The sequence below is a fragment of the Clostridia bacterium genome (assembly GCA_028698525.1).
Classification (GTDB): Bacteria; Bacillota; Clostridia; order JAQVDB01; family JAQVDB01; genus JAQVDB01.
Genome location: JAQVDB010000009.1, coordinates 1 through 42,879, shown reverse-complemented (window position 1 = coordinate 42,879; position 42,879 = coordinate 1). Strand labels below are relative to the sequence as shown.

The window sequence follows — 42,879 nt, the reverse complement described above, 5'->3', positions numbered from 1 at the left end:
GTTTGTGATGATTCAATTATACCATAACCGCGGCGGTTTTCCTTTTCTAAATTAATTATAAGCGTGATTTTTTATATTCATTTTTCAAGGTTCATATTGCTTTTCTCAAGTGGGAAAGTTGAGTACTATTATAATTTCCACGCTTCTTTTCACTAATGTTTTTTATCTCAATTTGTGTTAAAATTATTGGTATATTCTTGTGTTGGGAGGATAACCAGTGGAAATAGTTGCTTTTGTAGGACCTAGTGGTACCGGGAAAAGCCATAGAGCTTTGAATATTGCTAAATCCCGGGGAATTAATTATATTATAGACGACGGTTTATTTATAAAGGACACAAAAATAATAGCAGGCTATTCTGCGAAAAAAGAGTCAACTAAGATCGGTGCAATAAAAAGGGCGATGTTTGTACATTCAGAACACTGTGAGATAGTAAAGGAAGCTATAAAAGCAGAGAACCCTTCCTCCATTATGGTTATTGGTACATCTGAAGGAATGGTGGAGAAAATAGCGAGCAATCTAGATCTGCCCTTGCCTAATACTAAAATATTTATACAGGAAATAGCTACAGACAGCCAGATACTAAAAGCAAGAAGGGTTAGAAAAGAACAAGGTAAACATGTAATACCTGTTCCTACCTTTGAAATAAAAAAGGATTTTTCAGGCTATTTTGTTGATCCTTTGAAGATATTTAGGAAAAAAGATAGCAGCAACATCGATATAAGTGAAAAAAGTGTTGTACGTCCTACATACAGCTACTTGGGAAGATTTTATATCAATGATACCGCTCTTGATTCTATTGTTAGGTATTCTTGCGGGTCTGTTGATGGGATTCTTAAAGTAATTAGCGTGGATATCCGATCCTATGAATCTGGCATTATAATTACTGTAGAATTATATTTGCAATACGGCGGGAATATAATCAATACCCTAAAACACGTACAGAAAAAATTAGTGAATGATGTAGAATATATGACTGGCCTTAATGTGCTTAAGGCAGACATAGTAGCTAAAAAACTAAAGAGATGAAAGGAGAGGGAAGATGTATAGAATAGAACATAAAGAGCTATTAGCTTCTGGGATAAAGCTCATGGAAATACAAGCTCCCTTAGTGGCACGTAAAGCTCAACCTGGGCAGTTTATAATTTTGAGGGTGAGAGAGGATGGAGAAAGGATTCCTTTGACTATAGCAGACTTTGATAGGGAAAAAGGAACCATAACTATAATATTTCAAGAAGTAGGTAAAACTACCAAACTATTAGGCCAGATGAATCAGGGTGAGAGCATAAAAGATTTTGTAGGACCTCTTGGCTGCGCATCAGAACTGGAAGATGGTGAAAATGTATTGTGCATAGGGGGCGGAGTGGGTGTCGCCCCACTATATCCACAAGTAAAGTATTTGCATGACAAAGGCAAAAAAGTAGATGTGATAATAGGAGCAAAAACAAAAGATTATGTTATATTTAAAGACCGAATGAAGGGTGTATGTGACAACTTATATATTGCAACTGATGATGGGAGCATGGGACATCATGGATTTGTTAGCGATGTAATGAAAAAATTGATAGAACAACAAGGGCGAAACTATGACAGAGTAATAGCTATAGGACCGCTTATCATGATGAAAGTGATATGTGATATGACCAGAAAATATGGGATAAAAACTACTGTCAGCATGAACCCTATAATGGTAGATGGTACCGGTATGTGCGGCGGTTGCAGAGTGACTGTGGGTGGAGAGACAAAATATGCATGTGTGGATGGGCCGGATTTTGACGGACACCTAATAGACTTTGATGAGGCCATGAGAAGGCAGAGTATGTACAAGGCAGAGGAAAGGCAGTGTGACGGTGGGGGACTGTGTGGAGGTGATCATGATGACGTTAAATAGACAGAAGACCAAAACACCTATGCCGGAACAACAACCTGAAATAAGGGCAAAGAACTTTCAAGAGGTAGCATTGGGTTATACAAAAGAGCAGGCTGTACAGGAGGCCAAAAGATGCCTTCAGTGTAAAAAGCCTCAGTGTGTGGCCGGCTGTCCTGTAAACGTACAAATACCTGATTTTATAAAAAAGATAGCGGAGGAAGATTTTGAAGGAGCAATAAGTATAATAAAGCAAACCAATAATTTACCTGCTATTTGCGGGAGAGTGTGCCCTCAAGAGGAACAATGTGAGAAAAAGTGCATTTTAGGCAAAAAAGGTGAAAGTGTGGCTATAGGTCGATTAGAAAGATTTGCAGCTGATTACGCATTAAAAAACAATATATCTCAGACCAATCAAGCACAGAATATTCAAGATAATGCTCACAAGGTTGCAGTGATAGGCGCAGGACCAGCAGGGCTTACTGCAGCAGCAGACCTTGCCCAAAAAGGATATAAAGTAACAGTATATGAGGCATTTCATGAACCGGGCGGAGTATTGATATACGGTATCCCTGAGTTCAGATTGCCCAAAGCGTTGGTAAAAACAGAGATAGAAAACTTGAAACAATTGGGAGTAGAAGTACAAACCAACGTTATAATAGGTAAAACTCTTACAATAGACGACTTGTTTCAAGAGGGATATGAGGCAGTATTTATAGGAACAGGTGCAGGGCTGCCTAAATTCATGAACATACCCGGTGAAAATCTCAATGGAGTATATTCTGCCAATGAATACTTGACTAGAATAAATTTAATGAAAGCATACAAATTTCCGGAAGCTGATACACCTATAAAGAAAGGCAAAAAAGTTGCGGTAGTAGGCGGAGGCAACGTAGCGATGGATTCAGCCAGAAGTGCATTGAGGATGGGTGCGGATAAGGTGTATATAATTTATAGACGTTCTGAAGCTGAAATGCCTGCAAGGCAGGAAGAAGTACATCATGCAAAAGAGGAAGGAATTGAGTTTAAATTGCTCACCAATCCGGTAGAGATACATGGAGAAGATGGTTGGGTAAAGGGCATTAGCTGTATAAAAATGGAGCTAGGGGAGCCTGATGCATCCGGAAGAAGAAGACCAGTTCCTGTAGAAGGATCTGAATTTACTATAGACATAGATACTGTGATAATGGCTATAGGAACAAGTCCTAATCCTTTAATAAAGAGCACTACACAAGGATTAGAAACCCATTTCTGGGGTGGACTCAAGGTGGATCAGGAAACAGGTCAGACTAGCAAAGAAGGGGTATATGCAGGCGGAGATGCTGTAACCGGAGCTGCTACTGTAATACTCGCCATGGGAGCAGGTAAAAAGGCTGCAGATGCAATAGATGAATACATCAAAGCCAAAAACAACTTATAAAGGACTTATATTTTTATTGAAAATCTCCACTTGATCATAGTGGAGATTTTTGTTATTCTAAACTGGTTTTTATGGTATTATTATAGATATTAAAAATAAATAGAATAATTGAAGGGTTAGAAAATATATTTTTAATGCTAATATTTACCGGAAAGGAACTTAATGTTAAAAATGGATTATACATGTATTGAGCAAGATAAACAAACTGTTATTGTCCATGGGATAAGAAATTTTGATTTGACACATATTTTTGAATGTGGGCAATGTTTTAGATGGAATCGGTTTAAAAACGGATATATAGGCATAGCCTTTGGCAAGGTGATTTATGTTTATTTGAAGGATGGAAAATTATTTATAGACAATTGTACCCTATATGAATTCAATGATATATGGAAGGAATATTTTGATCTTGAAAGAGGATATAGCCAGATAAAAGAAAGCCTCAGCCTTGATAAGGTTTTAAAAAAAGCTGTAAAATTTGGACATGGAATCAGAATTCTCAGGCAAGATGAATGGGAGTGCCTAGTTTCTTTTATCATATCCGCCAATAATGCAATACCTAGAATAAAAAAATCAATAGATTATATCTGTAGATATTTTGGAAGACCTATAAAATATAAAGATTTAATGTTTTATACTTTTCCAACCGTTGAAGATCTGGCATATTCTGATGTTTCAGATATCAAAGAATGTAAGTGCGGTTACAGGTCAGATTATATTAAGAGATCTGCTGAAATGGTGTTGAGCGGAGAAGTAGATCTGTACAAGTTAAAATATCTGGATTATCGGGATGCCAGAGAACAGCTCTTGAAGTTGCCAGGAGTAGGTCCTAAGGTAGCCGATTGTGTTTTGCTTTATTCAATGGGAAAATTTACTGCATTTCCTACAGACGTGTGGGTAGGTAGGGTGATGAAACAGTTTTATGTGGATGATGATATGAGCCTTAAAAAAATTCATGATTATGCGATTGACAAGTTTGGTGAACTGTCAGGGTTTGCCCAACAATATTTATTTTACTATGCAAGGGAACTAAAAATAGGAAAATGACAGGGGGAGTCTTATGCTTTGGGGAACTATAGTTAATGTCATAGCTATTATTTGTGGAAGTATTTTAGGGACATTTTTAAAAGGTGGTTTACCTGAAAAATATAAAAATATTGTAATTCAGGCAGTTTCTTTATCGGTAGTTATAATAGGTATTACAATGGCAATAAAAAGCCAAAATATTCTTATAGTAATAATTAGCCTGATTATTGGAGGTATTATAGGTGAATTGCTTAAGATTGAAGACAGACTTCAGGGTATTGGTGAAAAGATTCAGAGTAAGTTTTCCGGTAAAGGTGACGGAAGATTTGTACAGGGTTTTATAACTGCAACATTGATATATTGTGTAGGGGCCATGGCTATAATGGGTGCTCTTCAGAGTGGATTGGAAGCAAGGCACGATATATTGTATGCAAAATCGATGCTGGATGGTATTACAGCCATAATATTTTCATCTACCATGGGAATAGGAGTAGCTTTTTCAGCAGGACCGGTCCTTTTATATGAGGGTGCGATTGTGCTAGCCTCTTCAGGCTTGAAGGCTTATATGAGCGATGTTGTAATACTTGAAATGGCTGCAGTGGGGGGCATACTCATAGTGGGAATAGGTATTACGATGCTGGATATAAAGAAGATAAATGTGGGGAATATGCTTCCGGCAATCTTTATTCCTCTTATATATTCGATAGTAAAGTCGCTAATTTGAATGAAGGTAAATGATGTCCGGGACTTTTATATTGTATTTATTGAAAAAAGGATATACAAGGAGAAAAGTGGAGTTATATGGGCACAATTTATTGTGATGGCCGTAGATGCGTTGTAAACTGACATTTTAGTATTTGATTATCAGAAAAAAATTATATAATATATTACATGTAGTTAGCACTCGATATGAGTGAGTGCTAACAAATACATCTTGATAAGGAGGGTTTTTTTATGAACATCAAACCATTGGGAGACAGAGTTGTTATAAAATCTATCGAAGCTGAAGAGACCACAAAGAGCGGAATAGTATTACCGGGGAGTGCAAAAGAGAAACCTCAAATGGCAGAAGTTTTGGCCATTGGACCAGGCGGACTTGTTGATGGAAAAGAGGTTAAAATGGAAGTTGCAGTAGGAGATAAAGTTATATATTCCAAATATGCAGGAACAGAAGTAAAACTAGATGACCAAGAATACATAATAGTTCGCCAGAGTGATATATTAGCAATTGTTGAATGATATATGGAAGTATAAAATAAAAGGAGGTAATTTACATGGCAAAGATAATTGAGTTTGATGAGGAAGCAAGAAGAGCCCTTGAAAGAGGTGTAAATAAATTAGCTGATACCGTTAAAATTACATTGGGGCCAAAGGGTAGGAATGTTGTTCTTGATAAGAAGTTTGGTACTCCATTGATTACAAATGATGGTGTTACCATAGCTAAAGAAATAGAATTAGAAGATCCTTTTGAAAATATGGGTGCACAGCTTGTAAAAGAGGTGGCAACAAAGACAAACGATGTAGCTGGAGATGGAACTACAACTGCTACTCTGTTAGCTCAGGCTATTGTAAGAGAAGGATTGAAGAATGTAGCAGCAGGGGCAAATCCTATGATATTGAAAAAAGGAATACATAGGGCCACAGAAACTGCTGTAACTGAATTGAAAAATATCAGCAAATCCATAGAAAGTAAAGAGGCGATATCCCAGGTTGCATCCATCTCTGCCGATGATAAAGAGATTGGTGAATTGATTGCCGATGCTATGGAAAAAGTGGGTAATGACGGAGTAATAACCGTTGAAGAATCAAAGACAATGGGTACAAACCTTGATGTTGTAGAAGGTATGCAGTTTGATAGAGGATATCTATCACCATACATGGTTACAGATACTGAAAAGATGGAAGCAATATTGGAGGATGCATACATACTTATAACAGACAAGAAAATAAGCAATGTTCAGGAGATACTTCCAGTGCTTGAACAGATAGTTCAGCAGGGCAAAAAGCTCCTTATAATTGCAGAAGATGTTGAGGGTGAGGCCCTTGCAACATTAGTTGTAAACAAATTGAGAGGAACATTCAACTGTGTGGCAGTTAAAGCTCCAGGATTCGGAGACAGAAGAAAGGCTATGTTAGAGGATATTGCAGTATTGACAGGTGGCCAGGTTATATCGGAAGAATTAGGATATGAATTAAAAGATGCAACAATCGATCAACTTGGTCAGGCAAGACAAGTGAAGGTTGACAAGGAAAATACGACTATAGTTGAAGGTGGAGGAGATTCGAAAGAAATAGAAAACAGGATCGCTTCTATCAGATCTCAGATAGCTGAAACAACTTCTGATTTTGACAGAGAGAAACTAGAAGAAAGATTAGCAAAGCTTGCCGGCGGTGTTGCGGTAATAGAAGTAGGTGCTGCAACCGAGACAGAGATGAAGGAAAAGAAAACTAGAATAGAAGATGCGCTAGCTGCAACAAGAGCTGCTGTTGAAGAAGGAATAGTTCCTGGCGGAGGAACTGCATTGATAAGTGCTATTAAAGCTGTAGCAGAATTAGAAGCAACAGATGCCGATGAAATGACAGGTATTAACATAGTGAAAAGAGCATTAGAGGAACCGATGAGACAGATAGCTGTAAATGCTGGTCTTGAGGGTTCAATAATTATAGAAAAAGTAATGAACGGTGATGCAGGTGTTGGATTTGACGTACTAAATCAGGAATATGTAGATATGATTAAGTATGGTATAGTGGATCCTACAAAGGTTACCCGTTCTGCATTACAAAATGCTGCAAGTGTTGCATCCATGATATTGACAACCGAAAGCATTGTAGCTGACAAACCTGAAGAAGAAAAGGATATGCCGATGGGTGGAGGCGGAATGCCAGGTGGCGGAATGCCGGGCATGATGTAATAAGTATATAAAAACCCTGTACAGAAATAATATTTGTGCAGGGTTTTTATTTTTTTAATTGACACCTGTCTAATGCTTTGATAAACTTTAATGAACGATAAAAGCTTGTTTAAAAAGCAAGTCTAACAAGGGCGATTAAAAAGCATAGAACTATATAGAAAAGGGTGTGATTAAAATTCATGACAAATTTTTAAAAAAAGGGTTGACTTTTGATGATGTATTATTAATTCCAGCAAGGTCTGAAGTGCTTCCAAAAGATATCGATATATCCACTCACCTCACTCGAAAAATAAAATTGAATATTCCATTTATCAGTGCAGCTATGGATACTGTCACTGAGGCCAGACTTGCAATAGCTATCGCCAGAGAGGGCGGTATAGGAGTAATACATAAAAATATGTCTATAGATGAGCAGGCGGGAGAGGTGGACAAGGTTAAGAGATCTGAACACGGTGTGATAGTGGATCCTTTTTACCTTTCACCAGATCACATATTGCAGGATGCATTGGATCTTATGGAGAAATATCATATATCAGGGGTTCCTATAACAGAAAAAGGAAAACTTGTAGGAATAATAACAAATAGGGATTTAAGATTTGAAACGGATTTTGACAGGAAAATAAGCGAAGCGATGACTTCCGAAGGGTTGATTACCGCACCTGAAGGCACCAACTTGGTACAAGCACAGGAAATATTGAGGAAGTATAAAATTGAAAAACTGCCTATAGTTGATGAAAGGGGCTATTTAAAAGGGCTCATAACGATAAAAGATATAGAAAAAGCGATAAAATTCCCCAACTCGGCAAAGGACGATAACGGCAGGTTATTGGTAGGTGCTGCGGTAGGCACTGCAAGGGATACAATGGATAGGGTAGATGCCCTTGTCAAAGCTAAAGTGGACGTGATAGTAGTAGATACTGCACATGGACACTCTAAAAATGTAATTGATATTGTGTCTGAAATCAAGAGGAGATATCCTGAAACTCAATTAGTTGCAGGAAATGTTGCTACTGCTGAAGCTACGAGGGATCTCATCAAGGCAGGAGCTGATTGTGTAAAGGTAGGTATCGGCCCGGGATCTATCTGTACAACTAGAGTAGTAGCAGGAGTAGGCGTTCCGCAGGTAACTGCGATATATGAATGTGCGATGGAGGCTAAAAAACATGGTATTCCGATAATAGCAGATGGAGGCATCAAATACTCCGGAGATATTGTCAAGGCCATTTCTGCAGGTGCAGACTGTGTAATGGTAGGAAGTTTATTTGCAGGTACTGAGGAAAGTCCGGGGGAGAGTGAAATTTATAAAGGCAGAAGCTTTAAGGTATATAGAGGCATGGGCTCATTAGGGGCGATGGCAAAAGGGAGTAAGGACAGATATTTCCAAGAGGACGCTAGGAAATTTGTTCCGGAAGGGGTGGAAGGCAGGGTTCCTTACAAAGGTCCTTTGTCAGAAACTATATTTCAATTAGTCGGGGGTCTTCGTGCAGGCATGGGGTATTGTGGGGCTAAAGATATAGAACGATTCCAAAAGGAAAGCAAGTTTATTAAAATAACAAATGCAGGGCTTAAGGAAAGCCATCCCCATGATATATATATCACAAAAGAATCTCCGAATTATTCTCTACAATAAAAAACGGTATATTGCCGTTTTTTTATTATATAAATATGGTACCATGGGAATGCTATGGATTCAGTAATTTATGCAAATGTAAGGAGGATGAAAAGTGAAATCGTTTGTAAAAAAATCTATCCGAGAGATTAGAGATAAAGTGGGAGATAAAAATGTATTATGTGCCCTTTCAGGTGGTGTAGATTCTTCAGTTGCAGCAGTTCTTGTCAACGAAGCTATAGGTAAACAATTGACATGTATTTTTGTAGACCACGGACTTTTGAGAAAAGGTGAAGCAGAGTATGTGGAAAGGATATTTAGAGAAAAATTTGATATAAATCTTATAAAAGTGGATGCACAAAAGCGTTTTCTGGATAGACTAGAAGGTGTTGTTGAGCCTGAAACAAAGAGAAAGATAATCGGTGAGGAGTTTATAAGGGTATTTGAAGAAGAAGCCAAGAAACTCGAAAACATGGATTTTCTTGTTCAGGGTACTATATATCCTGATATTATAGAGAGCGGTCAAGGTGATGGGGCAGTGATCAAAAGTCATCATAATGTAGGAGGTTTGCCTGACAATATAGATTTTGAGGATATAATAGAGCCTCTCAAGACCTTATATAAAGACGATGTGAGGCGATTGGGAGAAGAATTAGGAATGCCGGAGGAAATAATTTGGAGACAACCCTTCCCAGGGCCAGGATTGGCAATAAGAGTGATCGGCCAGGTGAATGAATTAAAGCTCAGCATTTTGAGAGAGGCTGATGCGATATATAGGGATGAAATAAAAAAAGCAGGCTTATCCAGAAAGATATGGCAGTATTTTGCAGTACTTACCGATATGCGAAGTGTAGGTGTCACCAAAGATCAAAGAACTTATGACTACACGATTGCGCTGAGAGCTGTCAACAGCATTGACGGGATGACTGCTGATTGGGTAAAGATACCCTATGATGTGTTAGAGAAGGTATCCTCCAGGATTGTAAATGAGGTGGACCATGTGAATAGGGTGGTATATGATATAACCTCAAAACCGCCAGCAACGATAGAGTGGGAATAGGAGACAAAAGGACTACAAACCCAGTATTCATGTGGGTTTGTGGTCCTTTTTTTGTGCGGTGATAACGTCTTGATAACAGAATTATTTATTGAGGATTGTTTTCAGTGTTTCTCTTGTTAACCAAGGTCGCTCTCTATGTATCATGCTATGACAATTTGAACATACCATTACAATATCATTTATATCCGTTTTTTCATTATCTTTCATTTCAGAAACAGGTTTTATATGATGCGCCTCTATAAAATCTTCGCCTAATTTCCCATATACTTTATAAAAGTCGAATCCGCATACTTCACAAAATATATTGTTATTATGTGCATCCTTAAACCTTTGTTTAGCACTTTTTATTAATTGTTGATTTCGTTCACATATGATATGCTGTCGTAACTTTTTTCTACCTTCTATAAAACAATCATCTTCTTGTGTATATGATGGTTCATCATTTGGAATGTTGTTGTCTACTAACCCCCAAACACCTTTTCGTTCAGAGACACCATAAAAACAATAGAAAGTATTATCAATACCATATTTTGTACTTTGTGAAAATGTTTGTAAAACTCTGCTTAAAGTTTTTTTGGGGGTTTTTGAATTGGAAAAATCAATATTATTACGTTCAGCAATTTTATCGAAAATATCATCTAAATGGGCTACACCGCCTAAATCCTTTAAAGCTGCAATTGTTTCTGTTTTCCAGATAGGATTATCTTTATTCATAAAATATACACCTCTACTATACTTTCCAATTCACATTCTATTCATAATATTCCTCTTGAGTAAGTTCGCCTTGCCCAAGAACTTTTTATCTAAAAACAAAAGTGCGTGCACAATTGTTTATTTAAGCATATAACAATTATTCCCACTTTTCAACAGCTAAAATAAAAGAGTTTAACGTAGTGGGCACAAGTGTTTGTGTTGATTAAAAGATGAGTAAAATGGATAAAAGAATGTTTATGAAAGCAGGTGAGGTAGCGGAAATCCTCGGAGTGTCCAATGCACATGCCTATAAAGCCATCAAAAAGTTGAATGAATAACTAAAAAACAAGGATATATATGACCTTTTTTAAAATGATAAATAATTTTTTCTAGAAGTATAAGCAAAGTTATCTTTATCAGCAATAATATAAAAAGTGAAGCCTTTGCTTGATCCAATGCGAGAAATATTGACTGACAATTAACCTAAATTCTAAAATAATCATGTCCAGTAAATAAATCCTCTTTTAAATAAGGACTTTAGAGATTTACTTATGTAAAATGAAGTACTACATATGGATAAAAAGGTAGTCCATAATAATAACTTCGTGTAGAATATATTTACCACAATATATCACATGGAGATTAAATTATGAGCTATAATCATATAAACAAAGTTTTACTGTCAGAATTTCAAAGCTGTAGATTGTTTTGAAATTTTTAAAATTAATTGTAAGATAATTGGAATCTATGCGTCTTATATATGAGGAGGTGAAAAAGTGACCGAGCTTGAGAGTCTATATCGAATGTATTTTAAAGATGTATTTCTTTATATAAAAAGTCTATCGGGGGATGAATATATAGCTGAGGATATTACCTCAGAGACTTTTATTAAAGCTATTAAATCTATTGATACTTTTAAGGGAGATTGCGATATTCGAGTATGGCTGTGTCAAATTGCAAAAAATTATTATTTATCAGATCTGCGGAAGAATAAAAAAATCACTCTTACAGATACCCTATCAGAGCATGAAAGCGAAATTAACCTCGAACAATTAATAGCTTCTAAAGAAAATTCATTGAAAATCCACGAAATTCTACATAGCCTTAAGGAGCCATATAAAGAGGTGTTTTCACTACGTGTTTTTAGTGAGTTAAGTTTCAAACAAATAGCATCCCTCTTCGGAAAAAATGATAACTGGGCATGTGTCACTTATCACCGTGCTAGGAAGAGAATTCAGGAGGAAATGGAGGATTATTTATGAAAATTACATGTGATATAATTGAAGACCTTTTGCCTCTATATGTAGAAGGGCTTACAAGTGATGATACTCAAAAGCTTGTAGAAGAACATCTTAATACTTGCACAGAATGTAAAAAACGATTGAATGCTATTCAGAATCCTAAGCAGATTCCAATAGACACTAATGTAGAGCCATTTAAAAAGGTAGAAAGAAGGCTTTTTAAGAAGCGGATCCAAATAATTGCTTTAACTATTATTTTAGTTTTGGCAATTGTAATAATCAGTATGGCCTACCTTACATCTCCAGAATATTTGCCTTATTCTAATGATATAGTATCTTTGACTGCATATGAGGACGGTAAAATTATTATTACATTTGATGATAAGGTAACGGGATATGATATTGACCGATATGTGGCAGAGGATAATGCGGGCTATGTATATCATTTAACCACTTGGAGCACTATTTGGAGCCAATATATCCTTAAGAATAATACACAAAGCATAATATTAAATCCGGATGGGGAAGATGTAGCAGCAGTATATTATTATTTTACTGATGGAAGAGATGATATTTTAATTTACGGAAAGGATTTACACAAAGATGGCGGTGTAGTTACCTTGCCTAGATTAGTTCTTGCATACTATATTCTGATAGCTATGTTGCTGGCAATTTTGTGTGGGATTTTTCTTTTTATATATCGTAAGGAAGACAAAAGAAAATATGTATTGAAAAAGATTTTATTGCTGCCCATATCCTATATTATTGGACATTTTTGTATCAAAGGTTTTTCAGCTACCTCATACTCTGCACAACGTGATTTCTTTGCAATTTTGTTAGCAACCATTCCAATCTATTGTTTATTTTTGCTTTTTATCAATTTGTATAATAAATCAAAGAACAGAGATTAGGAAATCCCGTATAAGACTAATTATACAATTATTAGCTATTTAAATATAATGAGCAAAACACATTGTACCTAGAGATTCCTCGGGTTAAAATGAGAGATTAAAGAAGAGAGAAAATATACTAAATGGCAAAAGGATATATAAAATAACATTATGCGAGTTAAGGACAGTACGAGGACAAAAAGGCGAACATTAATCTGATTTATTTAAAAAAAGTTCAAAAACTTGTTGACAATACTATATTGTTTTTGATAATATTTAATCATAAGATGAATAGTTTTCCACTCATATATTTTCAGTAATATGGTCTGAAAGTCTCTACCAGGCGACCGTAAATTGCCTGACTATGAGTGAAATATTATCTATATGGCATCTTTTTTAGATGACCTGCAGATGGGTTTCACTCATGTGAAATACATCTGCTTTTTATTTTCACTGAAAGGAGGAAAGTCAAGCAATTACATTCTATATTACATAAATTATATTTGTGAGGGGGAAACTAAACTATGGATAAATTTTTTGGATTAACTGAGAACAAGACGAATGTAAAGACAGAGATACTAGCTGGCATAACTACTTTTGTAACAATGGCCTATATTATATTTGTTAACCCTAGTATACTTAGTGAAACTGGAATGGATGCCGGTGCAGTGTTTGTTGCTACTTGTTTGGCAGCTGTGATAGGAACATTGATAATGGGGCTTTATGCCAATATTCCATTTGCTCAAGCACCCGGCATGGGACTTAATGCGTTTTTTACCTACAGTGTTGTATCAGGAATGGGATATACATGGCAGCAGGCATTGGCAGCTGTGTTTATTTCCGGGCTATTATTTATATTGCTGACAGTAACTGGTTTAAGGAAAGGCATAGTTGATGCACTGCCTATGTCATTGAAATATGCTATAAGCGGTGGTATTGGATTATTCATTGCGTTGATCGGACTGATAAACGGTCATATAATCGTTTCTAATGAAGCTACTGTTGTGGGTTTTGGAGATTTTACAGATCCTAAAACTATACTTGCAATTATAGGTTTGATAATAACCAGTATATTGATGGCCAGGAAGGTAAAAGGCTCTATAATTCTCGGAATAATTATAACTACATTAATAGGTGTACCAATGGGTATTGTTGATCTTACTGGTTTCAGCCCTGTTTCGCTGCCACCTAGCCTTGCTCCTACTTTCATGAAGATGGATTTTGCCGGGTTGTTAAAAACCGGTGGGGAGTTAACAGTGATAGGTGCATTGGTCAATGTTATAACTGTTATAATATCATTCAGCCTTGTGGATATGTTTGATACTATTGGAACATTGGTGGGGACTGCATCTAACACAGGGCTAATGGATGAAAACGGGAATGTTAAGAATATGGAAAAAGCCTTATTGGCCGATGCTGTGGCTACATCAGCAGGTGCGGTACTGGGGACATCTACTACTACAACATTTGTAGAGAGTGCTGCAGGAGTGAGTGAAGGTGGAAGAACAGGACTCACATCTGTGACAGTAGCAGTTTTATTTCTGTTGGCTTTGTTTTTCTCGCCATTGGTAGGTATTATACCTGGGGAAGCAACAGCGCCGGCTTTGATGGTAGTAGGGGTCTTGATGGTTGGTTCCATTACAAAAATAAACTTCCAAGATTTTACCGAAGCATTGCCTGCATTCTTCACTATAGCAATAATGCCTTTTTCATATAGTATAGCAAATGGTATAGCAGCAGGTATGATTTTGTATCCTTTGACAAAGATTTCAGTTGGGGAAGGTAAAGAAGTGCATCCTGCAATCTATGTTCTTGCTATATTGTTTATACTGAGATTTACTGTATTTCCACATTAATATAAAATGAAAAATATGGAGTCCGACTAGTTATTCTAATCGGGCTTCAGTTTTTCATAGGAGAAAAATCTTTTCTGTTATGAAAAGCTGAAGCTTAATCAAAAAAATTAAGGGGGATTATATGAAAAATCCAAAGATAGCTATAATAATGGGAAGTGATTCTGATCTACCAGTAGTTTCAAAGGCTGCGGAAGTATTAAAAGAGTTTGATGTTGATTATCAGCTCAACGTAATATCTGCACATAGGACACCGGATAAGGCATTAGAGTTTGGCAAGTCAGCTGAAAAGAACGGTTTTGATGTCATCATCGCTGCTGCAGGGAAAGCGGCCCATCTTGCGGGAGTGATTGCCGCCTTGACAACTTTGCCAGTTATAGGGATTCCTATCAAATCCTCAACGATGGATGGATTGGATTCTTTGTTATCTATGGTGCAAATGCCAAAAGGTATACCAGTTGCCACGGTAGCGATAAACGGTGCTGAAAATGCGGCACTTTTAGCGTTGGAGATATTGGCATTGAAATATGATTATTTATCTATGAAATTAAAAAAACACAGGGCAATGATGGCCCAAGAAGTAAATGAAAAAGACAAAAAGATAAAAGGGGAGATTTGAAAACATGAAAAAACTTGAATTGATGTATGAAGGAAAGGCAAAAAAAGTTTATTCTACTGATAATCCGGATCATGTGATAGTGGAGTATAAAGATGATGCTACAGCCTTTGATGGATTGAAAAAAGGTACTATCATAGGTAAGGGAGTGGTTAACAATAGGGTGTCAAATCATCTTTTTAAATTATTGAATCAAAAAGGAATTGAAAACCACTATGTGCAGGAGCTAAATGATCGGGAAACAGTAGTTAAGAAAGTTGATATAATACCTATAGAGGTAATTGTGAGGAATATAGCAGCAGGTAGTCTTGCTAAAAGATTGGGTTTAGAGGAAGGAACCAGGCTTAAATCTACTGTTTTAGAATTTTGTTATAAAAATGATGAGTTAGGCGATCCCATGATCAACGATTATCATATTTATGCATTGGGGCTAGCAACTGAAGATGAGATAAATTATATCAGTAATACTTCTTTTATGGTTAATAAAATATTAACTGAGTATTTAAAGGACTTGAATATTGAGCTTATTGATTTCAAGTTGGAATTCGGTCGATTTAATGGGAAAACAATTTTGGCAGATGAGATCTCGCCGGATACCTGTCGCTTTTGGGATACTAAAACAGGAGAAAAGCTGGACAAGGATAGATTCAGAAGAGACTTAGGCCAGGTTGAAGAAGCTTATCAAGAGATTTTGAATAGACTTATGGGGCAGAAAGGCAACTAAGCATAGTATTTTAAAAAAATTTAAGGCGGTGTTAATATTGAAAAGCGTTACTGAATGGGAAAAAGTCGGATTAACAAAGCAGGAATATGATATGGTGGTAGATATTTTAGGTCGAGAGCCAAACAATCTCGAGTTGAATTTATATGGTGTGATGTGGTCTGAACACTGTGGTTATAAGAATTCCCGTCCAATGCTCAAGCATCTTCCTACTGAGGGAGACAGGGTGCTCCAGGGACCGGGGGAAAATGCAGGGATAGTGGATATAGACGATGAGCAAGCTATAGTTATGAAAGTAGAGAGCCACAATCATCCATCTGCTCTTGAGCCATACAAAGGCGCTGCTACAGGAGTGGGGGGAGTGATGAGAGATATTTTCACCATGGGAGCCAGGCCGATTGCCTGTTTAAATTCACTTAAACTAGGTGAGCTAGAAGAGAGTGATAAGGTACAATATCTTCTAAAAGGTATTGTAGAAGGGATGGCAGACTACGGTAATTGCATGGGCGTACCTACTGTAGGAGGAGATATAGGTTTTTCAGATTCATACAAGGGCAATCCGTTGGTGAATGCAATGTGTGCCGGTATAATCAGGCACGATGAGATTAAGAAAGGTATCGCTTCAGGTGTAGGAAACTCGGTGATGATTGTAGGACATACTACTGGCAGAGACGGTGTGGGCGGTGCTAGTTTTGCGTCTGCAGAGCTGGTAGAGGGTTCAGAAGAGAGGAGTTCCGGAGTACCTGCAGGAGATCCTGAAATGGAAAAGCTTCTTCTAGAGGCTTGTCTTGAGCTTTTCAATACTGAATGTGTTGTAGGCATGCAAGATATGGGGGCTGCAGGCATAATATCTTCTAGTTGTGAGACTGCAGCTAGGGCAGGAACAGGGATAGAATTAGATGTGGATTTGGTGCCTAAAAGAGAAAAAGGCATGACTCCTGCTGAAGTAATGCTATCAGAGTCCCAAGAGAGAATGTTGGTGATAGTGGAGCAGGGAAAAGAGGATCGAGTTTTTGATATATTTAAAAAATGGGATTTGCAGGCAGCTGTTATAGGCAAAGTGACTGACGATGGAATGATAAGAGTGTTGGAAAAGGGACAAGTAGTTGGAGAAGTGCCTGCCAAGTCACTTGCAGAGGCTCCCACCTACGAACGAGACTACAAGAGACCTGAATACATGGATTTGTTGCAAGGTTCAGATATGCAAAATATTCCCCTGCCGGAGGATTATAACCATGTGCTTTTAAAGTTGTTGTCTTCCAGCAATATATGCAGCAGGGAATGGATTTATCAACATTTTGATTACAATGCAGGGGATAGTACTCAGGTTGCTCCGGGTTCCGATGGAGCTGTGTTGAAGATAAAGGGTACCAATAAAGGTATTTCATTCTCTATAGATAGTAATGGTAGATATTGTTATATAAATCCCCGTGAAGGAACCAAGATAGTTGTAGCTGAATCAGCGAGGAATGTGGCATGTAGCGGTGCTATACCGATAGCTATAACTGACGGTATGAATTTTGGTAATCCAGAGAATCCCGAGATTTTTTACCAATTCCGGGAGTCTATTTTTGGAATGAAAGAAGCATGTGAAAAATTGAATACACCTGTAATAGGAGGAAATGTAAGTTTTTACAATGAAACCGAAGAGGGTGCTATATATCCTACGCCGGTTGTAGGAATGTTGGGTCTTATTAAAGACATATCCAAGGTTACAACACAGGATTTTAAAGATGAGGGAGATGTTATAGTCCTTATAGGCACAAACAAGGATGAGCTGGGTGCCAGTGAATATCTCAAGGTTATCCATGGGAAGGAAGAAGGGAAAATCCCTGAAATAGATTTAGAGCTAGAAAAAAGAGTTCAGTCTGCTGTGCTAGATGCTATAGGCCAGGGCATCGTAAAATCCGCACATGATTGCAGCGATGGAGGACTTGCTGTAAATATTGCTGAAAGCTGTATTGGCGGAGAGATAGGCGCTAAAATAGATATCTATACTGATTTGAGAAATGATGCTTTGTTGTTTGGAGAGACGCAGTCAAGGATTGTAGTTTCCGTTAAATCCGATGATTTAGAAATGCTAGAAAAAATAGCCCAACAAAATAATGTTTCTGTTGAAAAAATAGGCGTAGTTTCCGGGAGTGAAATGATTGTTAATGTGAACCAACAACAATTGATAGGGCTCTCTGTTGAAGAAATCAAGAATGAATGGCGAGGGACACTTGGATGTTATCTGAAATAGACAAATTAAAAGAAGAATGTGGTGTGTTTGGCATATATGACAGTGAAGGAGCGCACGATGTTGCGAAGATGACTTACTATGGACTTTATGCACTTCAACATAGAGGTCAGGAAAGTGCCGGAATTGCAGTAAGTGACGGGGATAAAATACATTACTACAAACGTATGGGGCTGGTTCCCGAGATATTCGATTCCGAAATACTTGATGGATTGAAAGGCAAAATCGCAGTAGGACATGTGATGTATTCTACTCAAGGGACCAATTATCCGGTGAATGCTCAACCTTTGGTGATAAAGTATAGAAAAGGTTCTATAGCCCTTGCTCACAATGGTAACTTAGTCAATGCTGATAGATTAAGGAGTGAACTGGAGGAAGAGGGCATAATATTTCAGACATCTGTAGACAGCGAGGTTATGGCAAACCTTATTTCAAGGTTTGCTAAAACTTCAACTGTTGAGAAGGCAATCCGTAAGACTATGGAAATAATAAAAGGGGCCTATGCTCTGGTGATGATGACTGAGGATAAATTAATTGGATTTAGGGATCCTTATGGGATAAGACCTTTGAGCATAGGGAAAAAAGTAAATTCCTATATATTAGCATCAGAAACCTGTGCTTTTGATACAGTAGGTGCAGACACTATAAGAGATGTTCAACCAGGGGAAATAGTTGTTATCGATGACCAGGGAATAAAGTCATTTATGCCTGAAAAAGATTGTAATACCGCTCTATGTATATTTGAATTTATTTATTTTGCCCGTACTGACAGTATCATGAATGGTATGAGTGTATATATGTCAAGGAAAAAAGCAGGCAGAATTTTAGCCCAGGAGCACCCTGTGGATGCAGATCTTGTAATAGGCGTACCGGACTCTGGTACTACTGCTGCCATCGGTTATGCTGAACAATCAGGGATAAAGTATGGAGAGGGTCTTATAAAAAACCGATATGTTGGTAGAACATTCATACAGCCTACCCAAGAACTAAGGGAACAGGGGGTAGACATAAAGCTTAATGCGTTAAAGAGTATGGTAGAAGGCAAACGGATAATCATGGTAGATGATTCTATAGTAAGAGGCACTACAAGTGGGAGGATTGTAGATATGTTGAGAAGGGCTGGTGCAAAGGAAATACACATGAGGATCAGCTCTCCACCAGTAAAATATCCATGCTATTTTGGAATAGACACGCCAGAGAGAAAACATCTTATAGGAGCCCAAAGGTCAGTTCAAGAGATAGAGCAACTGATAGGTGCTGATAGTTTAGCCTATATTAGTATTGAAGGGCTGATGGAGACGGTGGATGTTCGAAAATGTGGTTACTGCAAGGGATGTTTTAATGGGATTTACCCTGTAGAAGTTGCTACAAACTTAAAATAAATATTGTCGGACAAGGAATAAAAGGAGGATATTTTGATGGGCGGTTTAACTTATAAAGATTCAGGTGTAGATGTTAACGCCGGATACAGATCTGTGGAGCTTATAAAAAAACACGTAAAAAGGACTCTCAACCCAAATGTATTGGGAGGGTTAAATAGTTTTGCCGGGTTGTATAATTTGGATGTGGGCAAATATGCATCCCCGGTATTGGTATCCGGTACTGACGGAGTGGGTACTAAACTAAAAATAGCATTTGAACTTGACAAACATGATACTATAGGTCAGGATTGCGTTGCTATGTGTGTAAACGATGTAGTTTGCCAAGGGGCTGAACCGTTGTTTTTCCTTGATTATATAGCAACCGGTAAAAATTACCCTGAAAGGATAGAAAAGATAGTAAAAGGCATCTCTGATGGTTGTGTCCAGGCAGGGTGTGCGCTTATTGGCGGAGAAACAGCTGAAATGCCCGGGTTTTATGATGAAGAAGAATACGATCTTGCAGGATTTTGTGTAGGTATAGTGGAAAAGGATAATATAATCACAGGTGAATCTATAAAAGAAGGAAATATAATTATAGGCTTGGCATCTTCAGGGGTACACAGCAATGGATATTCCCTTGTAAGGAAATTATTTATGGAGAAGAATAATAGTTTGTTTGAACATGTAGATGAGTTGGGCACTACCATTGGAGAGGAACTTTTAAAGCCCACCAGGATATATGTGAAAGATGTGCTGGAGATAATGGATAAATATAGAGTAAATGGAATTGTTCACATTACAGGTGGCGGATTTTATGAAAATATACCTAGAATTTTACCAGATGGGTTACAGGCTGTAATAGATTTAAATGCGTGGCAAGTTCCCGGCATTTTCAAGTTGATACAGAGCACCGGCAAAATACAACAAAAAGAGATGTTCAACACATTCAACATGGGAATAGGAATGGCTATTATAGTTGATAAGGACGACTGTGATGGTATTATGGAAACACTAAACAAAGAGAATTCCAGAGCATTTACTATAGGAGAGATAAAAACAGGAGATTCGGGTGTAAGCTTATGTTAAAAAAAATTGGGGTGCTAGCATCAGGTGGAGGAACTAATCTTCAATCGATAATAGACAATATAGATAGTGGATATATAAATGCAGAATTGTCTGTTGTGATATCAAATAAAAAAAATGCGTATGCCTTAGCCAGGGCACAAAAACATGGTATACCCGCATATTTTGTGGATAGAAGAGAGTATTCTAGCAATCAGGAATATGATGAACAAATAATGAAGATATTGTGCAAGCATGGTGTGGATATTGTAGTGCTTGCAGGGTATTTACTCATACTCACCAAAAAGTTTGTGAAGAGATATAAAAATCGCATAATAAATATCCACCCTTCTCTCATTCCATCATTCTGTGGAGGTGGATATTATGGGATAAAAGTACATCAGGCAGTTTTAGATTATGGGGTCAAAGTAACCGGCGCCACAGTACACTTTGTGGATGAAGGTACCGATACAGGGCCTATTATAATGCAGCAGGCTGCGCAAGTGCTTCCTGATGATACTCCAGAAACTTTGCAAGAGCGGGTATTGGAAATAGAACATAGAATACTCCCTGAAGCCGTAAAGCTTTTAGCGGAGGATAAGATAGATGTTAAGGGTAGAAAAGTTTTTATTAAATAGGATTAACAGGAAGGAGTGGTTTGATTGGTTAAAAGGGCAATTTTGAGTGTTTTTGATAAGACAGGCATAGTTGAGTTGGCAAAAGGCTTAAGTGATATGGGAATAGAGATAATTTCCACCGGAGGAACTGCAAAGGCTATATCTGACGCAGGGATTAGAGTTATAAATGTGTCCGATATAACCGGTTTTCCGGAATGTTTAGATGGAAGAGTTAAAACTCTGCACCCTAAAATACATGCAGGATTGTTGGCCATGAGGGATAACCAAGACCACATGGCGCAGTTAGAACAATTAGGAATTGATACAATAGATATGGTGGTAATAAACTTGTATCCTTTTAAACAGACGATACAAAAGCCTGGAGTTACATTGGAAGAGGCTATCGAAAATATAGATATTGGTGGACCTACCATGTTGAGAGCCGCTGCCAAAAACTATCAGGACGTAACAGTAGTAGTTGATCCTGATGATTATCAGGATGTACTTAACGAAATCAAACAAAGTGGGGGTATATCAAGGGATACCAATTTTAGATTGGCGGCCAAGGTATTTGAGCATACAAGCCATTATGATACTTTGATAGCCCAGTATTTGAGGAAAAATGCAGGTGGTAATATTTTCCCGGAATTATTCACCATGACTTTTCAAAAGGTTCAAGATATGAGGTACGGGGAAAACCCTCATCAGAAAGCGGCATTTTATAGGGAAGTAGGTAACAATCAAGGTTGGCTTACCGATGCCCAACAATTACATGGTAAAGAACTTTCATTCAATAATATAAATGATACTAACGGGGCATTGGAATTGCTGAAAGAATTTGATCAAACAGCTGTGGTTGCGGTTAAGCATGCAAATCCATGTGGGGTAGGAGTGGCAGATAGTGTTTATCAAGCATACATTAAAGCCCATGATGCAGACCCTGTTTCTATTTTTGGAGGTATAGTGGTTACCAACAGAGAGATGGATGAGAAAACGGCAGAAGAGATAAACAAAATATTTGTAGAAATTGTGGTGGCACCATCATACACCGATAAAGCGTTGGAGATATTGTGCAGCAAGAAGAATATCAGAGTTTTAAAGTTGGAGAATATACAAAAGCAATATACAGATGATGAGATGAATATTAAAAAGGTAGGAGGAGGTATGGTAATCCAGCAGGTGGATAATCAACTATTAGTAGAAGAAAAACTAGAAGTTGTTACTGACAGAGAGCCTACCCAACAAGAGATGGAGGATTTAAAATTCGCTTGGAAAGTAGTCAAACATACAAAATCTAACGCAATTGTGGTTGCAAAACAAAATCAAACTTTAGGAGTAGGGCCTGGACAGACTAATAGAATATGGGCGGCAGAGGCTGCGATACAGAGGGCTGGAGATAAAGTGAAAGGCAGTGTAATGGCATCAGATGCATTTTTCCCTTTCCCAGATTGTGTAGAGGCAGCTGCGAAAGCTGGTATCACTGCAATAATACAGCCTGGAGGATCTATAAGGGATCAGCAATCCATAGATGCATGTAACAAGTGCGGCATAGCTATGATTTTTACAGGCATGAGACATTTTAAACATTAATACAGGGGGCGAAGGAATCATGAAAGTCTTGGTAGTAGGTGGTGGAGGAAGGGAACATGCTATAATATGGAAACTTAAACAGAGTTCAAGAATATCTAAAATATATTGTGCTCCGGGAAACGGAGGTATATCAGATGTTGCGGAATGTGTGCCTATACAAGCTACAGATATAATTGGTATTGCTGACTTTGCTCAAAAAGAAGGAGTAGATCTTACCATCGTAGCTCCTGATGACCCTCTCGCCATGGGAGCGGTAGATGAGCTGGAGAAGAGGGGTTTAAGGGCTTTCGGCCCTAATAAGAGCGCTGCACTGATAGAATCAAGCAAGGTATTTGCAAAGCAATTGATGGAAAAATATAATATACCAACTGCGGATTATAGGGTGTTTGATGATGCACAACAAGCTTTTGAATTTTCTAAAGATATGTCATATCCGGCTGTAATAAAGGCAGAAGGTCTTGCCTTGGGTAAAGGCGTTATAATTGTAGAAACTGAGCAGCAAGCTAAAGATGCTATCAAGAGTATAATGGTGGATAAGGTATTTAAAGAAGCAGGAAAAAGGATTGTGATTGAAGAATACATCCAAGGACTGGAGGTTACTATACTCACATTTACTGACGGCAAGACAGTAGTACCTATGGTGAGTTCTCAGGATCATAAGAGAGCCTATGATAATGACGAAGGGTTGAATACCGGTGGGATGGGTACTTTCACACCTAGCAGATATTACACCCAAGATATTGCGGAAGAAGTGAAAAAGAACATACTGATACCTACGGTGAAGGCTATGTCAGCAGAAGGGAGACCTTTCAAAGGTGTATTATACTTTGGACTTATGCTTACCGATGATGGTCCTAAAGTGCTGGAATATAATGCTAGATTCGGGGATCCGGAAGCACAGGTTGTGCTTCCAAGGCTGAAAACAGACTTAGTGGATATATTTGATGCTATAATTGATGGGAAACTGGATAGTGTGGATATAGAATGGGATGATAATGCCGCTGTTTGTGTAATATTAGCTTCTGGAGGATATCCTGTAAGTTATGAAAAAGGTTATACAATAAAGGGATTGGAAAATTTTAAGGACAGCAAGGATATAATTTTATTTCATGCCGGGACTGAAAAAGTGGATGGAAACTATATTACCAACGGTGGAAGGGTGCTTGGTGTTACTGCTATGGCACAAGATATTGAGCAGGCCAGGTGCAAGGCTTATGATGCTGTGAACAGGATAGAATTTAAAGATATGCATTATAGAAAAGATATAGGCATTAAATAAGCAGCTCGTTTAACTTTAATATCAGTTCAGTATGGTAATACACACAAAGTTTTATTTGGGAGCCAAGAATAGAAGATTCTGTCATAGTATTTTCAAGGGGGTGTATTATATGGAATGTAATAAACAAGCTAATAAGAAGAATTGTAATTGCACTTATCCATGCAGCAGAAAAGGGTTGTGCTGTGAGTGTGTATCTTATCATAGATCAATGGGGCAACTTCCAGCGTGTTTTTTTCCGCCCGAGATTGAAAAGACATATGATAGATCTATAGAAAGATTTGTGGAATATTACAGTAATAAGTAGAAAAAAGATCCAGAACAGATGATTTTTGTTCTGGATTTTTTTATCCTAAAAAGAGGTATTTAATCAGTTTATGGAGAATTAATAGATTGAGTTATCAATATACATTCTTATAAGGGTATATGATGATTTTGTATAGCTTTTGAGAGGGGGTGAAAAATATAGATGTATTTGGAATTCTAGGTTTTGGCTTGGGGGCGCTGGGATTTATATTTGGAATTAGCGCTACTTTTCAGTTAACTGATCTAAAAAAGAGGATTCAAGTATTAGAAGAAAAAATAAGGAATAAAGCGGATACGGGGACAGATGATGAAAACTATAATTAATGATGGGCAAAGGAAATTAATTGCGGGAGGGCAAGGAATAGGTGGATTTTGAATTGAAATGGTTAGAATATGCTAAAGAACTTCAATCTATAGCTCAGGCGGGATTGACATATTCGAAAGATAAATATGACATTGAAAGATTTGAAAAGATAAGAGAGATAAGTGTAGAGATAGTTCACAATTATACTGATATAGAATGTAAAAAAGTAAAAAAATTATTTGCCAGCGAAACAGGGTATCAAACTCCTAAAATAGATGTGCGTGCTGCGATATTTAAAGGCAAACAAATATTGCTGGTGAAAGAGAAGATTGACGGTTTATGGGCTATGCCCGGAGGATGGGCTGATATAAATTGCTCACTTAGAGAGAACTTGATAAGGGAAGCAAAAGAAGAAGCGGGGGCATCAATAGCACCCAAACGGATAGTGGCAGTATTGGATATGAGAAGAAATAATATTGCCGTGTTGCCTTATGGTATATATAAAATATTTGTTGAATGCGATTATATTAAAGGACGGTTTAAGGAGAATATTGAAACGTCGGAATGTAGATTCTTTGATAAGGATAATTTACCCTCTTTATCCAAAGGGAGAAATACTGAACAACAAATTAAGATGTGTTTTGAGGCAAGAGAAAAGCGCATCCATGAGGCTATCTTTGATTAGAGTTTTTTATATCATTAAATAAATATATTATAAAACATTAAAATAATATAAGCAGGAGGTAAGTGCTATGAATAGAAAAGGAATAGCTATAGGAGGGAACTTAGTATTAGATAATCTGAAGATAGTGGATATATACCCAAATAAAGGGAACCTCGCAAACATACTAGATGTTCAAAGGTCTGTTGGAGGGGCAGTACCTAATTGTTTAATTGACTTGGCGAAGATAGATGACAAGACCCCTTTAACGGCTATCGGATTAGTGGGATGTGATGAAGCGGGGGATTTTATAATACAGCAGCTGAATAATTATAATATTAATACTGATTTTATAACCAGGGATTCCAATCAAAATACTTCTTATACCGATGTAATGTCAGTAAGTACAGATGGTAGCAGGACTTTTTTTACTTATAGGGGTGCTAATAGTTTATTGGATATAGAGCATTTCGACCTACCCAATCTAAATGCAGATATATTACATATAGGCTATGCGCTATTGTTGGACAAATTAGATTCAAAAGATAATGAATATGGTACGGTTATGGCTAGATTACTGCATATGGCGCAAGAGCAGGGGATAAAGACTTCTGTGGATGTTGTAAGTGAAGACAGTGATCGGTTTAGGAAGATAGTGCCTCCTAGTTTAAAATACACAAATTATTGTATAATAAATGAGGTAGAAGCCTCTTATATCACAAATATTCCAGCAAGGGGAAAAAATGAATCATTAATTGTTGATAATATGCAAAAGATGTGTAAAGAGTTATTTAAGATGGGGGTTAAGGATTGGGCTATTATCCACTCTCCAGAAGGCGGTTTTGGAATGAATGATAAAGGTGATTACTATATACAACCATCATTGAAGCTGCCTGAAGGTTATATCAAAGGTACTACAGGAGCAGGAGATGCTTTTTGTGCAGGTATATTGTACTCTGTTTACAAGGAATGGGATATTGAGAAGGCGTTGAAGATAGCGGTATCTGCTGCCGCGTGCAACTTGTCTGAGGTGAATGCTGTAGATGGGATGAAAGATATCGATAGTATACAAAAGCTTTACAATTCAATGCCGAAGAGGGAACTAAAGTAAAATTTTGGGCGTTCAATTTTGAAGGCCCTTTTTTTTAGCAATTTAATGTGTTAAAATTGATATAATATAGTGTCACCGAATATAATTAAATAGGGGTGAGTTTATGGCATATAATTCAAAAATAAAAGATTCATCTATAGACACATTATTTGAAGCGATTCTGCTTCTGGAAAATATTGACGAATGTTATAGGTTTTTCGAAGATGTCGGTACTATAAATGAAATAAAGTCATTAGCTCAAAGATTGGAAGTTGCTATTATGCTGAAGCAGAACAAGACATACACTGAAATTGCTAAAAAAACTGGTGCTAGCACTGCTACTATAAGCAGAGTCAACAAGTGTCTAATTTACGGTGCCGATGGATATAATATTATTATTGACAGATTATTGAGCAAAGAGTAATCCGAGGTTAACTGATAACGTCGGTTTTTTCTTACTCATATGATGATGAGGAGGAAGCGATGGGCGATAAATACTGGTATAGATATACAGCTGAACAAGCATTGGAAACATTAAAATCAGATAAAGAAAGAGGATTGGGAGATAAACGAGCAAGGCAAAGATTAGAAGAGCATGGGTATAATCAGATAAAGAGTGAGAAAAAAACTACTATCTTAAATATGTTTTTAAGCCAATTTAAAAATTTCATGGTTATAATACTCTTGATTGCTGCTGTTATATCCGGGTTTTTGGGAGAATTAAATGATACCATAATTATTATAACAATTGTAGTTTTAAATGCTGTTTTAGGTGTTCTACAGGAAAATAAGGCGGAAAAAGCCCTTGAAGCGCTAAAGAATATGTCAATTCCATCAGCAAAAGTTATAAGAGATGGGAACACAATTCAAGTTAAATCCACACATATAGTACCGGGAGATATTGTTATTTTAGAAGCAGGTGATTTTATACCTGCCGATGGTAGAATTGTAGAATGTTCTAATCTGATGGTTGAAGAATCGTCACTTACAGGGGAATCAGTTCCAGTGCAAAAACACCAGGATGTAATCCAGGACAGAGACATACCCCTAGGTGATATGGCAAACATGGTGTTTTCTACAGGATTAGTGACTAATGGGAGAGCTAAGATAGTTGTGACAGGAACGGGTATGGATACTGAAATAGGCAAAATCGCCCAGATGATTGAACAAGAAGACAATTTAAAGACTCCTTTACAGATAAAACTGGAAGAACTGGGGAAATGGTTAGGATTAGTAGCTATTGCAGTTTGTGCCATAATATTTCTGGTAGGCTTTTTCCAGGGGAGAGACATGTTAGAAATGTTTATGTTGGCTGTTTCCCTGGCGGTAGCAGCTATACCTGAAGGTTTGCCTGCCATTGTAACTATAGTTCTTTCCCTTGGCGTACAGAGGATGATAAAAAAGAATGCAATCATAAGAAAATTGCCTGCAGTGGAAACATTGGGTACTGCATCTGTTATATGCTCCGATAAGACAGGAACTTTGACTCAAAATAAGATGACAGTGACAGCTGCTTACATTTATGATACACCAATGGAAGATATAAATGAAATAAGAATACAGGATAAACTCCAGAAATTGTTGTTAGATATCGGGCTTTTATGCAACGATGCATCTATACAGGCTGAACCTGTGGGTGATCCTACTGAAATAGCATTGTTAGATTTAGCCTATAAAAAAGGCTTGGTAAAACAAGAACAAGAGAAAATAAAAAGAAGAGTACAAGAGATACCTTTTGATTCGGACAGAAAGCTTATGTCTACAATACATTCCTATCAAGATAAATACTATGTATTTACAAAAGGAGCATTAGATGTATTATTGGATAGATGCAGCCGTGTTTTAACTGATGATGGTATATTGACTATTGATCAGCAAACCAAAAATAGAATAATGGAACAGAATAATAAAATGTCTCAAAAGGCTTTGCGCGTTTTGGCTATGGGATACAAAGAAATCGATGTAATACCTGATGATATTAACCCGGAAAATACTGAAAATGACTTGGTATTCGTGGGAATGATGGGGATGATCGATCCTCCTAGAGAAGAAGTTAAACTTGCAGTGGAAAAGTGCAGGCTGGCAGGGATAAAGCCTGTGATGATCACAGGGGATTATAAAAATACGGCTGTTGCAATAGCAGAGCAGCTAGGTATCTTTAAAACAGGAGATATAGCAGTTGACGGTGTTGAACTTGAGAAGATGACCGACGAACAGCTCTCTGAAAATATCCACAAACATTCAGTATTTGCGCGGGTATCACCTCATCACAAGGTAAGGATTGTAAAAGCATGGCAGAGTAAGGGAAGGGTGGTAGCCATGACCGGTGACGGGGTAAATGATGCCCCTGCCCTCAAAAGTGCAGATATAGGATGTGCTATGGGGATTACTGGAACAGATGTTTCAAAGCAGGCATCTGATATGATACTTACAGATGATAATTTTGCTACTATTGTTGATGCTGTGGAAGAAGGCAGAGGAATATTTGATAATATTAAGAAATCTATACATTTTCTTCTTTCATGCAATATAGGAGAGATAATAACATTATTTATTGCACTTTTATTCAACATGCCTGCCCCGTTATTGCCTATACATATTTTGTGGATAAATCTTATAACAGATAGTCTACCTGCTTTATCTCTGGGGGTAGATCCTATATATCAAGACATTATGAAGCGGAAACCTAGAGATCCTAAGGAGAGCATATTTTCTCAAGGTTTAGGTGTTATGATTTTAGTAGAAGGTATAATCATAGGCAGTGTGACACTTTTAGCATTCAACAGAGGCCTAAAATACAATATTGATATCGCCAGGACAATGGCGTTTACTACTTTAAGCTTATCTCAGCTGATACATAGTTTGGATGTGAGATCTATAGATAAATCGGTATTTAAAATTGGAGTATTTTCAAATAAATATCTTATAGCATCTATTTTTATATCTACACTGCTTGTATTGGCAGTAATAGCTATACCATTTTTAAGGGGAGTTTTTGAACTTGCTTATTTATCCAAAAATCAAATTATGATTGTAGTAATATATTCAATTATACCTCTAATAATGATGGAGATTGTTAAATTGTTTAAAAAGCCTAATGGTCAAAATTAATTTTGATCATTAGGCTTTTTTCCATAATATTGGTAATAGTCTACTTTTATCCTGCCATTATATAATTTTCTCTTTCTATCAGCTTTTTTACCATATATATTTTCAAAGCTTTCATCAGAGGTAAGGAGATAAACTGACCAAGTATCCTTAGACCTGAATTTTTTACCTAAAGTTTTATATATTTTTTCTATTTCTGATTTTTTGCCTATTCGTTCACCATAAGGAGGATTAGATATAAGTACCCCATACTCATTGTTTACATCTAAATCAAAGACAGACTTGGTTTTGAAATCGATGCAATAATCTACTCCTGCGTTTATTGCGTTTTGAGATGCCAGTTCAATAGCTTTTTGATCTATATCCGATGCTGATATGTTCAAATCCACATTAGAATCTATCAGACCAAAGGCTTCAGTTTTTACTTTCTTCCATACTTTACTATCTATTCTGGGCCAGTTTTCTGAGGCAAAATGTCTATTAAGCCCAGGTGCTATGTTCATACCAATCAGGGCAGCTTCTATGGGGATTGTACCTGAACCGCAGAATGGATCCAATAAAAGGCGATCCTTATTCCAGAAACTCAACTGTATCATTGCAGCAGCCAATGTCTCCTTTAATGGAGCTCTTACTGATTTTTGTCTATAACCCCTTTTGTGAAGTCCGATACCGCTTGTATCTATAGTCAAGGTAGCTACATCCTTTAAAATGGAAACCTGTATTGTAAATTCCGGCCCTGTCTCATCAAACCATTGTTTTTTGTACTTTGATTTTAGTTTTTCTACCACTGCTTTTTTTACGATAGATTGACAATCAGGAACACTGAACAGCTTGGATTTTACCGACTTTCCAATTACAGTAAACTTGCCATCTTCGGTTATCCATTCATCCCAAGGCAGTGCCTTGGTGTTTTCAAAAAGCTCTTCAAAGCTCAACGCTTTAAATTCTCCCATTTTTAACAGCACTCTATCGGCACACCTAAGCCATATATTGGTTTTGGGAATGGCTTCTTCATTTGCTGTAAATTCCACCTTTCCATCAGATACCTTTAAATCATTAAACCCAAGAGCTATCAATTCTCTTTTTACTATAGCCTCTAATCCAAATGTTGAAGTAGCAATTAAATTTATCCCAGACACAAAAAGCCTCCTCATCTTATCATTTGTTGAATGCATTCCATAATAGATGATAACATATTACTATGTATGTGAATAGTATTGCTACGGAATATAGATTTATGTGATATTTTAATAAGATGTTACTTTTAAAATACAGCAATACTGGATATCATATGCAACCTAAACCAAGTTTAGCTTTCCCTATGACTCAGAAGAACCGTCCCCTTGTGTCTTGTTTTAAACTACTCAACAGGAACTTATATATACCAGGTTCCGTAAATACAAAGTATAAAACTAGAATATTAATGGCTGTACTAAATAGGGTTAATATATTAAAATTAGTATAGCAACAATAAATATTCTATTGTACCACTGGATTTGTTGTAGTATATGATAATATATACAAAGTATATGATAAATATAAAAAGCTTCACATAAAGTATGGAGGTATAGAATGGATTTAAACAAGATTTTGAACGATCAGCAAGCAAAAGCTGTTCGCAAGACCGAGGGGCCTTTGCTCATTTTAGCTGGCGCTGGTTCGGGAAAGACTAGGGTTCTGACCTATAGGATAGCATATTTAATCGGAGAACATGGTGTTAACCCTTCAAATATAGCAGCTATTACATTTACAAATAAAGCGGCAGATGAAATGAAAGAAAGGGTTGCGAACATAGTAGGAGAATTGGGATACTTTGTTACAATAAGCACATTCCATTCATTCTGTGTAAGAATTCTCAGGAGAAATGCTGATAAAATAGGATATAATAATAACTTTGTAATTTACGATGCAAAAGATCAATTGACTCTGGTAAAAGAGTGCATAAAAGAATTAGATATAAGCGAAAAATATTACGCTCCTAAATCAGTGAAAAACAATATAAGCAATATCAAGGATACCCTGATAAATTATCAAGAGTTTGCACAGCAGAGCAAAGGGGATTTTAGAAAAGAAAAATTAGCAGAAATTTATAGACTATATCAGCAAAAGCTGCAGAGAAACAATGCATTTGATTTTGATGATTTGATTATGAAAACAGTTGAGCTATTTGAAACAGATCCTGATGTTTTAAAATATTATCAGAATAAATTCAGATACCTAATGGTGGATGAATATCAGGATACAAATACCGCACAATATAAATTAGTAAAATTTTTATCTGAAAAGCATAGAAATATTTGTGTTGTAGGTGATGACGACCAAAGTATATACGGGTGGAGAGGAGCCGATGTTAGAAATATACTCGACTTTGAAAAGGATTTTCCTGAATCTGAAACTATTAAGTTGGAGCAGAATTATAGGTCTACCCAAACTATTTTGGACGCAGCTAATAATCTGATAAAAAACAATTATTCCAGGAAGAAAAAGAGGCTGTGGACATCAAATGGAAGAGGGCAGCAGATAGTATTATATGAAGCAGTCGATGAAAAGGATGAAGCTGAATATGTATGCCAAAGCATAAAGGAAAAACTAGATAAACAGTCTCTCAAATACTCTGATTTTGCTGTGCTATACAGAATAAATGCGCAATCTAGGGTTATGGAAGATGCATTGATGAAGTATAAAATGCCATATAGGATGGTAGGTGGTTTAAGGTTTTATGACAGAAAGGAAATAAAAGATCTTATTGCATATTTAAGGGTAATAGTAAATCCCTTGGATAATGTGAGTTTTTTGAGGATAATAAATGTACCCAAAAGAGGGATAGGAGCAAAGACTATAAGCAGGATACAGGAATATGCAGCCTCAAGTGATGGCAGTCTTTTTTCTGCCATATTGGATTGTGAAAAGATTGACGGTTTGACAAAAAGAGCTATATCATCAATAGAGCAATTTAAGGATATTATAATAGAACTCATGGCAATAAAAGAGACAGGTACAATTTCTGAACTGATAGAATACATAATTGAAAAGACCGGATATAAAGAACAATTAATGGCTGAAAAGACGGAGGAGGCAGAGGTCAGGCTGGAGAACATAAAAGAATTTATATCTGCGGCTAAAGAATATGAACAGGGAGAAGAACAAGGGAATATACAGGACTTTTTAGAAAATATAGCACTTGTCAGCGATATTGATACGGTGGATGCGGGAGGAGATGGTGTCTTATTGATGACCATGCATAGTGCCAAAGGCCTGGAATTTCCGGTTGTATTTATAATTGGTATGGAAGAAGGCATATTCCCTCATGTAAGATCCCTTTTTGAAGAAGACGAGCTGGAGGAGGAGAGAAGGCTTTGTTATGTTGGAATAACCAGGGCACAGCAAGAGCTATTTATGACATGTGCTAGACAGAGAACGATATTTGGAAAGACTAATTATAATACCTTATCCAGATTTATCAATGAGATACCTGAAAATCTTACTAATAGGGGAAATGGCGATAATGGCAATGATGAGAACGAAACAATCCTGAAGGAAGAGCAATACCAGGATTCTTTCCAGGTAGGACAAAAAGTGATTCATAAAAAGTTCGGTAACGGGACAGTGGTTGGATTAAACGGGCAAGGCAAAGACACTGAAATTAACATTGCCTTTGATGGATTAGGTGTAAAAAAGCTGGTAGCCTTTTATGCTCCTATTAAGAAAATATAAATATTTTAATGGAGGTGAAAATCATGGTTTCCCAAGAAATTACAAATCAAGCTAAAAAACTGAGGGAACAGATAAACTACCATAATTATAGGTATTATGTACTTGACCAACCGGAAATATCCGATGCTGAGTATGACAAGCTGATGAGAATGTTAATAGAGCTTGAACAGAAGTATCCGGATATTATAACTGAAGATTCTCCTACACAGAGAGTTGGAGGGCAACCTTTGAAAGAGTTCAAGCCTGTTGTACATAGTGTGCCACTCTTGAGTCTAGCCAATGCATTCAGTGAAAAGGAATTGTTGGATTTTGATAGAAGGGTAAGGCAGGCATTGAATGAAGATATTGAATATGTTGTTGAACTGAAAATGGATGGTTTGTCTGTTGCACTTACATATCAAGATGGAAAACTAGTGAGAGGGGCTACCAGAGGTGATGGAAGAACGGGAGAGGATATAACCTCAAATATAAAAACCATCAAAAGTATACCTTTAGTGCTCAATGAAAAAGTGGATATAGAGGTCAGGGGAGAGGTTTTTATGTCTAAAGGTGATTTTCAAGTGTTAAATAAACTGCGTCAAGACAAGGAGGAACCACTTTTTGCAAACACTAGGAATGCAGCAGCAGGGTCCTTGCGACAGTTAGACCCGTCTATAACTGCAGCTAGGCCTTTGGATATATTTATATTCAATGTACAGAGGATACAGGGTGTTGAATTTGATACCCATTACCAGAGCTTGGAATATATGAGACGTTTGGGTTTTAAAATAAATTCTCATAATACATTATGCAGTTCGATAAATGAGGCGATAGACTTATGTGATTATTGGTCGGAAAAGAGGTCGGAATTGCCTTATGAAATAGATGGCATAGTTATAAAAACAAATTCATTAAAACAAAGAGAGATGCTGGGAAATACCAGCAAAGCTCCCAGATGGGCAATTGCATATAAATTTCCGGCAGAGCAAAAGCAGACAGTGATAAAGGACATAATAGTGCAGGTGGGCAGAACGGGAGTTTTAACGCCTACGGCTGTATTTGAACCGGTGAGGCTGGCAGGTTCTGTTGTACAAAGGGCTACTCTCCATAATGAAGACTATATAAATAGCAAAGATATACGAATAGGGGATACTGCAATAATCCAAAAGGCCGGGGATGTGATACCGGAAGTTGTGAAAATAATTGAGAACAAAAGGACAGGACAAGAAAAAAAATTCAGTATGCCCTCACAATGTCCTGTGTGTGGTGCGGATACTTTCAGATCGGAGGGGGAGGCTGCAACTAAATGTACGGGAGTTGATTGTCCTGCAAGATTGAAACGAAGTGTAATACATTTTGCTTCAAGGGATGCGATGGACATCGAAGGAATGGGTCCTGCAATTGTAAATCAACTTGTTGATGATAAAATAATATCATCTGCAGCAGACCTTTATTATCTAAAGTTTGAGGATTTAATAAGCCTTGAAAGGATGGCAGAAAAGTCGGTAAACAATCTATTGAATTCAATAGAAAACAGCAAGGATAGAGAGTTAAACAATATAATATTTGCTTTAGGCATACCTTTTATTGGTGCTAGAGCGGCATATGTGATAGCAAAAGAATTTGGGAGCATGCAAGAGTTGGAGGGGGCAGACTATGATAGGCTAATCTCAATAAACGAAGTAGGAGAAAAGATGGCAAAAAGCATTATTACTTTTTTTAAGCAAACACAGAATAGAGAGTTTGTGGATAAGCTAAAATATGCCGGAGTTAATATGGAATTTAAAGATACAAATGAAGCTATAGATAAAAATCTTGAAGGGAATATATTTGTACTTACCGGAACACTAAAGAACTATAAAAGAAATCAAATAAAGGATATAATAGAAAGGCTAGGCGGCAGAGTATCGGGCAGTGTTAGCTCAAGAACCGATTATGTGTTAGCCGGTGAAAATCCCGGCAGCAAGCTGGAAAAAGCCAGAAATATTATCGCACAATCCGGAAACCCAAAATTGAAAATAATAAACGAACAGGAATTTGAAAATATGATAAAATGATTTTGTGTATTTTTGTAGACATGGTAAAATAAATAGGATAAAGGAGGAATGGAAAAATGAAGATCACAAAAAAAGATGTAGATTACATGGCATCGTTATCCAGATTAATATTAAGCGAGTCTGAAAAAGAAAAGTTTACCCACGATTTAGATGAAATGTTAAACTATATGGATAAATTAAACGAATTGAATACTCAAGACGTTGAGCCTACAGTACACGTGTTTAAAATGAAAAATGTGTTTAGAGAGGATAAAGTTGGTCCTTCAACTGATAGAGATGAAATGCTGTTTAATGCTCCCAAAAGTGAAGATGGGTGTTTTAAAGTACCGAGAATAGTTGAATAAAAATTAGTATAACCACAAAAGAATGGAGGTATAGATTTGGAATTATATAAGCTTACAGTACACGAATGTATAGATCTGTTGAACAAAAAAGAAATAACATCCACTGAGTTAACACAATCAGTGCTAGATAGAATTGAAAAAGTAGAAAGCAAAACAGATGCTATTCTTACAAAATGTGAAGAAAACGCATTAAATGTTGCAAAAGAGGCTGACAAACTAATATCATCCGATTCAGAACGCGATGATATGACAGGCATACCCTTTGTTCTCAAGGACAACATCATTACTAAAGGAATAAAGACCACCTGTGCATCGAAAATGTTGGAAAACTTTGTTCCTCCTTATGATGCTACCGTTGTTGATAGATTAAAACAAAAGAGCGCAGTTCTAATAGGGAAAACAAATTTGGATGAATTTGCAATGGGTTCTTCTACCGAGAACTCAGCTTTTAAGGTTACCCGGAATCCATGGGATACTGACAGGGTGCCCGGAGGTTCCAGCGGAGGTTCTGCAGCTGCCGTGGCAGCAGATGAAGCGTACTTTGCATTAGGTTCAGATACAGGTGGTTCTATAAGGCAGCCTGCTTCTTATTGCGGTATAGTAGGTATGAAGCCTACCTACGGTTCTGTATCAAGATATGGTCTTGTAGCGTCTGCGTCCTCTTTGGATCAGATAGGTCCGCTTTCCAAAGATGTTGAAGATTGTGCCATTATTTTAAATTCCATAGCAGGAGAAGATCAGCGTGATTCTACCTCTGCAAAGGTTGAGCATCCTGATTTTAGAAAGGCATTAAAGGAAAATATAAAAGGCTTAAAAATAGGTGTGCCTAAAGAATATTTTGGAAACGAAATAAATCCGGAAGTTAGACAGGCAGTATTAAAATCTATTGAACTTTTAAAGCATATGGGTGCAGACTATCAAGAGTTTTCACTTCCAAGTGCTGAATATGCATTATCTGCATTTTATATTATCTCGTCAGCAGAAGCGAGCTCTAATTTAGCTAGGTTTGACGGAGTCAAGTACGGGTTTAGGGCTGAAAAATATGACGATCTCTTGGATTTGTATAATCAGACAAGAAGTCTTGGTTTTGGAGATGAGGTAAAGAAAAGAATAATATTTGGTACATATGTGTTGAGCTCTGGATATTATGATGCATATTATCTAAAAGCCCTTAAAGCCAGGACCCTTATAAAGCAAGACTTTGATAGAGCTTTTGAAAATTATGATGTTATTATATGTCCAACCTCACCGACAACGGCATTTAAGCTAGGTGAAAAGAATGACAATCCTATGGAAATGTACATGCAGGACATATGTACTATATCTTTAAATATGGCAGGATTGCCGGGCATATCAATTCCCTGTGGATTTGACAGTAAGGGTTTACCTGTAGGGATGCAGATTGTGGGAAAACCCTTCGATGAGTATACACTTATAAAAACGGCTTATGCTTTTGAGCAAGCTACAGACTTTCATAAGCATAAACCATCATTAGTATAAAGGCGGTGTTAAATATGGACTTTGAGACTGTGATAGGTTTGGAGATACATGTAGAACTGGATACCAAGACTAAAATTTTTTGTGAATGTACCACTGAGTTCGGTGGAGAGCCTAATACTCACTGCTGTCCTATTTGTGCTGGCATGCCTGGCACATTGCCGGTATTAAACAAAAAAGTAGTGGAGTATGCTGTAAGGGCTGGAATAGCTTTAAATTGTGATATATCGAGATTGAGCAAAATGGATAGAAAAAACTATTTCTATCCTGATCTGCCCAAAGCATATCAGATTTCGCAGTATGATTTGCCTATTTGTAAAGATGGTAGCGTTCAGATAGAGGTAGATGGACAAAAAAAGACCATTGGAATAACTAGAATTCATATAGAAGAAGATGCAGGTAAATTGCTGCATGAAAAGCCAGGTGTTTCACTTGCGGATTATAATAGAGGTGGGGTTCCACTGATAGAAATTGTTACAGAACCGGATTTAAGAAGTGCGGAGGAAGCTAGAGTTTTTGCAGAAAAACTGAAATCCATATTGGAGTACACTGAAGTTTCAGACTGCAAGATGCAAGAAGGTTCATTGAGGTTTGACGTAAACCTTTCTGTAAGACAAAAAGGTCAGCCTGAATTTGGAACTAGGACAGAAATGAAAAACCTTAATTCTTTTAGGTCTCTTGTAAACGCAATAAAATATGAGAGCGGCAGGCAGATAAAAGTTTTGCAGGACGGGGGCAGTATAAGCCAGGAGACTAGGAGATGGGATGATTCCCAGAACAAGAGTTTTGCCATGCGGTCAAAGGAAGAAGCCCATGATTATAGATATTTTCCGGAGCCTGATTTGGTTCCGATAGAACTAGAAGACGAATGGATTGAAGCGATAAAAAAGGATCTTCCAGAGATGCCGGAAGTTAAGAAAAAAAGATTTGTAGACCAGTATGAATTGCCTGATTATGATTCTGATATACTGACTTCATCAAAAGCATTGGCAAACTTTTTTGAAAAGTGTATGGAGGGCTATGACAATCCTAAAAATGTAAGCAATTGGATTATGGGAGAAGTGCTCAGGATATTAAAAGAGCAAGACAAGCAGCCGGATGAGATCCCTTTTAAACCTAAACAATTAGTAGACCTGCTGAAGATGGTAGATAAAGGCACAATAAGCGGTAACATAGGCAAAAAAGTATTGTCGGATATGTTTGAAACTTGTAAAGATCCAGGTGATATTGTTAAAGAAAAAGGACTTGTTCAGATAAGCGATGAGGGAGAACTTTTGGAAATAATTGCAAAAGTATTGGAGGATAACCCCAAATCAGTTGAAGATTATAGGAATGGGAAGCAAAAGGCGATAGGATTTTTAGTAGGGCAGACTATGAAAGCCACAAGAGGAAAAGCTAACCCTCAGATGGTAAATAAATTGATCAGGGAACAGCTTCAATAAAGAGGAGTATTCTCCTCTTTTTTTGAATTGAACTTGGTTATTATATAGAGTATAGTAAAATATAGTCAGATAATATTAAATTTAAAAAACAATGTAGCTATGTATGAAACTGATCGATTATAATAAAATAGAGAATTTCAACAGGGGAGATAATAATGAAACCTGGCAAATTATCAAATGATGATTTAAAGAAAATACTTTCAGGGCTGAGCAAGAAGAGGGACGATATATTGATTGGCCCTGCGGTGGGAGAGGATTGTGGAGTAGTTGATTTTGGTCAGAAAGTATGCGTTGTCTCTTCAGACCCTATTACAGGGGCTGAAAAAGGTGTGGGTTTTTTAGCTGTCAATGTTTCTTGTAATGATGTGGCATCTTGTGGTGTTGAGCCTGTAGCAATGTTGGTTACAATGATGGTACCTGTTACTGCAACCCTTGAGATGATACAGGATATAATGATGGATATCAATGATGCAGCGACAGCATTAGATGTAGACATAATAGGGGGTCATACCGAAGTCACCGACGTGGTAAACAAAGTAGTGATTGTATCGACAGTATTAGGGAAGGGAAATAAGCAGAATTTGATAACAAGCTCAGGTGCAAAACCCGGTGATTATGTTATTATGACTAAAACCGCAGGTATAGAAGGTACGTCTATTATTGCCTCTGATTTTTATAGAGGGCTATCAAGTCATATCGATATTGACGTATTGGATTCTGCTATAAAATTCAGGGATAGAATAAGCGTCGTCAAGGAAGGCATTATTTGCGGTAAAGAAAATGTATCTGCAATGCATGACATCACTGAAGGGGGCGTATATGGGGCTGCCTGGGAAATAGCTGAAGCATCAGGGGTGGGTATAGAGTTATGGAAGGATGATATAAAAATTGCCCGGGAAACAGAAATATTATGTGATTTCCTAAATGTTGATCCATATAGACTGATTTCAAGTGGGAGCATGTTGATAACAGCAGCAGATTGTACGCGTATAATCAGCATTCTAAAGATGAATGGCATAGAATGCAACGTTATTGGGAAGATTTTAGATAGCAGCAAAAGGATAAAGACAGGAGATGGAGAGTATTTAGAGCTCATGCCACCGGATAAAGATGAGATTTATAAGGTAGAAGGAAAAGTGAAAAAATTGGTTAAATGTTAACATGTTTATACATACTATCAATTTCTTACTAATATAATTGTAACAAGAATATTAGTAAGGGGGAAGCAGGATGTTGCACAAGCACAAGGTAGTACTATCAGTAATTATTTTGATTTTGTTATGTATTCTTTTGACAAGTTGTAAAAATCCACTTAAATCGTTGTTTGGTAAAGACGATACTGAAGATATTGTGCAGGAAGAAGAACAAGAGGGCTTGGATGAGACAATGCAGGATGAGGATGGTCTTCGTTCTACTGTCTTGTATTATCAGGATAAACATGGTTATTTAGTTCCGGTAATGAGAAAAATACCTTGGGAAGAAGGGATAGCGAAAAAGGCTATCAATGCGTTGATAGATGAACCTGTGATAAGGGAAGAGGCTGCAGAAATGGGATTATACCCCACACTTCCAGAAGGTACTGAAATATTGGGAATGGCAATAATACCCGATACAGGAAATCTTGCCAGGATAGACTTCAATAAAAATTTTATGAATTATTCAAGTGCAGCCGAAGAAAATTGTATAGTACAATCGATAGTGTATACATTGACTGAGTTTCCCACTATAGATCAGGTAGAACTCATTATAGAAGGAGAAAGAGTTAAAGAATTGACTTATGGTACTGACATTAGTGCTCCCTTGACAAGAGAGGTTATAAATGTTCAATCAGATAGTTATAGTGATTCTGATCAAGCCTCTAATTTGATGGTCTACTTTTATAATGATTCTAATCCGGATTTCGAATATTTTGTACCTGTTACCAAAATAGTAGCAACACTAGAACCAAATATTGAATCTGCAATTGAGGAGATAATAAAAGGACCTGATTCTGATTCAGAGCTTAAATCGGGCATACCTGAAGGTACAAAGTTGCTGGGAGTTCAAGTCAAGGACGGCATAGCATATATTAATTTTTCTAAAGAATTTAATAATTTTGGGGAAGATAAGCAAGCGCAGGAGAGGGCTATTAAAGCCATAGTATTGACTGTGAAAGAATTTGGAGATATAAAAGAGGTAAAGATATTGGTAGAAGGCCAAGAATTAGAAAGTGATAATGATACATTTTCGGTACCTACCTTTGCTAACGAATATTAGTTTTATTTTCCCTGTATTAAGACAGACTGCTGGTATGTGTGTTACCGCAGTTGGTATATATTACATATTCCGGCGGCCTGTCTTGTATATGTTTTCCATAAAAAGGAGGAGAAATCTATGGACAGGATAGACGGAAGAAAAAATAATGAGATAAGAAAAGTTAAAATAACTCCACATTTTTTAAAATATTCAGATGGTTCAGTGCTCATCGAGACAGGAGACACTAAAGTGATATGTGCTGCTACCGTAGAAGAAAAAGTTCCCCCATTTTTAGTAGGTACCGGTCAGGGATGGATCACCAGTGAATATTCAATGCTACCTGCCTCTACTAAAGTAAGGAAGGTAAGAGAATCCAGAAGGGGCAAAATAGAGGGCAGAACCCATGAAATTCAGCGTTTAATTGGACGAGCCTTACGTTCTATAGTAGACCTGAAAAAACTGGGTGAAAGGACGATATGGGTGGATTGTGATATAATCCAAGCTGATGGGGGAACTAGAACATCATCTATTACCGGCTCATATGTAGCCATGATGTATGCATTGGATAAGATGCAAAAAAAGGGTTTAATTGATACAATACCAGTGACAGATTATGTTGCTGCCATAAGTGTGGGCATAGTAGATGGACAACCCCTTCTGGATCTATGTTTCCTTGAAGATTCCAATGCAAAGGTGGATATGAACATAGTAATGACTGGGAATGGTGAATTTATTGAGATTCAGGGGACAGGTGAAAAAAGCCCTTTTACTAGTAGCGAACTTTTAGATTTATTAGATTTAGGGGAAAAAGGAGTAAAGGAAATTATAGAAGTACAAAAAAATGCTCTAGGAGCTATAGCAAATAAAATAGGGATGACTGATAATGCTTGAATTTATCGTTGCCACTTCTAATGATGGAAAATTAAACGAAATAAGGAATTTCTTTCATGACATTCCCATTGTTTTTACTTCTATGGATCAATTGGGAATAAATATAGAGATTGAAGAGAACGGTACTAGCTTTGAGGAAAATGCAACAATCAAGGCAAAAACTGTATCTAGATATACTGACTCTCCTGTTATAGCAGATGATTCAGGTTTGGAGGTTGAATATTTGAATAATGAGCCAGGAATATATTCTGCTAGATTTTCGGGAGAAAATTCTACCGATCAAAAGAACATAGAAAAACTTTTAAAACTGATGGAAGGAGTAGAATGGGAAAACAGGAAAGCTAGATTTAGATGTGTGATGACTATGGCTTTACCAGATGGTAAAATAATATCTGTAGAAGGAGAATGTAGGGGATATATATCAAATGTGCCTAAAGGTAAAAATGGCTTTGGATATGATCCGGTGTTTGTATGGCCGCCATATAATAAAACATTTGCCCAATTACCAGACAATGTGAAAAATTCAATTAGCCATAGGGCAGCTGCATTAAAAAAATTAAGAAGGTTTATTTTGGATAGTTTTGTTTTATGAGGAGTTTTGTAAATGAGAATAGGAGTTGTAAGCGATAGCCACGGAAAAATTTTTTTCTTAAAAAGGGCATTGGATGCTATGCCAAAAGTGGATAAATTGATACATTTAGGTGATCACTATAGTGATATTCAGTCATTGAATACAAGAAAATACAAGGATATAATTCTTATCAAAGGGAATTGTGATTTTGGTTATGATGCTTCAGATGAGGAGATTTTACATGTTGAAGGTAATAAGATATTTGTGACCCACGGGCATAAATACAGGATAAAATGGGGCGAGCAACTAATTGTTTATAAAGCATTAGAAATTCAAGCTGATATTGTATTGTATGGACATACACATATTCCACAAATTTTTTATAACGGAACCACAGTGTTTATAAATCCTGGAAGTGTATCAGAACCTAGATTTAGCAATCAAGGGACCTTTGCAATAATTGAAATAAAAAAGGGAAAAGTAATACCGAGCATAATAAAATTAGGCGAGTTGTAAAATTAAATGAAACACAATTAAATAAATAATGCTCATGAGAGCTTCTCTGTTATAATGTTAATCACTATAATAAACAGAAACGGAGAAGAATCATGAGCACAGTCTATTGTATC

The 42,879-nt window shown here is 37.0% G+C and carries 37 protein-coding genes, 1 pseudogene and 1 riboswitch; of the genes and pseudogenes, 36 read left to right on the top strand and 2 right to left on the bottom strand.

Features of this window, described 5'->3' with window-relative positions; translation table 11 throughout:
* Positions 1 to 217 precede the first annotated feature (217 nt).
* The 9 genes and pseudogenes from PHP06_02365 (at position 218) to guaA (ending at position 9,892) form a co-directional block, all read left to right on the top strand.
* Positions 218 to 1,027 carry a hypothetical protein gene (locus PHP06_02365; protein MDD3839399.1) on the top strand — a complete coding sequence of 270 codons (810 nt, stop codon included), beginning with the start codon at positions 218 to 220 and terminating at the stop codon, positions 1,025 to 1,027.
* 13 nt (positions 1,028 to 1,040) lie between these two features.
* A complete protein-coding gene (locus tag PHP06_02360) occupies positions 1,041 to 1,889 on the top strand; it encodes a sulfide/dihydroorotate dehydrogenase-like FAD/NAD-binding protein (GenBank protein MDD3839398.1) in 849 nt (282 codons plus the stop codon).
* A complete protein-coding gene (gltA, locus tag PHP06_02355; GenBank protein MDD3839397.1) occupies positions 1,876 to 3,285 on the top strand; it encodes an NADPH-dependent glutamate synthase in 1,410 nt (469 codons plus the stop codon). Before PHP06_02360 ends, gltA begins: the two co-directional genes overlap by 14 nt.
* Positions 3,286 to 3,456: 171 nt before the next feature.
* The gene (locus PHP06_02350; protein ID MDD3839396.1) at positions 3,457 to 4,332 is read left to right on the top strand and encodes a DNA glycosylase; all 876 of its coding nucleotides are present in this window, start codon (positions 3,457 to 3,459) and stop codon (positions 4,330 to 4,332) included.
* A 13-nt stretch (positions 4,333 to 4,345) separates the two neighbouring features.
* Complete coding sequence (locus PHP06_02345) at positions 4,346 to 5,035, top strand: DUF554 domain-containing protein (GenBank protein ID MDD3839395.1); 690 nt, start codon at positions 4,346 to 4,348, stop codon at positions 5,033 to 5,035.
* Between the two features lie 230 nt (positions 5,036 to 5,265).
* Positions 5,266 to 5,550, top strand: a complete 285-nt coding sequence (gene groES / locus PHP06_02340; protein ID MDD3839394.1) for a co-chaperone GroES — start codon at positions 5,266 to 5,268, stop codon at positions 5,548 to 5,550.
* Positions 5,551 to 5,585: 35 nt separating this feature from the next.
* Positions 5,586 to 7,223 (top strand): chaperonin GroEL, encoded by a 1,638-nt coding sequence (gene groL, locus PHP06_02335; protein MDD3839393.1) that lies wholly within the window; start codon positions 5,586 to 5,588, stop codon positions 7,221 to 7,223.
* Positions 7,224 to 7,398: 175 nt separating this feature from the next.
* Positions 7,399 to 8,853: an IMP dehydrogenase gene (gene guaB / locus PHP06_02330; GenBank protein MDD3839392.1), complete on the top strand. Its 1,455-nt coding sequence runs from the start codon at positions 7,399 to 7,401 to the stop codon at positions 8,851 to 8,853.
* A 91-nt stretch (positions 8,854 to 8,944) separates the two neighbouring features.
* Positions 8,945 to 9,892, top strand: a pseudogene (gene guaA, locus PHP06_02325) (glutamine-hydrolyzing GMP synthase).
* An 81-nt stretch (positions 9,893 to 9,973) separates the two neighbouring features.
* On the opposite strand, the gene PHP06_02320 reads toward guaA, so the two are convergent.
* Positions 9,974 to 10,606 carry an HNH endonuclease gene (locus PHP06_02320; protein MDD3839391.1) on the bottom strand — a complete coding sequence of 211 codons (633 nt, stop codon included), beginning with the start codon at positions 10,604 to 10,606 and terminating at the stop codon, positions 9,974 to 9,976.
* A gap of 755 nt (positions 10,607 to 11,361) precedes the next feature.
* On the opposite strand from PHP06_02320, the gene PHP06_02315 reads away from it, so the two are divergent.
* The 17 genes from PHP06_02315 to PHP06_02235 all read left to right on the top strand — a co-directional run bounded on the left by PHP06_02315 (position 11,362) and on the right by PHP06_02235 (position 29,523).
* Positions 11,362 to 11,847, top strand: coding sequence for a sigma-70 family RNA polymerase sigma factor (locus PHP06_02315; protein ID MDD3839390.1), 486 nt, complete (start codon positions 11,362 to 11,364; stop codon positions 11,845 to 11,847).
* On the top strand, positions 11,844 to 12,737 hold the full coding sequence (locus tag PHP06_02310) for a zf-HC2 domain-containing protein (GenBank protein ID MDD3839389.1): 894 nt from the start codon (positions 11,844 to 11,846) through the stop codon (positions 12,735 to 12,737). The genes PHP06_02315 and PHP06_02310 overlap by 4 nt, the downstream gene beginning before the upstream one ends.
* A gap of 262 nt (positions 12,738 to 12,999) precedes the next feature.
* A riboswitch (purine riboswitch) is annotated at positions 13,000 to 13,101 on the top strand.
* A gap of 139 nt (positions 13,102 to 13,240) precedes the next feature.
* Positions 13,241 to 14,572 carry an NCS2 family permease gene (locus PHP06_02305; GenBank protein ID MDD3839388.1) on the top strand — a complete coding sequence of 444 codons (1,332 nt, stop codon included), beginning with the start codon at positions 13,241 to 13,243 and terminating at the stop codon, positions 14,570 to 14,572.
* Between the two features lie 121 nt (positions 14,573 to 14,693).
* Complete coding sequence (purE, locus tag PHP06_02300) at positions 14,694 to 15,188, top strand: 5-(carboxyamino)imidazole ribonucleotide mutase (GenBank protein ID MDD3839387.1); 495 nt, start codon at positions 14,694 to 14,696, stop codon at positions 15,186 to 15,188.
* A 4-nt stretch (positions 15,189 to 15,192) separates the two neighbouring features.
* Positions 15,193 to 15,909 carry a phosphoribosylaminoimidazolesuccinocarboxamide synthase gene (locus tag PHP06_02295; GenBank protein ID MDD3839386.1) on the top strand — a complete coding sequence of 239 codons (717 nt, stop codon included), beginning with the start codon at positions 15,193 to 15,195 and terminating at the stop codon, positions 15,907 to 15,909.
* Positions 15,910 to 15,946: 37 nt separating this feature from the next.
* Positions 15,947 to 18,148, top strand: a complete 2,202-nt coding sequence (gene purL / locus PHP06_02290) for a phosphoribosylformylglycinamidine synthase subunit PurL (protein ID MDD3839385.1) — start codon at positions 15,947 to 15,949, stop codon at positions 18,146 to 18,148.
* Complete coding sequence (gene purF / locus PHP06_02285; protein ID MDD3839384.1) at positions 18,133 to 19,527, top strand: amidophosphoribosyltransferase; 1,395 nt, start codon at positions 18,133 to 18,135, stop codon at positions 19,525 to 19,527. The genes purL and purF overlap by 16 nt, the downstream gene beginning before the upstream one ends.
* A gap of 36 nt (positions 19,528 to 19,563) precedes the next feature.
* On the top strand, positions 19,564 to 20,592 hold the full coding sequence (gene purM / locus PHP06_02280; protein ID MDD3839383.1) for a phosphoribosylformylglycinamidine cyclo-ligase: 1,029 nt from the start codon (positions 19,564 to 19,566) through the stop codon (positions 20,590 to 20,592).
* The gene (gene purN / locus PHP06_02275) at positions 20,586 to 21,206 is read left to right on the top strand and encodes a phosphoribosylglycinamide formyltransferase (protein MDD3839382.1); all 621 of its coding nucleotides are present in this window, start codon (positions 20,586 to 20,588) and stop codon (positions 21,204 to 21,206) included. The genes purM and purN overlap by 7 nt, the downstream gene beginning before the upstream one ends.
* Positions 21,207 to 21,230: 24 nt before the next feature.
* A complete protein-coding gene (gene purH / locus PHP06_02270) occupies positions 21,231 to 22,775 on the top strand; it encodes a bifunctional phosphoribosylaminoimidazolecarboxamide formyltransferase/IMP cyclohydrolase (GenBank protein MDD3839381.1) in 1,545 nt (514 codons plus the stop codon).
* Positions 22,776 to 22,794: 19 nt separating this feature from the next.
* Complete coding sequence (purD, locus tag PHP06_02265) at positions 22,795 to 24,054, top strand: phosphoribosylamine--glycine ligase (GenBank protein MDD3839380.1); 1,260 nt, start codon at positions 22,795 to 22,797, stop codon at positions 24,052 to 24,054.
* A gap of 109 nt (positions 24,055 to 24,163) precedes the next feature.
* Complete coding sequence (locus tag PHP06_02260) at positions 24,164 to 24,358, top strand: DUF6485 family protein (GenBank protein ID MDD3839379.1); 195 nt, start codon at positions 24,164 to 24,166, stop codon at positions 24,356 to 24,358.
* A gap of 149 nt (positions 24,359 to 24,507) precedes the next feature.
* On the top strand, positions 24,508 to 24,681 hold the full coding sequence (locus PHP06_02255) for a hypothetical protein (GenBank protein ID MDD3839378.1): 174 nt from the start codon (positions 24,508 to 24,510) through the stop codon (positions 24,679 to 24,681).
* A 41-nt stretch (positions 24,682 to 24,722) separates the two neighbouring features.
* Complete coding sequence (locus PHP06_02250; GenBank protein MDD3839377.1) at positions 24,723 to 25,346, top strand: NUDIX hydrolase; 624 nt, start codon at positions 24,723 to 24,725, stop codon at positions 25,344 to 25,346.
* A 67-nt stretch (positions 25,347 to 25,413) separates the two neighbouring features.
* On the top strand, positions 25,414 to 26,433 hold the full coding sequence (locus PHP06_02245; GenBank protein ID MDD3839376.1) for a carbohydrate kinase family protein: 1,020 nt from the start codon (positions 25,414 to 25,416) through the stop codon (positions 26,431 to 26,433).
* A gap of 103 nt (positions 26,434 to 26,536) precedes the next feature.
* Entirely contained in the window at positions 26,537 to 26,836 is a 300-nt protein-coding gene (locus tag PHP06_02240) for a YerC/YecD family TrpR-related protein (GenBank protein ID MDD3839375.1), read from the top strand.
* A gap of 59 nt (positions 26,837 to 26,895) precedes the next feature.
* On the top strand, positions 26,896 to 29,523 hold the full coding sequence (locus tag PHP06_02235; protein MDD3839374.1) for a calcium-transporting P-type ATPase, PMR1-type: 2,628 nt from the start codon (positions 26,896 to 26,898) through the stop codon (positions 29,521 to 29,523).
* On the opposite strand, the gene PHP06_02230 is transcribed toward PHP06_02235, so the two are convergent.
* The gene (locus tag PHP06_02230; GenBank protein MDD3839373.1) at positions 29,520 to 30,659 is read right to left on the bottom strand and encodes a class I SAM-dependent RNA methyltransferase; all 1,140 of its coding nucleotides are present in this window, start codon (positions 30,657 to 30,659) and stop codon (positions 29,520 to 29,522) included. The two genes, PHP06_02235 and PHP06_02230, sit on opposite strands and share 4 nt — an antisense overlap.
* A gap of 433 nt (positions 30,660 to 31,092) precedes the next feature.
* Between PHP06_02230 and pcrA the strand changes: the two genes are divergently transcribed.
* The 10 genes from pcrA (at position 31,093) to PHP06_02180 (ending at position 42,766) form a co-directional block, all read left to right on the top strand.
* Entirely contained in the window at positions 31,093 to 33,234 is a 2,142-nt protein-coding gene (gene pcrA / locus PHP06_02225) for a DNA helicase PcrA (protein MDD3839372.1), read from the top strand.
* A gap of 23 nt (positions 33,235 to 33,257) precedes the next feature.
* Positions 33,258 to 35,270 carry an NAD-dependent DNA ligase LigA gene (gene ligA / locus PHP06_02220; GenBank protein ID MDD3839371.1) on the top strand — a complete coding sequence of 671 codons (2,013 nt, stop codon included), beginning with the start codon at positions 33,258 to 33,260 and terminating at the stop codon, positions 35,268 to 35,270.
* A 56-nt stretch (positions 35,271 to 35,326) separates the two neighbouring features.
* The gene (gene gatC / locus PHP06_02215) at positions 35,327 to 35,614 is read left to right on the top strand and encodes an Asp-tRNA(Asn)/Glu-tRNA(Gln) amidotransferase subunit GatC (GenBank protein ID MDD3839370.1); all 288 of its coding nucleotides are present in this window, start codon (positions 35,327 to 35,329) and stop codon (positions 35,612 to 35,614) included.
* A 36-nt stretch (positions 35,615 to 35,650) separates the two neighbouring features.
* Positions 35,651 to 37,114, top strand: a complete 1,464-nt coding sequence (gene gatA, locus PHP06_02210) for an Asp-tRNA(Asn)/Glu-tRNA(Gln) amidotransferase subunit GatA (protein ID MDD3839369.1) — start codon at positions 35,651 to 35,653, stop codon at positions 37,112 to 37,114.
* 14 nt (positions 37,115 to 37,128) lie between these two features.
* Complete coding sequence (gene gatB, locus PHP06_02205) at positions 37,129 to 38,553, top strand: Asp-tRNA(Asn)/Glu-tRNA(Gln) amidotransferase subunit GatB (GenBank protein ID MDD3839368.1); 1,425 nt, start codon at positions 37,129 to 37,131, stop codon at positions 38,551 to 38,553.
* A gap of 155 nt (positions 38,554 to 38,708) precedes the next feature.
* A complete protein-coding gene (locus PHP06_02200; GenBank protein MDD3839367.1) occupies positions 38,709 to 39,713 on the top strand; it encodes an AIR synthase family protein in 1,005 nt (334 codons plus the stop codon).
* A gap of 70 nt (positions 39,714 to 39,783) precedes the next feature.
* Positions 39,784 to 40,809 (top strand): GerMN domain-containing protein, encoded by a 1,026-nt coding sequence (locus PHP06_02195; protein ID MDD3839366.1) that lies wholly within the window; start codon positions 39,784 to 39,786, stop codon positions 40,807 to 40,809.
* A gap of 117 nt (positions 40,810 to 40,926) precedes the next feature.
* Positions 40,927 to 41,679, top strand: coding sequence for a ribonuclease PH (rph, locus tag PHP06_02190; GenBank protein ID MDD3839365.1), 753 nt, complete (start codon positions 40,927 to 40,929; stop codon positions 41,677 to 41,679).
* Complete coding sequence (locus PHP06_02185) at positions 41,672 to 42,271, top strand: XTP/dITP diphosphatase (GenBank protein ID MDD3839364.1); 600 nt, start codon at positions 41,672 to 41,674, stop codon at positions 42,269 to 42,271. The genes rph and PHP06_02185 overlap by 8 nt, the downstream gene beginning before the upstream one ends.
* 12 nt (positions 42,272 to 42,283) lie before the next feature.
* Positions 42,284 to 42,766 carry a metallophosphoesterase gene (locus PHP06_02180; GenBank protein MDD3839363.1) on the top strand — a complete coding sequence of 161 codons (483 nt, stop codon included), beginning with the start codon at positions 42,284 to 42,286 and terminating at the stop codon, positions 42,764 to 42,766.
* The last annotated feature ends 113 nt before the right edge of the window (positions 42,767 to 42,879 follow it).

Bases quoted from the DNA above. Each gene is read 5' to 3' on its own strand.
- PHP06_02360 (MDD3839398.1), top strand. From the start codon at position 1,041: ATGTATAGAATAGAACATAAAGAGCTATTAGCTTCTGGGATAAAGCTC.
- gltA (MDD3839397.1), top strand. From the start codon at position 1,876: ATGACGTTAAATAGACAGAAGACCAAAACACCTATGCCGGAACAACAA.
- PHP06_02350 (MDD3839396.1), top strand. From the start codon at position 3,457: ATGGATTATACATGTATTGAGCAAGATAAACAAACTGTTATTGTCCAT.
- PHP06_02345 (MDD3839395.1), top strand. From the start codon at position 4,346: ATGCTTTGGGGAACTATAGTTAATGTCATAGCTATTATTTGTGGAAGT.
- groES (MDD3839394.1), top strand. From the start codon at position 5,266: ATGAACATCAAACCATTGGGAGACAGAGTTGTTATAAAATCTATCGAA.
- groL (MDD3839393.1), top strand. From the start codon at position 5,586: ATGGCAAAGATAATTGAGTTTGATGAGGAAGCAAGAAGAGCCCTTGAA.
- PHP06_02320 (MDD3839391.1), bottom strand. From the start codon at position 10,606: ATGAATAAAGATAATCCTATCTGGAAAACAGAAACAATTGCAGCTTTA.
- PHP06_02310 (MDD3839389.1), top strand. From the start codon at position 11,844: ATGAAAATTACATGTGATATAATTGAAGACCTTTTGCCTCTATATGTA.
- PHP06_02305 (MDD3839388.1), top strand. From the start codon at position 13,241: ATGGATAAATTTTTTGGATTAACTGAGAACAAGACGAATGTAAAGACA.
- purE (MDD3839387.1), top strand. From the start codon at position 14,694: ATGAAAAATCCAAAGATAGCTATAATAATGGGAAGTGATTCTGATCTA.
- PHP06_02295 (MDD3839386.1), top strand. From the start codon at position 15,193: ATGAAAAAACTTGAATTGATGTATGAAGGAAAGGCAAAAAAAGTTTAT.
- purF (MDD3839384.1), top strand. From the start codon at position 18,133: ATGTTATCTGAAATAGACAAATTAAAAGAAGAATGTGGTGTGTTTGGC.
- purM (MDD3839383.1), top strand. From the start codon at position 19,564: ATGGGCGGTTTAACTTATAAAGATTCAGGTGTAGATGTTAACGCCGGA.
- purN (MDD3839382.1), top strand. From the start codon at position 20,586: ATGTTAAAAAAAATTGGGGTGCTAGCATCAGGTGGAGGAACTAATCTT.
- purD (MDD3839380.1), top strand. From the start codon at position 22,795: ATGAAAGTCTTGGTAGTAGGTGGTGGAGGAAGGGAACATGCTATAATA.
- PHP06_02260 (MDD3839379.1), top strand. From the start codon at position 24,164: ATGGAATGTAATAAACAAGCTAATAAGAAGAATTGTAATTGCACTTAT.
- PHP06_02245 (MDD3839376.1), top strand. From the start codon at position 25,414: ATGAATAGAAAAGGAATAGCTATAGGAGGGAACTTAGTATTAGATAAT.
- PHP06_02240 (MDD3839375.1), top strand. From the start codon at position 26,537: ATGGCATATAATTCAAAAATAAAAGATTCATCTATAGACACATTATTT.
- PHP06_02235 (MDD3839374.1), top strand. From the start codon at position 26,896: ATGGGCGATAAATACTGGTATAGATATACAGCTGAACAAGCATTGGAA.
- pcrA (MDD3839372.1), top strand. From the start codon at position 31,093: ATGGATTTAAACAAGATTTTGAACGATCAGCAAGCAAAAGCTGTTCGC.
- ligA (MDD3839371.1), top strand. From the start codon at position 33,258: ATGGTTTCCCAAGAAATTACAAATCAAGCTAAAAAACTGAGGGAACAG.
- gatC (MDD3839370.1), top strand. From the start codon at position 35,327: ATGAAGATCACAAAAAAAGATGTAGATTACATGGCATCGTTATCCAGA.
- gatB (MDD3839368.1), top strand. From the start codon at position 37,129: ATGGACTTTGAGACTGTGATAGGTTTGGAGATACATGTAGAACTGGAT.
- PHP06_02200 (MDD3839367.1), top strand. From the start codon at position 38,709: ATGAAACCTGGCAAATTATCAAATGATGATTTAAAGAAAATACTTTCA.
- PHP06_02195 (MDD3839366.1), top strand. From the start codon at position 39,784: ATGTTGCACAAGCACAAGGTAGTACTATCAGTAATTATTTTGATTTTG.
- rph (MDD3839365.1), top strand. From the start codon at position 40,927: ATGGACAGGATAGACGGAAGAAAAAATAATGAGATAAGAAAAGTTAAA.
- PHP06_02185 (MDD3839364.1), top strand. From the start codon at position 41,672: ATGCTTGAATTTATCGTTGCCACTTCTAATGATGGAAAATTAAACGAA.
- PHP06_02180 (MDD3839363.1), top strand. From the start codon at position 42,284: ATGAGAATAGGAGTTGTAAGCGATAGCCACGGAAAAATTTTTTTCTTA.